The following is a 57,671-nucleotide window of genomic DNA, read 5'->3' as shown; positions in this document are numbered from 1 at the left end:
CTTCGTAAATGCCTTCCAGATCGTCCGAGACGGTCGTCAGGTAGCACGACGAGAGCTGCGAGCGACGCGTGCCCGAGTTGAACAGCGTCGGCGTGGAGCTCATGAAGTCGAAGCTCGACAGGATCTGATAGAACTCGATCGCACGCGCTTCGCGCTCGACTTCGTTCAGCGCCAGACCCATGGCCACGCGCATGTAGAACGCCTGCGGCATTTCGATGCGATGGCTATCGATATGCAGGAAGTAGCGGTCGTACAGCGTTTGCAGGCCGAGGTAGTTGAATTGCAGGTCGCGGTTGGCGTCGAGCGCGGCAGCCAGCTTGGCCAGATCGAACGAGAGCAGTTGCTCGTCGAGCAGTTCGGCTTCAACGCCTTGCTTGATGAAACGCGGGAAGTACTCGATGTAACGCGCAGCCATCTCGCCCTGCGGCACTTCTTCGCCGAGGATTTCGCGGCGGATCGTGTGCATCAGGATACGCGCCGTGACCTGGCTGTACGCCGGTTCCTTCTCGATGAGGGTACGCGAGGCGAGAATCGCCGAATCGTAGACCTGCGACAGCGGCACGCCGTCGTACAGGTTCTTGATGGTCTCGGCCAGAATCGGCTCGGCGGTGACTTCACTGCCGAGATTGTCGCAGGCCGCGTTGACCACGCCGCGCAGTGCCGCCATGTCGAGCGGGCGCGACACACCGTTGTCGGTGACATGCAGCACCGGGGTGTCGGGTGTTGCCGCCTCTTGCGTGGCTTCGCCAGCGTGAGCGCGCTCTTGCGAACGCTTCTCGCGGTACAGCACATAGGCGCGGGCGACGTTGTGCTCGCCTTCGCGCATCAGCGCGAGTTCGACCTGATCCTGAATGTCTTCGATGTGGAACGTACCGCCGTTCGGGCGGCTGCGCACCAATGCGCGCACGACGTTTTCCGTCAACTGTTCCACGAGCTCGCGGACGCGTGCCGAAGCCGCACCCTGACCGCCGTTCACTGCCAGGAACGCCTTGGTCACGGCGATGGCGATCTTCGACGGCTCGAAACCCACCACCGTGCCGTTGCGTCGGATCACTTTGAAGTCGGCGTTGGTCGCCGGCTCGAATGCGCCCGTCGTCTGGGGCGCCGACGCACCCGTGCCACTGCCAGCGTTCGCGGCGGGCGTCGGGTTCGGGCGGGTGAGGTTTTCGTTAGTCTGCATGTAAAAACTCCCGTTCCAATGAGATGGTGCTGTTAGCGCACTTCCACCAGCAATACTGAGTACTGAAGTCGGCAAAAATGCGCCCTGGGGGCGCCGATGGAGCGAAGTGCTGAACACCGCACGACCGACGGACGGCCAAGGGTTCGAGGTGTCCGCTGCACGGCTTTGCTGCTGTGCCGCCCCACAAAACGCCGCAGGACAAGCACGGTATTGATGGATCTTGCTTCCCGGTCACTGACCACTATATGTAGTGGTTGGGGGCCGGATTGGCACTAAGTATAGTGGAGATGACGCACTCCGCAAAATCAAAAATTTCATTCCCGGGAAGGCCCGTCGGGTCTTCGTGTCAAGCAAAACCTGCCCCCCGGTGAGGGTTAATCTGCCTTCTGAAACGGCAGCGCCTCCGGTTCCAGCGCGGCCATCCGACGCAGCCGCTGCCACTCGAAATGCGGCCCCGGGTCCGTCTTCCGGCCAGGTGCTATATCGGCATGTCCGGCCACGGCTTGAATCGGATAATGCTCGCGCAAAACGCGCGTGAGCGCCGCCAATGTTGCGTACTGCGCCGGCGTGAAAGGCACGTCGTCCGTCCCCTCCAGTTCTACGCCGATCGAGAAATCGTTGCAGCGCGTGCGTCCCTCGAACGACGATGCGCCCGCATGCCACGCCCGCGCATCGCACGAGACGTACTGTTGCAACGCACCATCGCGACGCACCAGAAAATGCGACGACACATGCACGCCGCGAATCTCGTCGAAGAACGGATGCGCGTCGTGATCGAGCCGGTTCTGGAAGAACGCCGGAATCTCGTCGCCACCGAATTGCCCCGGCGGCAGCGAGATGTTGTGGACCACGAGCAAGCCGATGGGCATGCCTTGTGGACGCACGTCGAAGTTCGGCGACGGCAGGCGCTCCGCCTCCCGCACCCATCCTTCGGTGTCGAGCGTGAGCGTTGGCAGTTTGTCCGGTGCGTTCATGCGTCACCTCGCGAACACGCGGCGGCGATGTCGACACCGAAGCACCATCCGCATCGATGCATCAATGGTGACGGTCGAACAGATAGCGGCGGAGCAGACTGGGCAAACGGCCGGAGCGAAACGTTAGGGGACGCAGATGACTGGAGCATGACGGGCACAACGAACTCCCGTAGAGCGAGGGGTGGCATTGTAGCCCACTTGGCGTGACGTCGCCGGTGACCGGTCCGGTCGGGAAGTCCGCCGCGAGGCAGGCGAAGTCCCAGTGTCATGTGGGACTTCGTCCGAAACAAGTCGAAAAATAAAAAGGAAATTCCCAAAGAAGAAGCCCCTCGCCTGACCTGGCCGAGAGGCTTCCGTGGGCGTGTCCACGCCCGGGGATGGCACCGCGCTCGTGTCATACAACACGGACACCATCCCGCGCCGCTCACAGGTGCGACGCTAATGGCCGTTGCCGGCCGGTAAAACGCGTTGGCACTCTCAATAACGTCACTGTCCTTGGTCTCCCTCCGTACGATTTCAGGGGAACGCCGGAATCGCGGCCTCGATGCCCTCCATATGGGCTTCGGGGTGATGCTCCTTGAGCATCTCGCGAATCTCCTCGACGCGGCTCTCGCGCACATCCACCATCAGCAGGATCATGCCGCGCTCCAGCGGGTCACGAAACGCCTTGAGTCGCGAGTTCGGCACCGAGACACCGATCATGCTCGACACCCATGCGCCGAACAGCGCGCCGAGCGGTGCCGTCACGATCATCAATTCCCATTGGGGACGTGTGCCCACGATGGGGAAAAACGCCGCGACTGCACCGACTGCCAGACCACAGAAGCCGCCGATCACGAGCCCGGCTTCGGCGCCGTGCACGATATCGGAAGTCTGTAGCAGGTTAGCCTCGTGCAGTCCCTCCAGGTCCATTTCGTCACGTGCCATGAAGTGGATGTGACGCTCCTCGATCCGGGCGAGCAACAGATCGCTCATCGTGCGCTGGGCACTGGCCAGATCGGGAAGAAGGAAATACATCCGTCTGCGCATTAGCATGTTGCGCCCTCCTGTCGTCGCCCCGTTCGCCCGTGATACCTGTATGACGAATGGGGTCGGTTACTGTGTTTTAGTGCATGCGACAGGCATGCGCAAGCCGACGCACGCCGTGAGCGGCGATGCGCAGCGTTTGCAGGAAAACCGGGAAGCGGACGAGATGAGCAGAGATGCGCAGGGAGGCGCGATCGCTGCGCGGGCTGGCCGCGCAGCGGGACTCAGATGCGGTGTTCGCGCGCGAGGTAGGCGTCGCGATGCGCCGTGCTGCAAAAATGTTTGCCGCCGACACCCGACAACGATTCGCTTTCGGGAAGATAGGTATCGCACTCGCTGCAACGCACCATGCGCTCGGCAGGCGGCAGCGACTGTTGGGCCGTCGTACGGCTGCCATTGCCCTGCGGCGTGCGCATGCGCTCATTGCGCTGAGGGCCTTCGGAATTGCGCTTACGCTCGTTGTGGCGCATCCACCACGTCCCGGCAATAAGGAGCAACAGTAACAACAGGATATTGCGCATCGCGCTTCAAGTCTCCGTCATGCGATGCAGCACCACCTCAAGCACGAAGCGAGAACCGACATACGCCAGCAACAGCGCCACGAACGACGCCAGAACCCAACGCAGCGCGACCTTGCCGCGCCACCCGTAAAAATGCCGCCCCAGCAGCACCGCGCCGAACATCAGCCACGACACCACCGCGAACACGGTCTTGTGATCGATGCGCACCGCGCGCCCGAAGAGCGCCTCGGAGAACATCACGCCGGAGATCAGCGTCAGCGTGAGCAGCACGAACCCCGCGCCGATCAGACGGAACAGCAGTTTCTCCATCGTGAGCAGCGGCGGCAGCGTCTCGAGCCAGCGCGAGAGCCAGCCCGTCGCCTCGTTGCTGCGCGACGGATGCAGTTGGCGCTCGGCATAGATCATCAGCAATGCGTGCAGCGCCGCCAGCGCGAACAGCCCGTAGGCCATGTTGGCGATGATGAAGTGCGCCTTGAACACCGGATTGGCGGCAAAGCCCAGAATGCGCACGTCCGGAAAAATCATCGGCAACAGACACGCGACCGCCGCCACGGGTGTGACCATCAGTCGCAGGCTCTCGAGCGGAAAAAAGAAACTCTCGATCCAGTAAATGCCGACCGAGAGCCACAACATGGCCGAGAGCATGTACGCGAAACCGAAGTGCATGCTGTCGGCGCGGAAGATCGTCTGATGCAGCAACACCCCGTGCAGCAAGAGCGCGGCGAACAGCGAAAGCTGCATCGGCCAGCGCGAGGGCGTGCCCGTGACAGGCGCAGGCGCGACTTGTCCGCCCGCGAGTGCGAGCGCGGCGTCGCGCCGGTATCCTTGCCACGAACAAACCGCCAACCCGGCGTAGAGGATGGCGGTCAGCGCATACAGTAAAATAGTCATGTTTGAAGTTTACACCAGCCCATGAGGGGCGCGCTGCCGTGCTTGCCACCGCCGTCTACGGCCCGGGGGGCGGGCAACCGAGGCCGCTGAAGGTCTTACAGGATACGTTTCATGCTCGACAATCTCACTACTCGCCTTGCCAAAGTCGTCAAGACCCTGCGCGGCGAAGCCCGGCTGACCGAGGCCAACACGCAGGAAATGCTCCGCGAAGTGCGCCTCGCCCTGCTCGAGGCCGACGTCGCCCTGCCGGTGGTGCGCGATTTCACCGCCAAGGTGAAGGAAAAGGCCCTCGGTGAGGAAGTCATTTCCAGCCTGTCGCCGGGCCAGGCGCTCGTCGGTGTCGTCCAGCGCGAACTGACCGCGCTCATGGGCGGCGATTACGAAGGCCGCGCCGCCGAACTCAATCTCGCCACCACCCCGCCCGCCATCATCCTGATGGCCGGTTTGCAGGGGGCGGGTAAGACAACGACCGTCGGTAAGCTCGCCAAGCTGCTGCGCGCCCAGAAGAAGAAAGTCCTCACGGTTTCCACCGACGTCTACCGCCCCGCCGCTATCGCCCAGCTGGAGACGGTCACGAAGCAGGTCGACGCCGACTTCTTCCCGTCGCAACCCGACCAGAAGCCGGTCGATATCGCCCGCGCCGCCGTGGACTGGGCGCGTCGCCATCACCATGAAGTGCTGCTCGTCGATACGGCCGGCCGCCTGGGTATTGACGAAGCGATGATGCAGGAAATTAGTGCCCTGCACGCTGAGCTGAAACCGATCGAAACGCTGTTCGTCGTCGACGCCATGCTCGGTCAGGACGCCGTGAACACCGCCCGCGCCTTCAACGAGGCGCTGCCGCTCACCGGCGTGGTGCTCACCAAGCTCGACGGCGACTCGCGCGGCGGTGCGGCGCTGTCGGTGCGTCATGTCACGGGCAAGCCGATCAAGTTCGTCGGTGTCGGCGAAAAGCTCGACGGCCTCGAAGTCTTCTACCCGGATCGCATGGCGAACCGGATTCTCGGCATGGGCGACATTCTCGCGCTCGTCGAGGAGGCGCAGCGCGGCGTTGACGTTCAGGCCGCGCAAAAGCTCGCCGACAAGGTCAAGAAAGGCGGCGACTTCGATCTGAACGACTTCAAGGCGCAGATCGGCCAGATGAAGAAGATGGGCGGCCTGTCGTCGCTCATGGACAAGCTGCCGGCGCAGTTCCAGGCGGCGGCCAGCCAGACCAATATGGATCAGGCGGAGAAGCAGGTGCGCCGCATGGAAGGCATCATCAATTCGATGACGCCCGCCGAGCGCGCCAAGCCGGAACTGATCAAGGCGAGCCGCAAGCGTCGTATCGCCGCCGGTGCGGGCGTTCAGGTGCAGGAAGTCAACCGCATGCTGAATCAGTACGATCAGATGCGCACGATGATGAAGAAACTCAAAGGCGGTGGCATGATGAAGATGATGCGCAGCATGAAGGGCATGATGCCCGGCATGCGCTGATTGAGACTCATCCGGTCGCGGTCCGGTCTGAACTACGGGCTTTCCGTATATACTCCGGGCCGCACATAGCGAAACCCCCGCAACACCGTTCCACAGGGTCGCCCCATATGAACCGCGAAGAAGCGCTCGAAGTATTCCGTAATTCCGAAGAAATCGTCTCCGCAGACGAGGTCAACCGGTCCGTCGACACCATGGCCAAAGCCATCAAGGCAGCCGTCGGCGACGACTTCCCGATGGTGCTGTCGGTCATGGGCGGCGCGGCCGTCTTCACCGGCATGCTGTTGCCGCGTCTCGACTTCCCGCTCGAATTCGACTACATCCACCTCTCGCGCTACAACAACACCACCACCGGTGGTGCGATGCAGTGGCGCGTCGCGCCGCGCGACTCGGTGCGCGACCGCGTGGTGCTCGTGCTCGACGACATTCTCGACGAAGGTGCGACGATGGCGGCGATTCGCGATCGCATTCTCGAGATGGGTGCTTCGAAGTTCTACAGCGCCGTGCTGTGCGAGAAGATCCTGACGAAGGATAAGCCGTCGCATCCGGATTTCTGCGGCTTCACCGTGCCGGATCGCTACGTCTTCGGCTGCGGCATGGACGCCAAGGGATACTGGCGCAACCTGCCCGCGATTCGCGCGCTGACGACGCCGCGCTGATAAGCATGCAACGCCGTCGCCGGGTTCGTCCCGCGACAAATAAGAAAGGGGCCTGTTCACACAAGGCCCCTTTTCTTTTGCTTCGTCCGGCTACGTTCGTTGCTTGGATCGGTGTCAAAACTGGTGGACGAAGACCTTCACGCCCTTGAGGATCATCTCGACCGAGATCGCCACCAGAATCAGCCCCATCAACCGTTCGAACGCCGCCACGACCCGCGAGCCCAGCCATCGCTCGATACGATCGGCAAGCAACAGCACCACGGCGCACACGGCCATCGTCACGCTGAGCGCGGTAATCCATTCGAGCATGCGCCCCGGTTGCTGCGAGACCAGCAGCATGACGGTCGCGAGCGCCGACGGCCCGGCCAGCGCCGGAATCGCCAGCGGGACGATCAGTGGCTCACCGGCATCCGGCAGCGATCCGTGGTCGGGACGCGGAAAGATCATCCGCAGCGCGATGAGGAACAGCACGATGCCACCGGCGAGCTGCAACGACAGGTCGGTGAGGCTCATCATGCGCAGGAACCGCTCCCCCACCAGCATGAACAGCAGCAGGATCGCAAAGGCGATCAGCACCTCACGCACGATCACGCGCGGCCGTCGGCTCGCTGGCACGTTCTTCAGTGCATTCACGAAAATGGGGATGTTGCCGAACGGATCGGTAATCAACAGCAACAGCACGGTGGCCGACGCGAACGTGTATTCCATACAGACGACGCTTTCAGATATGACAACGGCAGCCGCCGGGGCGACTGCCGTCAGGTAATGCGCTTGTGCCGATACGCCGATACGCAGATACGCCGACGCGCGGCGCGAGAGCGCTGAGCGCAGTGTGGCGCGCCACCGGTCATCACCGGCAACGCGTCACACCTCACGCGATCAGACCGCCTTGGCGGCGCGCACGCGGCCGGTGACGACTTCCGCCACCGAGGCGGCGTCGAGCAACTGGGCTTCCGTGTCGCGACGGCCCTGATACTCGATCTTGCCTTCCTTCAGACCACGGTCGCCGATCACCACGCGATGCGGCACGCCGATCAGTTCCCAGTCCGCGAACATCACACCCGGACGCTCGCCACGGTCGTCGAGAATCACGTCGACGCCAGCGGCCACCAGATCTTCATACAGCTTGTCGGCGGCCGCGCGCACGGCGTCGCTGCGGTCGTAACCCATCGGGCACAGCACCACTTCGAACGGCGCAATCGATTCCGGCCAGATGATGCCGCGGTCGTCGAAGTTCTGCTCGATGGCCGCACCGAGAATACGCGTGACGCCAATGCCGTAGCAGCCCATCTCCATCGGTGCGGGCTTGCCGTTCTCGTCAAGGAACGTGGCGTTCATCGCCTCCGAGTACTTCGTCCCCAACTGGAACACGTGACCGACTTCGATGCCACGGCACAGCGCGATTTCGCCCTTGCCGTCCGGCGAGGCGTCGCCCGGCACGATGTTGCGCAGATCGGCGACGATTTCCGGTTCCGGCAGATCACGGCCCCAGTTCACGCCGGTGATGTGGAAGTCCTTCTCGTTCGCACCGACCACGAAGTCGCTCATGTGCGCGACGCTGCGATCCACCACGAGCTTGACGGGCTTCTTCGTGCCGATCGGGCCCAAGTAGCCCGGCGGCGTACCGAACCATTCAACGATCTCGGCTTCGCTTGCGAAGCGCAGTTCGCCCAGCCCCGGCACCTTGCTCGCCTTGATCTCGTTGAGCTCATGGTCGCCACGCAGCAACAGCAGCCAGACCTGCGTGCCAGTGTCTTCGCTGTCGGTGGCCAGCACGATCGACTTGACGGTGCGCGCCAGCGGGATCGAGAGCAACTCAGCGACGGCTTCGCACTTGGCCTTGCCCGGCGTTGCGGTCTTGGTCATGGCCTCAGCGGCAGCCGGACGCTCACCTTGCGGCGGCAGCGCTTCGGCCATCTCGACGTTGGCCGCGTAGTCCGACGTCGGGCAGTAGGCGATGGCGTCTTCACCGGTCTCGGCGATCACGTGAAATTCGTGCGAGCCGGAGCCGCCGATGGAGCCGTTGTCGGCCACCACAGCGCGGAACTCCAGACCCAGGCGCGTGAAGATGCGCACGTAAGCGTCGAACATCTTCTGATACGACACTTGCAGGCCGGCGCGGTCCTTATCGAAGGAGTAGGCGTCCTTCATGATGAACTCGCGACCACGCATCACGCCGAAACGCGGACGAATTTCGTCGCGGAACTTCGTCTGCACCTGATAGAAGTTCACCGGCAGTTGACGATAGCTCTTGATCTCGCGGCGAGCGATGTCCGTCACCACTTCCTCGTGGGTCGGGCCAACGACGAAGTCGCGGTCGTGACGATCTTTCAAACGAAGCAGTTCCGGGCCGTACTTCACCCAGCGGCCCGACTCCTGCCAGAGTTCGGCCGGTTGCACGGCTGGCATGAGCAGTTCCAGCGCGCCGGCGCGGTTCATTTCTTCACGGACGATGGCTTCGACCTTGCGGATCGAGCGCAGGCCGATCGGCAGGTAATCGTAGATGCCGCCGGCAACGCGGCGAATCATGCCGGCACGCATCATCAGCTTGTGGCTGACGATTTCGGCGTCGGCGGGAGCTTCCTTGAGGGTGCCGATGAAGAAACGAGAGGCTTTCATGCAGATTTCCGGGAAAAAATAGGGTCAACGGCGCACGCGACGGTTCGGTCTGATGCAGGGAAGCGGGGCCGGGGGGATACGGATTGACTGCGGATTGACGTCATGCGCCATCTTCGCATCCCTTGAGACACCCGCCGGCCGTACGCGCCGCCCCGGTTACCCGAGCCGCCGCCGGCCGCCGCGCCGGTGATTATCTGTTTATAATCGAAGCAATTTTAAAGGATTCAAGGGTGGTTGTATGCTGGACCGTGAAGGCTTTCGCCCGAACGTCGGCATCATCCTCTTAAACGCACGCAATGAAGTGTTCTGGGGCAAGCGGCTGGGCGAGCACTCCTGGCAGTTCCCGCAAGGCGGCATCAAGTACGGCGAAACGCCAGAACAGGCCATGTTCCGAGAATTGCACGAGGAAACCGGGCTAAAGCCAGAACACGTCAAAATCATCGGTCGCACGCGCGACTGGCTGCGTTACGAGGTGCCGGACAAGTTCATCAAACGCGAAGTGCGCGGACATTACCGGGGCCAGAAGCAGATCTGGTTCCTGCTGCGCATGGTCGGACGCGACTGCGATATCTGCTTGCGCGCAACCGATCATCCCGAGTTCGACGCCTGGCGTTGGAACGAATACTGGGTGCCGCTCGACGCCGTGATCGAATTCAAGCGCGAGGTGTATCAGCTCGCCCTGAACGAACTCTCGCGCTATCTGCGACGCACGGCCGCACGCGCCCAGCAGGACCGGCGACGGTTTCCGCGCGCCGGTGCCCGGGTCGGCGAGATGCCGCCGGGGGCTACGGATGCGTCGCACGAGCAGGAAGACAGCTACGGCGGCGGCAATTTCGGCGATTGCGGCGACTGTGACGGCAGCAACACCGCCGATCCGGCCGCCAACGCTGGCAATGCCGACAGCGCCGACAGTGCCGACCTTCAGCACCGCCGGGGGCACTGAACCGGACGGCTGACGGCCTGTCTCAACACCGGACGCGGGCACCGTTGCCCGCGCCGGCTTTTTTTTGATCTCTCGACCACATTCCCATGCGTCCTTCGATTGCCCGCCGCGCCCCGCGCCTGGCCACGTTTGTCTCTCTGGCCGCGCTGGCGCTGATCGCCGCCTGCAGCAGCGTGTCCCAGCCCGTTCAGGACTTTGACGAATACATGGCGCAGCAGGAAGCCGCCAAGGGCAAGTGGAAGGAGTCGGACTTCAAGATGCCGACCACCGCGCCGCAGGACGCCGATCTGATCAGCTTCTCCACACTTCCGAACGCCACGCTCGACTACGCCATCGACGCGAAGTCCGTCGAAGTCACCCGGGAAGACGGTGTGGTGCGCTACATCGCCGTGATCCGCAGCAAGAGCGGTGCCCGCAACGTGTCGTACGAAGGCATCCACTGCTCGTCGTTCGAATCGCGGCTGTACGCGACCGGCCGTCCGGACGGCACGTGGGCACCTGCGCGCAACAGCGAATGGCGTCCGATCAAGCCGTACGGCTCGACCGCGTATCAGGGCATTCTGTACCGCGACTTCCTCTGTCAGGACAAGACGCCGTACGGCTCCGCCAAGGACATCGTCCAGAACCTGCGCTATCCGACGACGCCCGCCGCCTATCGCTAAGTCTGTGCCGTACGACGCCGCCACATCGACGGCGTCCGAGACAAAAAACGCCGGTCACGTATCACGTGCCGGCGTTTTTTGTCCCTGACGGTCTGCGTGGATGCGGATCAGCGCAGGATCAGGTTGTCGCGATGAATCAGTTCGGGCTCGTTCGCAAAGCCGAGCACCTGTTCGATGTCGCTGCTCGGGTGACGACGAATGAGGCGCGTCTCCGAGGCACTGTAGTTGGACAGGCCGCGCGCGACCTCATGGCCCGCCTCGTCGATGCACGAGATGACTTCGCCACGAGCAAACGTCCCTTCGACGTCGATCACGCCGATCGGCAGCAGGCTCTTGCCCTCTTCCATCAGCTTCTTGCACGCGCCTGCGTCGATCACCACGCGACCGCGCACCTGAAGGTGATCGGCCATCCATTGCTTGCGGGCCGTCAGCACCGCCGTGCGCGCTACCAGTTGCGTGCCGATGGCTTCACCGCCGGCCAGACGCACCAGTACGTCCGCTTCGCGGCCCGATGCGATCACCGTGTGCGCCCCGCTCGTCGCTGCGCGCTTGGCCGCCAGAATCTTCGTCAGCATGCCGCCGCGACCGATGTTCGTGCCTGCACCACCCGCCATCGCTTCGAGGCGTTCGTCCCCCGCTTCGGCTTCGTGCACAAACTCGGCATCCGGATTTTTGCGAGGATCGGCCGTGTAGAGGCCCGACTGGTCGGTCAGGATGACGAGCGCATCGCCGTCGATCAGGTTCGTGACCAGCGCGCCGAGCGTGTCGTTGTCGCCGAACTTGATTTCGTCGGTCACGACCGTGTCGTTTTCGTTGATGATCGGCACCACACCCAGACGCAGCAGCGTGAGCAGCGTCGTACGCGCGTTCAGATAGCGTTCGCGGTCGGCCAGATCGGCGTGGGTGAGAAGAATCTGCGCCGTACGCACACCATGCTCGGCGAAACGCGTCTCGTAGACTTGCGCGAGTCCCATCTGACCGACGGCGGCAGCCGCCTGCAATTCGTCGATGGCCTTCGGGCGCTTGGCCCAGCCCAGACGCTGCATCCCCTCCGCAATCGCGCCCGAACTCACGAGCACGACCTGCTTTGGCGGACGTCCGTCACCCCCATGCCGCAATGCGGCGATCTGCTGCGCCCAACGCGCAATGGCGACATCATCCAGCCCGCGACCGTCGTTGGTCACGAGACTGGAGCCCACTTTCACCACGAGCCGCTTGGCATCGGCGATGACCGAACGCATGGACCTGGATTCTCCTGCGGATGTATTGGGAAGACGAGACCGCCATACCCCGGGACGATGCCGCGCATGCGGATCGTCTCTCATTGGGCCACAGCAGCCGGATCGCTGGCGTTGGCGCAAGGTCCGGGACCTGATGACGTTCGGGACCTTACAGCGTCAGCGCCAGCGTATGAGTGATGTGGAGTTTACGCCTTTGGCGTGTCGTCCGTTGGGGTTTGTGGTGCAGCGTCGGCGGCCGGCGTGCCGCTACCGGCACGGAAACGCGGATCGGCGGCGGCGTCTTCGATCGCTTCTTCGACCGCGCCACGCTGCTGGTACAGATATTCCTGCACCGCCAGACACAGCTTCTCGCAGCCTTCGCCCGTCAGCGCGGAGATCTCGAAGGTCGGGCCGTTCCAGCCGTAGCGTGCCTTGAAGTCGGCAACGCGTTCTTCGCGTTCCGCTTCGGGGAGCATGTCGACCTTGTTGAGCACCAGCCAACGCGGCTTCTGGAACAGCTCTTCGTCGTACTTCTGCAATTCGAGAACGATGGCTTTCGCGTCCGCCACCGGATCGACGCCTTCGTCGAACGGCGCAATGTCCACGATGTGCAGCAACAGACCGGTGCGCTGCAAGTGACGCAGAAACTGGTGGCCGAGGCCCGCGCCTTCCGCCGCACCTTCGATCAGCCCCGGAATATCGGCGATCACGAAGCTTCGGCCCGGTGCCGTACGCACGACACCCAGATTGGGGTGCAACGTCGTGAACGGATAGTCCGCGACCTTCGGACGCGCGTTCGACACCGACGAGATAAACGTCGACTTGCCCGCATTGGGCATACCGAGCAGACCGACGTCCGCGAGCACTTTCAGCTCAAGCTGGAGCATGCGGCGCTCACCGGGCTTGCCGGGCGTCGTCTGACGCGGTGCGCGGTTCGTGCTCGATTTGAAATGGATGTTACCCAGACCGCCCGCACCGCCCTGCGCGAGGACCACTTCCTGACCGTGCTCGGTCAGGTCGGCGATGGTCTCGCCCGTGTCCATGTCAGTGATGATGGTGCCCACCGGCATACGCAGCGTGATGTCGTCGCCGCCCTTGCCGTAGCAGTCCGAACCGCGACCGCGCTCACCGTCCTTCGCCAGATGCTTCTTCGAATAACGGTAGTCGATCAGGGTGTTGATGTTGCGATCCGCCACGGCGAGCACGCTGCCGCCACGACCGCCGTCGCCGCCGTCAGGTCCGCCGAACGGCACGAATTTCTCACGGCGCATCGATGCCGAGCCGTTGCCGCCGTCTCCGGCGATCACCTCGATTCGCGCTGCGTCAATGAATTTCATGTGGGTCCGTCCCGCTTAACGACCGTCCGCAGACGATCCAGAATACTGTTCGATGATCCACGCCGAACGCTGCATCACAGTGCGCGCCGGCGGGAGAAACAAAAAAGGCTCCGCATGGAAGCGGAGCCTTTTGGTGGCAAAAGGCTTAGCTTACGCTGCCGCTACCACGCTAACCACTTGCTTCTTCGCTGCGCCCTTGACGGCGAATTGCACGTGGCCGTCGGCCAGTGCAAACAGCGTGTGGTCCTTACCGATACCGACGTTTTCGCCGGCATGCATACGCGTACCGCGTTGGCGAACGATGATGCCGCCAGCCAGGATTGCCTGACCGCCGTACACCTTCACGCCGAGGCGCTTCGACTCGGAATCGCGGCCGTTACGGGACGATCCGCCTGCTTTTTTGTGTGCCATGACTTAACTCCTTACCTAGCTCGATCGATTAGCCGTTGATGCTGTCGATGCGCAGCTCGGTGTAGTTTTGGCGATGGCCTTGACGCTTTTGGTAGTGCTTGCGACGGCGCATCTTGAAAATCTTCACCTTGGGGTGACGACCCTGGGCGACAACGGTAGCCTTGACGGAAGCCCCAGTGACCAACGGCGCACCGAACTTAATCGATTCGCCCTCGCCAACGGCGAGAACCTGGTCAATGGTGATTTCAGCGCCAATGTCAGCCGGTATCTGTTCTACTTTGAGCTTTTCGCCAGCAGCAACCTTATATTGCTTACCGCCGGTTTTTATGACCGCGTACATTGTTGAACCTCACTCATAAACAAGAGAATTTCCGTGCAGACCGAGGGTCCCGAAAGGACACCAGCTACCGGTCGAACACCTCCGCCGCAGCCCGCTTCCCGAAGTATTTTCGGACGCGGCGCAACGAATGCGCGCACGAAAACGGGGAATTATACAGACTTTCTCCTTTTGCGTCAAAGACTTCCGTAACACCAGTCATTCCGCGGCCCTGGTGCCCGAAAGTTGCCGCGCCCACTATATAATTTGGGGCGAATTTTTCCTCACCCGAGCCTTGTCTTGACTGCTTCGACTTCTGCCCAGAACGTACTGGCCGCCATCACCGACGACATGAAAGCCGTCGATACGCTTATCCGCCATCGGCTGGCCTCCGAGGTGGTCCTGATCAATCAGATCTCGGAATACATCATCAATTCGGGTGGCAAGCGGCTACGCCCGGCATTGCTGCTGCTGGTCTCCGGCGCGCTGGGCGTGACATCGCCCGCCCGCTACGAGCTGGCGGCCGTCATCGAATTCATCCACACCTCGACGCTGCTGCACGACGACGTCGTCGACGAATCCGACCTGCGCCGTGGCAAGCAGACAGCCAACGCGCTGTTCGGCAACGCGGCGTCGGTGCTGGTCGGCGACTTCCTGTATTCGCGCTCGTTCGAGATGATGGTGAGCGTGGACAACATGCGCGTGATGCAGATCCTCGCGCGTGCGACCAACGTCATCGCCGAAGGGGAAGTGCTTCAGTTGCTGAACATGCACGACCCCGATGTGGACGAGGCGCGCTACCTTCAGGTCATCAAGTACAAGACTGCGACGCTGTTCGAAGCGGCGACGCAATTGGCGGCCGTGCTCGCCAACGCCGATGCGCAGACCGAAGCGGCCGTGTGCGAATACGGCGGCCGTCTGGGCACTGCCTTCCAATTGATGGACGACTGGCTCGACTACGCCGGCGACACCGATGCGATGGGCAAGAATGCCGGCGACGATCTGCGCGAAGGCAAACCGACACTGCCGCTGATTCACGTTCTGCAACACGGCACGGAAGAAGAGCGCGCGCTCGTACGTGAAGCCATCGAGAATGGCGGCACGGACAAGTTCGAACCGATCCTCGCCGCGATCAAGCGCACGGGCGCGCTCGACTACACGCTCGCACGCGCTCAGGAAGAGGCAGATGCTGCCGCACGAATTATTTCTACACTTCCCTCTTCCCATTATAAAAATAGCCTGCTAGAATTATGTTCTTACTCGATAGCGCGACGCACTTAGCGAAGTAGCAGTATCGAAGCGGGGTGTAGCTTAGCCTGGTAGAGCGCTACGTTCGGGACGTAGAGGCCGGAGGTTCGAATCCTCTCACCCCGACCAGGATTTACTTTGCTCTCAAGCAAAGCAAAAAAACCGACGGACTTGTCCGTCGGTTTTTTTATTTCTACGGCCGAATTGGTCCACCACGCGCGCCGCATCGAAACGTCGGCAGTCCATCACATCCGTCCGATGAGATGTCCCCGTCGGGCTACGCAGCAAACGTTCCAATCCCCTCTGATATAGTGGCGACTCATTGCCACCGCCCGCGCTTAGCCGCCCCCAAACGCTTGGACGCCTTGCCCTTATGGGCGCAGATCTGCGCCGTCGCTTTCCTGATCATCTGCTCGGGATTCTTTTCCATTTCCGAGACAAGCATGATGGCGCTCAACCGCCATCGACTGAAGCACCTGGTACGCATGAACGTACACGGCGCGCGCGCGACACAGGGATTGCTTTCTCGCACGGAAGATCTGCTCTCGACCATTCTCGTCGGCAATAACGTCATCAATACGGTCGTGCCGGTGCTCACCACGTCCATCGCGGTGCGCTACTTCGGCAACGACGCCATCACGCTGTCGATCGCGACGGCGATGATTGCGCTGCTCATCATCATCTTCGCGGAGATCGGGCCGAAGATCGTCGGCGCGACGTACCCCGACCGCATCGCCCTTTCCGTCAGCACGCCGCTCAAACCGATCGTGGCCGTGGCAACGCCGCTGGTGTGGGTGCTCAACACGTTCGTGCGCGGCATGCTGCGCGTGCTGCGCATCGATACGCGCACGGCGGCGAGCGAGACACGTCTGACCACCGAAGAACTGCGTACCATCGTGCTCGAAGCCGGCAACTACATGCCGACCAAACCGCGTAGCGTGCTGCTCAATCTGCTCGATCTCGAGAACATCGCCGTCGACGATGTGATGGTGCCCCGCGCGCGCATCGAAGCGCTCGATATCTCGGCGCCGCTCGACACGATCCTCTCGCAACTCGAAACCTGTTATCACAACAAGCTGCCCGTCTATGACGGCGATATCGATCGCATTGTCGGCATTCTGCCGGTGCGTCGTACGCTCTCAGCGTTGCGTCACCCGGACGACCTCACGGTCGATACGCTGCGCGCGTTGCTCGTCGAACCGTATTTCATTCCGAGCGATACCCCCGCGCTGCGACAGTTGCAGTACTTCCAGGAAAACCATCGTCGCGTGGGACTCGTGGTCAACGAGTACGGCGAAGTCGAAGGGCTGGTGACGACCGAGGACATCATCGAAGAACTCATCGGCGAGTTCACGACGAGCGTGCCTGGCGCGGGCGGCAGCCGTTCGGGCTGGACAGTGGACGACGATTGTCTCGTCGGCGGCGGCGTGGGTCTGCGCGACCTGAACCGACGACTGGGACTGCATTTGCCGACCGATGGCCCGAAGACACTCAACGGCCTGATTCTCGAAGTGCTGCGCGAAATCCCCGAGGCGTCCGTCAGTCTCGAGATCGACGGCGTGCGTATGGAGATCGTGCAAATCGACAACCAGGCGATCAAGACGGTGCGCCTGTTCAAACCGGTGGCGCGGGCTGCGCATCACGACTAAAGCTACGCGACTGACGGGAAGCGATCACAACGCATTCGTTCACTGCCCGTCACCTACCGTCATTTTTCAGGTTATTCCGATTGAGCCGCCACAGGGATTTGACGAGACTGAAGCTTCACCCAGCTCTCGCCGAACCCCGTCATGCCGCGTCAAGCCATCGTCTCCGACGACGCCCTGCCGTCCACCGGAATCCCGCCGTCCACCACACCGCTGCAACGCCTTGAACGCATACTGAGCGAAGCGATTCGCGCAGGTGCGTCCGATATCCATTTCGAACCGATGGCGCAGCGCTTTCGAGTTCGTCTGCGCATCGACGGTCGCTTGCAGGATCATGGCGACGTTCCGCTGACGGCGCGCGACATGCTGATCTCGCGTCTGAAGGTGCTCGCCAATCTCGACATTGCACAAAAGCGGTTGCCTCAGGACGGACGCATGGTGTGGCGCGAAGCGGGCGAACCGGTCGAGTGTCGCGTGAGTGCGCTCCCGACGCTGCACGGCGAGAAACTCGTGGTGCGCCTGCTCGATGGCGCGAAGGTCCCGCTCTCGCTCGAAGGTCTCGGCTATTCGCCGAAGCAATACCTCGCGCTCACGCAAGCGATTGCCCGGCCGCGCGGCCTGATCTTGCTGACGGGACCGACAGGCAGCGGCAAGACCGTCTCGCTCTACAGCTGCCTGCGACGTTTGAACGACGCGTCGCGCAACATCGTCACCATCGAAGATCCGGTGGAAATTCGCTTGGCCGGCATCACGCAGGTCAATCTCAACGAACGCGCCGGGCTCGACTTTGCAACCGCCTTGCGGGCGTTTCTCCGTCAGGATCCGGACGTCCTCGTCGTGGGCGAAATCCGCGATGCCCAGACCGCCGAGATCGCCATACAGGCAGCACAAACCGGTCACCTCGTGTTTGCCACCGTGCACGCCAACGACGCGCCAAGCACGCTCGCGCGGCTCTTCGACCTCGGCGTCGCGCCGTTCAATCTGTCGTCGACGTTGTTGCTGGTCAGCGCACAGCGTCTGCTCAGGCGACGATGCCCGGCCGGATGCGAGCCTTCCGGCACAACCACGAGTGCCACGGACCACGCGGACGCCTGCATGCGCTGTCACGGCACCGGTTTTGCCGGACGCATCGGCGCGTTTCAGGTGATGCCGATCAGCCCCACGCAGGCGATCAACATCGCGCAGGCGCGCAGTCCGCACGAACTAGCGGCGCAGGCACGCAGCGAAGGCGTCATGACGCTGCGAGAAGCCGGGTTGTGGCATGTCGATGCAGGCGCTGTCGATCAGGAGGATGTCGATGCAACGCTGCCCGCTTGAAGCCGCCGAAATGCGAACACACGACACCGCGCGCATACCGTCGATGAGCCGGGTGGAGGATATTCGACACGACGGCGCAAAGCGAACACCACTGGCCCGCCCATCGAGACCACCGGTCACGTCGAGCGAAGGTGCCGCATGACGACGCCGGCACATTTACAACGATGGCGCTGGCAGGGGCGCGACGCCGATGGACAGCGTCTTCACGGAGACGTCGTCGCCCACGGCGAGGCAGCCGCCCGACTGGCGTTGCGCCATCGGCATCCGCAGTTGACCGTCACGCAACTGCGTCCGCAGCGTCGCCACTCATCTGCCGCACGCACACGCCCGGCAGACGCGACCGACCTGGTGCGACGTCTTGCGACATTGCTCGGCGCAGGCGTGCCGCTGAGCGCCGCCCTCGACGTGCTTGCCAGAGGTGCGCACACACGCGGCCTCAAGCGACTGGCCGCCACCGTCGCCGAGGACGTCGCCCTGGGGCATCCGCTCGCGCAGGCGATGGCGCATGCCAGCCAGCGCTTCAGCAGTGTCGATTGTCAGTTGATCGCGGCAGGAGAACTGAGCGGTCAACTCGGCCCGACACTGGCACGGCTGAGCGCACAGTACGATCACGTGCAAAGCGTTCGCGACAAACTGCAGCGCGCACTCGCCTATCCGCTGACCGTATTAGCGGTAGCGGTCGCCGTAGTCATCGCGCTGCTGCAATGGGTGATCCCGGAGTTCGAGCGGCTATTCGCGAGTGCTGCCGGCGGTGGCGTGCCGTTACCGCCGTTGACCCGCTGGCTCATCGACGTCTCGCGCACCTCGCTCGACAACGGCCCCTGGATGCTGGCGAGCGCGGGTGCCGCCGGGCTGGTCGTCGCGGCCGGTTTGCGGCGAAGCCTGCGTCTGCGACGCCACCGCGACCGGCTATTGCTGCGCCTGCCCGGCGTGGGCAAGATTCTTCGGATGATGAGCGCCGCACGATGGGCCAGAACGCTCGGCACGCTGCTCGACGCCGGTGTCGCGCTGCCCGACGCCATGGACGCGGCGGCCAGCGCCTGCGGCAATCTCGTGATGCAGCGAGCGGCGCACGACGTGCATCGCAAAGTCGCCCGGGGCGAGCGTCTGGCGACGTCTCTGGAAGGCGACGAACACTGGCCGTTGGCCGTGGCGCAACTGGTCGTAATCGGAGAGGAATCGGGTACACTCGGGCGCATGCTCAATCAGGCCGCCGGCCTGCTCGACGAGGAAGCGTCGCATGCGCTGGTCAGTACCTGCGCAACGCTCGAACCCATGATGATTACGTTGCTCGGCCTGCTGATCGGCGGCATGGTCCTCGCTATGTACCTGCCGATGTTCCAACTCGGATACGGTGTCGCATGAACGCCATGAATGGCTACGCCGAGCTGCTTCTCGTCGACTGGCTCGCGCAACTTCCCCCCCACTGGCGTCTCGCATTGTTTGCGGTTTGCGGCGTGATTGCCGGACTGCTCCTCGATGTTGTCGTGCGACGGGTGCCTGCCGCCATCGAACGCGCGTGGCTCGAAGAATTGCAGGCCGCCGAAAGCTCGGACACGCACGCTCTGCCCGCCGCATCACCTCAGGTCTCCCCGCTTGCGCTCGCCTCGACCACCGAGATGTCGAGCGTGGGTGCGGTCGGCCTGCCCGTCGCGCTCTCCGACCCTGCGCCGTCGCGTCGATTGCAACTCGCACTGCTCAGCGGCGTGCTGAGTGTGGCCATCTCCTGGCGTTTCGGGCCAACGTGGCAGAGCGTCGGTGCACTCGGACTTGTCTGGACGCTGATCGCCCTCGCCTACATCGATCACGACACCCAACTGCTGCCCGACATCCTCACGCTCCCGCTCCTTTGGGCAGGGCTACTCTGTAATCTCGGTCACTGGTTCGCCAACCTGCCGTCGGCCGTCATTGGCGCGGCGGCGGGCTACATGAGTCTCTGGGCGATGTATTGGGTGTACTGGTGGATACGACGTCGCGAAGGCATGGGATTCGGCGACTTCAAACTGTTCGCTGCGCTCGGCGCATGGTTCGGCTGGACGGCGTTACCGCAGATTCTGCTCGTCGCCTGCGTGCTCGCCATCGTCATTGCAGGCAGCGCCTGGCTGATGGGACGCTTGCGCGGCGATCAGATGTTTCCTTTCGGCGCGTTTCTTGCCGCCGCAGGCATCGTCACGCTCTTCGGCGGCGACAGCCTCATGCTCTGGATCGGAGGAACTCCATGACTTACGCCATCGGCCTGACCGGCGGCATCGGCAGCGGCAAGACGACCGTCGCCAATCTGTTTGCGACCCATGGCATCGCGATTATCGATACCGATGCCATCGCACACAGCATCACCGCCCCGGGCGGCGCGGCGATGTCCGCGATCCGTCGGGACTTCGGCGACGCCTTCGTTGCGCCGGACGGCTCACTCGATCGCACGCGCATGCGCGAAGCGGTGTTCTCGGACAACTCGGCGAAAGCGCGTTTGGAGGCAATTACCCATCCGCTGATACGCACCGAGTGCGAGCGCGCGGCGGCCGAAGCCGAAGGGCCCTATCTGATTTTCGTCGTGCCGTTGTTGGTGGAGTCCGGCACATGGCGTGAGCGGGTGCAGCGCATTCTCGTCGTCGACTGCACCGAGGAGACACAGATCGCACGCGTCATGTCGCGCAATCGATTCACGCGCGAGCAGGTGCAGGCGATCATGGCCCGTCAGGCGTCACGGGCGCAGCGACTCGCAGTGGCAGACGACATCATCGACAACGACACGCAGCAGGCACCGCTCGCGCCCCAGGTCGACCGACTGCACGCGGCCTATCTTCAGTTCGCCAGGCAGACCGGCGGCGAGTAATTTCCAGTCGCGGCACTTCGAAATTCCGATGTCTGGAGGTATGTCGGGAGGCATTTCGCGCAGCTGTCTTGCATTCGGTGCCCAATTGAGCGCCCACTCGCGTTGCAACCCGACAGATTCCCGCATTAGAATGTCGCCATTACGCTGAAAAGCGCCAACTTTTGGGCCAACGCGCTTGATCCTGTACGAATATCCGCTCAACGAACGCATTCGCACGCTGCTTCGGCTAGAAGAGCTGTTCGGGCGCTTTGCCTTTTTCGTCGGACAGGATCAGCCGCTCGATCATCACGCGGCCCTGATCACGATGTTCGAGATTGCCGACATCGCCGGTCGCACCGATCTGAAGAACGAACTGGTCAAGGAACTCGACCGGCAACGTCAGACGCTGCAGACCTATCGCGGCAATCCCGATATCGCCTCCGACGCGCTCGAACAATTCATCGGCGAAGTCGAGCTGGCCATCGCGAACCTCAACCAGATTCCCGGCAAACCCGGTCAGCACCTGAACGACAACGAGTGGCTTGCCAGCATTCGCAGCCGCTCGGTCATTCCGGGTGGCACCTGCCGTTTCGATCTGCCGTCGTATTACGCCTGGCGGCACAACGATGCCGAGCAGCGCCGTCACGACATCGATAAGTGGATCGGTCCGCTGTTTCCGATTCGCGACGCCATCAGCATCGTGCTGGGACTCGCGCGCGAGTCCGGTCATGCCAGCAAGGCGATGGCGCAGCAGGGCAGCTATCAGCAGATGCTCACCGGCCGCGTCTATCAACTGATGCAGGTGCGTGTCGCCGCCGACCTTCGCGTCATTCCTGAAGCCAGCGCCAACAAGTACATGCTGTGGGTGCGCTTCACGACGCAGGATGGCGATCTGAAGCCGCGTCCGGTCGACAGCGACGTGCCGTTCCTGCTCACCCTGTGCAATCTGTAAGCCGATGACGAGCGCCGTAAACTGCCCGACCTGCGGCAAGAAAGTCGTCTGGAGTCCGCAAGCCAAATTCCGTCCGTTCTGCTCGGAACGTTGCAAGCAGATCGATATGGGCGCGTGGGCGGCGGAGAAGTACACCATCCCGTCCGAATCGCCGGAAGATCCCTCACAGGAATCGCCGCTCGATCCGACACAACGCTGAGCGCTGAAGGATCCAAGCTGAGCACCATAAAAAAAGCCGCTTCGATGCAGATCGAAACGGCTTTTTCGTTTGTGGCGACCCCGCAGGCATCTGCCTCACCGATGCATCCGGCACAGAAGACGTCGCCGCCCGGCGACGTCATGCGGCCATCAGGTCCGCTGCGCCAACTCTTCAGCCAGCCACGTCAGCGGCGGCAACGCAGCGGGTAGCAGAGGCTCCACGCTCACCGGCGGATGCTCCCACGCCAGCGCCTGCCCTTCCTTGCCGTGCGGCTCGCCCTGCCATGCCGTCACCTTGCAGAAGTGCAGACGCACATACGCATGCGGGTAGTCGTGTTCGAGGACACGCCACGGCGCGCAACGCTCCACGGTGACACCCAGCTCTTCGTGCAGCTCGCGCGCCAGCGCCGCCGCGACCGACTCACCCGCTTCGAGCTTGCCGCCAGGGAACTCCCAGTAACCGGCGTACGGTTTGCCCTCAGGACGTTGCCCCAACAGCACCGCACCATCCGGGCGCACCATCACGCCCACAGCCACTTCCGTGACCGGACGCCCATCCGGCGCCGTTCGTTTCGAATCTGTCATATCGCTACGCATTGCTGAATTTCGGGATCGGGCAAACGACGGTCCGGATCATCCCCGGACCGCGCCGTCTGCCAGATCGTTACGATGCCTGTCCCGCGCCACGCTGTTTGCCCGCCCAATCGCGCGCAAACTGGAACGCCACACGGCCCGAGCGCGAACCGCGCTCCAATGCCCAGATCAGCGCTTCCTGACGCGCACTTTCCGTCTGATCCGCCGGCACACCGAAGTGTTGCAGCCAGTGGCCGACGATCGTCAGGTAGTCATCCTGCTTGAACGGGTAGAAGCTCACCCACAGGCCGAAGCGTTCGGACAGCGAGATCTTCTCTTCGATCACTTCGCCCGGATGAATCTCGCCGTCGTCGGTGTGACGATAGCTCTCGTTGTCCTTCATGTACTCAGGCAACAGGTGACGGCGGTTGGACGTCGCGTAAATCAGCACGTTGTCCGACTGCGCGGCCACGGAACCGTCGAGCGCTACCTTGAGTGCCTTGTAGCCCGATTCGCCGTCTTCGAACGACAGGTCGTCACAGAACACGACAAAGCGTTCCGGACGCTGCGAAATCAGATCCACGATGTCGCCAAGATCGGTCAGGTCGTCCTTGTCGACTTCGATCAGACGCAGCCCTTCCGACGCGTACTGATTCAGACAGGCCTTGATCAGCGACGACTTGCCGGTGCCGCGTGCACCGGTCAGCAGCACGTTGTTGGCCGGCTCGCCACGCACGAACTGACGCGTGTTCTGCTCGATCAGCGCCTTCTGGCGTTCGATGTTCTGCAGATCGCCTAGCGTAATCGAGGAAACATGCGCGACGGGCTGCAGAAACCCGCGCCCCTGCTTCTTGCGCCAACGAAACGCCGTAGCGACGCTCCAGTCGATCTCAGGAGTCGCCGGGGGCAACATTGCCTCCAGTCGGGCCAGCACGCCTTCAGCGCGCGTCAGGAACTGTTCCAGTTTGTCCATGCTTCGATATCCCCGCGCCGCTCGTGGGCGCTCATGTCGATGCTTCGAGGTGTTGTCGTTTCCCTTCGCTGTGCGCCGCGGTGCTTTTGCCACCCATCCGGCAGTCCAAACGTTGTTTCCGATGGACTTGCGCGCTTCGCTCATTCACTTCCACCGGCACATGGCCGACGCCGGTCAGGCATCGGTGCCATGCGCCGACGGCCCTCGCCTCCTGTGGGAGGCCTGGACCTTCAGGGCCGTCGCGTCGGGTCTCAGGAGCGGTAATCCGCGTTGATGCTGACGTAGTCGTGCGAGAGATCGCACGTCCACAGCGTAGCGGCCGCGTCGCCGCGACCCAGCACTACGCGTACCGTAATTTCGCTTTGCTTCATCACGCGCTGACCGTCTTCTTCGCGATAGTCGGCGTTGCGGCCACCGGCGCGCGCGACCAGCACGTCGTCGAGGTACAGGTCGATCTTGCTGACGTCGAGGTCGTTCACGCCCGCATAGCCGATGGCGGCCAGAATACGACCCAGATTCGGATCGGACGCAAAGAACGCGGTCTTCACCAGCGGCGAATGGCCGATGGCATACGCGATCTGACGGCACTCGGCCACGTCGCGGCCGCCTTCGACCGTCACGGTGATGAACTTGGTCGCGCCTTCGCCGTCGCGCACGATCAGTTGCGCGAGCTCTTGCGAGATCGACAGCAACGCGTCGCGGAAGGCGGCGAACGCCGGGGTGTCCGTGCTGGCGATTTCCGGCAGCTCGGTCTGGCCCGTGGCGGCCACGATGAACGAATCGTTGGTGGACGTATCGCCGTCGATGGTGATGGCGTTGAACGAGCGGTCGGCCACGTACTTCACCAGCGCGTCGAGCACCGGTTGTGCGACGCGAGCGTTCGTGCCCACGAAACCGAGCATGGTCGCCATGTTCGGCTTGATCATGCCCGCGCCCTTGCTCACGCCCGTCAGCACGATCGTTTGACCGTCGATCACGATCTGGCGCGAGGCCGCCTTCGGCAGCGTGTCGGTCGTCATGATCGATTGTGCAGCTTCGAACCAGTGCGCCGGAGCCAGATTGGCGATGGCCTGCGGCAGACCGGCGACCAGACGGTCGACCGGCAGCGGCTCGAGAATCACGCCCGTCGAGAACGGCAGAATCTGGTTGCTCGAGACTGACAGCAGCTTCGCCAGCGCGTCGCACGTGGCGCGCGTGGCCAGCATGCCCGGCTCGCCGGTGCCCGCATTGGCGTTACCCGTATTGACGACGAGCGCACGAATGCCCGCATGGGCGGCCAGATGCTCCTTGCACACCGTGACCGGCGCAGCGCAGAAGCGGTTGGTCGTGAAAACGCCCGACACCGTGCTACCGGCGGCCAGTCGCATGACCAGCACGTCCTTGCGGTTCGGTTTGCGGATATTGGCTTCGGCCCAGCCCAGTTCGACGCCCGGAACGGCGTGCAGTTGGGAGGCTTCGATCGAGGGGAAATTGACGGCCATGGGGGTTCGCCCGCGAGAGGTAAGGGTTCAAGCACCCGCCCTGGCGATGTCGGCACGACAGCCCGCCGGGGCGGCGGTTGATCAGTGCGGCCGGTTGCGAAGCGTTGCGAATCTGAATCGTCTAAGTCGCTTCGAAAACCGGCGCTACAAACGACGCGGCGCCGATAAAGTGTCGGCGCCGCGTCGATCGTTCACATCTTAAGACAGTTTGCCGTGGCAGTGCTTGAATTTCTTGCCACTGCCGCACGGGCACGGGTCGTTGCGCCCGACCTTCGGCAGCATGTCGGCACCGGCGGCTGCACCGGCTACGCCCACAGCACCTGCCGCCTGGGCGAGCGCAGCGACCACCGGGCGACCGGCGTCTTCGTCCACTTCGCCTTCGCCGCCCACGGTTTCGAGTTCGTCATGCTTGAACTCGATGTTCACCAGGCCGCCAGCGTTGTCGTCGAGCGACTCCGTGGCTTGCTCAAGCTCTTCCTGCGACTGGATGCGCACGTTCATGATGACGCGCGTGACTTCCAGCTTGATGGTCTCGAGCAACTGAGCAAACAGTTCGAACGCTTCGCGCTTGTATTCCTGCTTCGGATTCTTCTGAGCGTAACCGCGCAGATGGATGCCCTGACGCAGGTGATCCAGCGCCGCCAGGTGCTCGCGCCAGTTCGAATCCACGCTTTGCAGCATGACTGAGCGCTCGAAGCCCGAGAACGACTCGCGGCCCACCAGATCGACCTTGGCGTTATACGACGCTTCGGCCGCATCCATGACTTCCTTGAGGATGTCTTCGTCGTCGATCTCTTCCGCGCCTTCGATACGCGATTGCAGCGGCAGATCGAGCTGCCACTCTTCGCGCAGCGTCGTCTCCAGACCCTTCAGGTCCCACTGCTCTTCCACGGTGCCGGCCGGCACGTAGTTGCGCACCAGATCCTCGAACACGCTCTGACGCATGCCTGCGATCGTTTCCGAGACGTCCTGCGCTTCGAGCAGTTCGTTACGTTGCTGGTAGATCACCTTACGCTGATCGTTCGCAACGTCGTCGTACTCCAGCAGTTGCTTACGCACGTCGAAGTTACGGGCTTCGACCTTGCGCTGCGCCGACTCGATCGAACGCGTGACGATGCCTGCTTCGATCGCCTCGCCTTCCGGCATCTTCAGACGATCCATGATCGCGCGCACGCGGTCGCCCGCGAAAATACGCAGCAGCGGATCTTCCAGCGACAGATAGAAGCGCGACGAACCCGGATCGCCCTGACGGCCCGAACGGCCGCGCAGCTGATTGTCGATACGACGCGATTCGTGACGCTCGGTACCGATGATGTGCAGACCGCCTGCGGTCTTCACCTGCTCGTGCAACCCTTGCCACTCGTCCTGCAATTGCTGGATGCGGGCTGCCTTGTCGGTATCCGACAGGCTTTCGTCCGCTTCGATGAAACCGGATTGCTTCTCGACGTTGCCGCCCAGCACGATGTCGGTACCGCGACCGGCCATGTTGGTCGCGATGGTGATCACGCCCGGACGGCCCGCCTGCGCCACGATCTCGGCTTCGCGCTGGTGCTGCTTGGCGTTGAGCACCTGATGCGGCAGCTTTTCGCGCGTGAGCAGTTGCGAGAGATATTCGGACGTTTCAATCGACGTCGTACCCACCAGCACCGGCTGGCCGCGCTCGACGCAATCGCGAATGTCCTTGATGACGGCGTCGTACTTCTCTTTCGCCGTCTTGTAGATCTGATCCTGACGGTCGATCCGCTTCGGCTGACGGTTCGTCGGGATCACCACCGTCTCGAGACGGTAGATTTCGTTGAATTCGAACGCTTCGGTATCCGCCGTACCCGTCATGCCCGAGAGCTTGGCGTACATGCGGAAGTAGTTCTGGAACGTGATCGAGGCGAGCGTCTGGTTCTCGTGCTGGATCTTGACGCGTTCCTTCGCTTCCACGGCCTGATGCAGACCTTCGGACCAGCGACGGCCAGCCATCAGGCGGCCCGTGAACTCGTCGACGATCACGATCTCGTCGTTCTGCACCACGTAGTGCTGATCCTTGTGGAACAGCGTGTGTGCGCGCAACGCGGCATACACGTGGTGCATGAGCGTGATGTTCTGCGGCGCGTACAGGCTGTCGCCCTCGGCGATCATGCCCCACTCGGCGAGCAGTTGCTCAGCCTTCTCGTGGCCGCGCTCGGTCAGGAACACCTGACGACCCTTCTCGTCGAGCGTGTAGTCGCCCGGCACTTCGACGCCCGTGCCGTCGGACTTCTCTTCGCCGATCTGACGTTCGAGCATCGCCGGCAGACGATCCATCTTCACGTACAGTTCGGTGTGATCTTCAGCCTGACCGGAGATGATCAGCGGCGTACGCGCTTCGTCGATCAGGATCGAGTCCACTTCGTCGACGATCGCGTAGTTGAGCGTGCGCTGCACCCGCTGCTCGGTCTCGTAGACCATGTTGTCGCGCAGGTAGTCGAAGCCGAACTCGTTGTTCGTGCCGTACGTGATATCGGCCGCGTAAGCGCCCTGCTTCTGGTCGTGCGGCATCTGCGACAGGTTGATACCCACCGACAGACCCAGGAAGTTGTACAGACGCGCCATCCACTCGGCGTCGCGCTGTGCCAGGTAGTCGTTGACGGTCACAACGTGCACGCCCTTGCCCGAGAGCGCATTCAGATAGGCGGGCAGCGTGGCGACGAGCGTCTTGCCCTCACCCGTGCGCATTTCGGCGATCTTGCCGTAGTGCAGCACCATGCCGCCGATCAGCTGAACGTCGAAGTGACGCATCTTGAGGACGCGCTTGCCTGCCTCGCGGCACACGGCAAAGGCTTCGACGAGCAACGAATCCACGCTCGCCCCCTGGGCGATACGCTGCTTGAATTCCTCAGTCTTGCCGCGCAGTTGCTCATCGCTCAGCTGGGCGATTTGCGGCTCGAGGGCGTTAATCGCCGTGACGGTTTTCTGGTACTGCTTGATGAGCCGCTGGTTGCGGCTGCCAAATACTTTTTTAAGAAGACCGGGAATCATCGGATCACTGGTTAGGGCGGCAAATGTCGTTCGCAATCGCGCAGTCTGTCGTCTGACGGAAAACCTCACCCCGGAGTTGTGCCCCATGAGTAACGATCCGCCCGAGCGTCTGCGCGCTGCGGGTCACCGGTGTTTGGCACGTTGGCTGCACGCCGGTTCGATACCTGTACTGAAAAATGGATTCTAGCATGCTGACGTGGCACCTCTCGACGGCACCCAGCGTCAACAAACCGGGGCTTTCAGAGGGCGGGACGAGGCGACGCCCGATGGCGGGGTAAAATATGCGGCGACTTCTGTCTCATCATATGAAACGACCCAAAGCACCCCGCGTTGCCCGCCCCCTGACCGACCTGCTATCCGCATCCGACGGTGCCGGATCGCTGCTGGTCGCGGCCGAACAACTCGGCCGCCTGGAGCGTGACGTTCACGCGCTGCTGCCGGCCGCGCTCAGCGGCAGTGTGCGGCTCGCACCGCCGCGTGAAGGGGCGCTCGTCTTCCTGGTGAGCAATAACGCGCTGGCGGCGCGTCTGCGACAGCAAACGCCGTCGCTGATCGATGGGCTGGCGACGCGCGGATGGCTCATCCGCTCGATCAAGATCCGCGTGAGCATCGCCACGCCGGAGCCGCAGAAACCGCCCAAAGAGGCCACGCTATCGCGTCAAGGGCTTGTGAGCCTGCGCGATCTGCGCGACGCGCTAGAGCCGTCTCCGCTGCGCGACGCGCTTGCACGGCTCGTTGCACGCCACTCTTACGGTGGGACGCGCAAGCCCTGAACGTTCCACAGAATTGCCAACGCCGATATTGCTCGCGCGTCAAATAAAAAAGCGCCGGATCACCGGCGCTTTCTTTTTGTTACATCACCATCGTGCAGCACGACGGTTTGCGTGACTTACGCGAACTGTGTCTGTGGTTCGAACTGGAACCCGCGCGGGGCGTCTTCTGCACGCTCGAACGTGACGATTTCGTACGCGTCCTGTGCGAGAAGCTCGCGCAGCAGCTGGTTGTTCAGCCCGTGGCCCGACTTGTACGCCGTGTACGACGCCAGCAGCGGGTGGCCGATCACGTACAAATCGCCGATCGCGTCGAGCATCTTGTGCTTCACGAATTCGTCGTCGTAGCGCAGCCCGTCGTTGTTCAGAATGCGGTACTCGTCGAGCACAATCGCGTTGTCCATGCTGCCGCCGCGCGCAAGGCCCAGCTCGCGCAGCATTTCGACTTCATGCGCAAAACCGAACGTACGCGCACGCGCGATTTCCTTCGCGTAGGACGTATCGGCGAAATCGACCTCGAGCGCCTGACCGGTGCGATCCACAGCCGGGTGACGGAAGTCGATGGTGAACTTGAGCTTGAAGCCGTCGTACGGATCGAGTCGGGCGAGCTTATCGCCTTCGCGAATTTCAACCGGCTTCGTCACACGGATGAATTTCTTGGCAGCAGGCTGCTCTTCGATACCGGCCGACTGGATCAGGAAGACGAACGTGGCAGCGCTGCCGTCCATGATCGGGATTTCTTCGGCGGTGACGTCGACATACAGATTGTCGATGCCCAGCCCTGCGCATGCCGACATCAGGTGTTCCACGGTGGACACCCGCGCACCATCCTTCTGCAACACCGACGCAAGTCGCGTGTCGCCAATCGCCATCGCCGACGCCGGAATCTCCACAGGAGGATTCAGATCGGTACGGCAAAAGACAATGCCCGTATCGGGCGGCGCCGGACGCAGCGACAACTCGACCTTGCGACCGGAGTGCAAGCCGATGCCGACTGTCTTGGCGATGGATTTGAGAGTGCGCTGCTTAAGCATGCTATTTATTAAAACTATCAGACGCTAAGGATCATAGATCGAATTATATCAGATCGGCGCCTTCATCGCTGTGCCACAAACACAACGCTTCGTTACCAAACATTCCGGATGTTGCCTCATCGGATTGTCCCTTGCCTATATCGCGACACGAAATGACGTATTGGCGAAAACGGCTTTTTCCATCTTAGACGTCAGGCCATAGACCTGCGCGCCCATGCATTTTCGGGGCACCCCGGCCACTGCGACGGAGGCAAGCCGCAGCGGTCGGGGGGACAGATCCGCGAGACCGGGTCAGGGATCACGAACGCTTACCCGTAACGTCCGTCATCTGTGACGCGTCGATACCTTTTGCGACTCTGGTCGTCGCAACCACAAGGCATCTCTGCACATCACAACCTTGCCGTATCGTCCTTCGGACCCGTACCCAGGCGCGCCTTCCCCACGCCACAGGGCATGGTAGTCGGAGCGACGGCGAATCCTCACGACGACCTGCGTAGGTCTCGCGATTCCCAAGGTGCGGCGGCGCCAGGCACTGGCACCCGGCCCGCACGCAACCTTGTCAGTCGGCTTGCTTGCGCAGGAAGGCCGGGATGTCGTACGTGTCGACACCCTTTTCCTGCAACGCAGCGACGTGCGAAGCTGCGGTTTCACGCGTGCTGCGCCACACGGCCGGCGTATCGAGCGCGCCGTAGTCCGTACCGGCAGCCTGACCGACGTTCGGCACGTGGCCCGTCGCGATCGGCATGTTGTCGGTACCGGTCTTGAGCAGCGTCATCGGTGCAGCGGCCTTCTTCGCAACAGCACGGCCCAGGCCGGTTGCCACGACGGTCACGCGCAGTGCATCGCCCATCTTGTCGTCGTAGACGGTACCGAAAATCACGGTCGCGTCTTCGGCGGCGTAGCTCTTGATGGTGTTCATCACTTCACGCGTTTCCGACAAGCGCAGCGAACGCGATGCCGTGATGTTCACCAGCACGCCACGCGCACCCGACAGATCCACGCCTTCGAGCAGCGGGCTTGCCACGGCTTGCTCAGCGGCCAGACGCGCACGATCGACACCGGCAACCGTCGCCGTACCCATCATCGCCTTGCCTTGCTCGCCCATCACCGTCTTCACGTCTTCAAAGTCGACGTTCACCAGACCGTCGACATTGATGATTTCGGCGATGCCGGCCACGGCGTTGTGCAGCACGTCGTCGGCGCACTGGAAGCACTTGTCCATCTCGGCATCGTCGCCCATGACTTCGAACAGCTTGTCATTGAGCACAACGATCAGCGAGTCGACGTTGTCTTCCAGTTCCTGCGCGCCCGTCTCGGCCACACGCATACGCTTGCCGCCTTCGAACTCGAACGGCTTGGACACCACGCCGACAGTCAGAATGCCCATTTCCTTGGCGATCTGCGCCACCACCGGTGCTGCGCCCGTGCCCGTACCGCCACCCATACCGGCGGTGATGAACACCATGTGCGCGCCACGCAGGGCGTCGGCCACGCGCTCGCGCGCTTCTTCAGCGGCGGAGCGGCCCATTTCCGGCTTCGCGCCTGCACCCAGACCGGTCTTGCCGAGCTGAATGTTCACGCTGGCCTGCGAGCGGCCCAGTGCCTGAGCGTCGGTGTTCATGGCGATGAATTCCACGCCTTGCACACCACGGTTGATCATGTGCTGGACGGCATTGCCGCCAGCGCCACCAACACCCACCACCTTGATGATGGTGCCGTTGGTTTCCGTTTCCAACATTTCGAAGTTCATAGCGCCTCCAGTGAATTAAAAGCAGATCCGGTACTGCGGGTCACGTGCCGCTCGGGTAAGCCGCGCGTGTTTTCAACACCGAATCCACACCCCTCAAAAACTCTGTAAAAAGACAACTTAAAAATTGCTGAAGAACCAGTCGCGCATCCGCGTCCAGACCTGGTTCGCTTGCCCCGACTGCACCGCGACCTTGCGACCGCGCATGCGTTGGGAACGTCCTTCGAGCAGCAGGCCCATCGCCGTGGCGTAGCGCGGGCTGCGCACCACGTCGGCCAGACCGCCTGCGTATTCCGGCACGCCGATGCGCACGGGCTTGAGGAAGATGTCCTCACCCAGCTCGACCATGCCCGGCATCATGGCCGCGCCGCCGGTGAGCACGATGCCCGAGGACAGCAGTTCTTCGTAACCCGACTCGCGCACCACTTGCTGCACCAGCGAGAACAGCTCTTCGACACGCGGCTCGATCACCGCCGCCAACGCCTGACGCGAGAGCGTGCGCGGACCGCGCTCGCCCAGCCCCGGCACTTCGATCATTTCGTCCGGATCGGCCAGCGACTGCTTGGCGATGCCGTGCTGAATCTTGATGTCTTCCGCGTCCGGCGTCGGCGTGCGAACGGCCATCGCGATATCGCTCGTGATCTGATCGCCGGCAATCGGAATCACCGCCGTGTGACGGATCGCCCCTTCGCTGAAGATCGCGATATCGGTCGTGCCGCCACCGATGTCGATCAGCACCACGCCGAGTTCCTTCTCGTCTTCCGTGAGCACCGAGATGCTCGACGCCAGCGGTTGCAGAATCAGGTCGTTCACTTCGAGGCCGCAACGGCGCACGCACTTCACGATGTTCTGTGCAGCCGACACCGCGCCGGTGACGATATGCACCTTCACTTCGAGACGGATGCCGCTCATGCCGATCGGCTCGCGCACATCTTCCTGGCCGTCGATGATGAATTCCTGCGTGAGGATATGCAGCACCTGCTGATCGGTCGGGATGTTGATCGCCTTGGCCGTTTCGATGACGCGTGCCACGTCGGCCTGCGTCACTTCCTTGTCCTTGATCGCCACCATGCCGCTCGAATTGAAGCTGCGGATGTGACTGCCGGCGATACCGGTGAACACGTTGGTGATCTTGCAGTCGGCCATCAGCTCCGCTTCTTCGAGCGCACGCTGAATGGACTGCACTGTGGCCTCGATGTTCACCACCACGCCCTTTTTCAGGCCGCGCGATTCACTCTGGCCGAGGCCGATGACTTCATAGCGGCCTTCAGGGCGCAGTTCGGCCACCACCGCCACGACTTTCGACGTGCCGATATCGAGGGCGACCAACAGATCCTTGTAATCTTTGCTCATAGCGTGTGTAAGTCCTGAAGTCTCACTGGCTTCGCTTTACCGGCGCGGCAGGTTTCGCTGCCGGCTTCTGCGAATCCCGCTTTTGCACGGGTGTCGCGGCAAGCTTCTTGGCCTGTTCTTCGCTCAAGAAACGCATGCCCGCGGCACGCACTGCAAAACCGTTCGGGTACCGCAGATCGGCATACTCGATCTGACTTCCCCAGCGTGCCGCTACCTGCGGATACGCCTGTACGAAGCGTCGGCTGCGCGTGGCGAGGGTCTCGGGGGTTCGCTCCCGTCCCAGCGCCAGTTGCACGCCCCCTGCGAGCCGCACGCCCCAGGCGTAGCGATTCGACAGCGTGACGGCCTCGGGTTTCATATTCAGCGGCGCAAACCACTTCACGAAGTCGTAGTACCGCGCCGTGACATCCTTCTCGCTGCCCGGCGGCCCCGCGAACTCCGGCAACTTGCCGTCGTCCTCGGCTTCCGCCAGATTGGCTGCGAACAACTCGCCATCCACACTCACCAGACGGCCGTCGTTCCACGTGGCCAGCGGCTTGTACTCCTCGATCGTCACCGCGAGCTGGTCCGGCCAGACACGCCGCACGCTCGCATGACGCACCCAGGGCACCGCTTCGAACGCCGCGCGCGTGGCGTCCAGATCGATCGTGAAGAAGTTGCCCTTCAGCCTTGAGACCGCATTCGCCCGCAAGGTCGGCCCGTTGATGTGAGACACGTCCCCATCGATCTGAATCGCCTTGAGCGTGAAAACCGGCCGCTGAATCAGCCAATGACCGCCCGCCGCGAGCGCCGCCAACACGACGAGCGCGACGAGCACACTCGCAATGGCGTTGAGCAGGCGTACGTTGTGCCACATGGCGATTTGCTTTCCGTATCAGGGCGTTCTTCAACGCGTTCAATGTCTTACTCGGGTTTCCACTGCGCGTTCGGATGCAGATCGAGCGTCGCAGTTGCCAGGATTTCAACCACCAGGTCTTCGTACGACAGGCCCGCCGCGCGCGCCGAAATCGGCACCAGCGAGTGACCGGTCATGCCCGGCGACGTATTGATCTCCAACAGGTACGGCTTGTTATCGCGCTTGCGCAGCATCACGTCGGCACGGGCCCAGCCACGGCAGCCGAGCACGAGGTAGGCGCGCAACACGAGGCGCTGCACTTCCTCTTGCAGGGATACCGACAACGGCGGCGGGCATTCGTAGCGCGTGTCGTCCTTGAAGTACTTGTTCTGGTAGTCGTAGTTCGCGTCCGGCGCGACGATGCGAATCACCGGCAGCGAGCGCGCGGCGTTCGCGCCCTTCGTACCCACGCCGAGCACCGGCACGGTCAGCTCGTCGCCATCGATGAACTCTTCGGCGAGCACGTCCGGATCGAGCGCCACAGCCTTCTCGAACGCCGCCTTCAGTTGCGAGGCTTCCGTCACCTTCGTCAGACCGATGGTCGAGCCTTCACGCGACGGTTTGACGATGAGCGGCAGGCCGAGATCGCGCGCGACGGCATCGAAATCGGTGTCGGCGTTCAGCATCGTGAAGCGCGGCGTCGGCAGCCCTTCGTTGATCCAGATGCGCTTGGTCATTTCCTTGTCCATCGCCAGCGCGGAAGCCAACACGCCACTGCCGGTGTACGGAATGCCCAGATGTTCGAGCGCGCCTTGCAACGTCCCGTCTTCGCCATAACGGCCATGCAGCGCGATGAACACGCGGTCGAACTTCTGCGCCGCAAGCGCTGCGAGATCGTGCATGCCCGTATCGAACGCATGCGCATCGACGCCGCGCGAGCGCAGCGCTTCGAGCACACCATTGCCCGAAATCAGCGAGATCTGACGCTCGGCCGAGCGCCCGCCCATCAGGACGCCAACCTTGCCGAAACGTTTCGGATCGAAAGCACTCACGTCAAACTCCTTGCTGAACTTGCAACTTGCCGGGCACCGCGCCGATGGAGCCGGCACCCATGGTGATCACGACGTCGCCCGCACGGGCGACTTGCAGAATGGCGTCGGGCAGTTGCGCGACGTCTTCCACGAAAACGGGTTCTACCTTTCCTGCGACACGCAACGCGCGCGCCAGCGCACGACCGTCGGCAGCCACGATGGGTGCTTCACCGGCCGAATAGACTTCGCCAAGCACCACGGCATCCGCATCCGAGAGCACTTTCACGAAGTCCTCGAAGCAGTCGCGCGTGCGCGTGTAACGATGCGGCTGGAACGCCAGCACAATGCGACGGCCGGGGAACGCACCGCGCGCCGCCGCCAGCGTTGCCGCCATCTCGACCGGGTGATGCCCGTAATCGTCGATGAGCGTGAACGAGCCGGTGCCACTGGACTTCGGCAGCGCGATTTCGCCATACCGCTGAAAACGTCGGCCCACGCCGTTAAATTCCGCCAGCGCCTGTTGAATCGCAGCGTCCGGCACTTCGAGTTCCGTCGCAATCGCAATCGCAGCCAGCGCGTTACGCACGTTGTGCTCGCCCGGCAGATTGAGCGTGATATCGAGCGGCGCCGCGCCCGCGCCGAACTTGCGCAGCACGGTGAAGCGCATCTGCCCGCCGTCCGCACGCACGTCGATGGCGCGCACCTGCGCGTCGTCCGACAGGCCATAACGCACGATCGGCTTCGAGACGAACGGCAGGATCTCACGCACGTTCGGATCGTCGACGCACAGCACGGCGATGCCGTAGAACGGCAGACGCTGCGTGAAGGCAACGAAGGATTGCTTCAGACGGGCGAAGTCGTGCCCGTACGTATCCATGTGATCGGCATCGATGTTGGTGATGACTTCGATGACCGGATTCAGATTCAGGAACGAGGCGTCCGATTCGTCGGCCTCGACCACGATGAAGTCGCCCGTACCGAGTTTCGCGTTTGCGCCGGCGCTGTTCAGACGGCCGCCGATCACGAACGTCGGATCGAGCCCGCCCTGCGCCAGCACGCTGGCCACGAGACTCGTCGTGGTCGTCTTGCCGTGCGTACCGGCAATGGCGACGCCCTGCTTCAAACGCATGAGTTCCGCAAGCATCAGTGCACGCGGCACGATCGGAATCTGACGTGCACGGCCCGCCAGCACTTCCGGGTTATCCGCCGTGATGGCGGTGGAGACGACGATGGCGTCGGCCCCTTCGATATGTTCGGCAGCATGACCGCGAGCGATGCGCGCGCCAAGACCGGCGAGACGCTGCGTGACCGCGTTGTCGCCGAGATCGGAGCCGCTCACCTGATACCCCAGGTTAAGCAGCACCTCGGCAATGCCGCTCATGCCCGAGCCGCCAATGCCGACGAAGTGAATATGTTTGACGATGTGTTTCATTTCAATCCTTGGCCAGAGCCGCGCACACGCGCGCCACTTGTTCGGTGGCGTCCGGCTTGGCGAGCGCCCTGGCTTTCTCTCCCATCGCGAGCAGCGATTCGCGCGTCTGACGGCGCAGCCACTCGGCCAGGGTCTCGACCGACAGCTCGCGCTGGTCGATCAGCGTTGCCGCACCCTTATCGGCGAGGAAACGCGCATTCGTTGTCTGGTGGTCGTCGACCGCATGCGGGAACGGCACAAACAATGCCGCCACGCCCGCCGCCGCCACTTCGGCCACCGTCATCGCGCCCGCCCGGCAGATCACCAGATCCGCCCCGGCATAGGCCTCGACCATGTTGTCGATGAACGGCAGCGCTTCGACCGTCACCCCCGCTGCGGCGTAATTCGCCTGCAACGTCTGAATATGTTTGACGCCCGCCTGATGCGTGACCTGCGGACGATCTTCGCGCGGCAGCTTCGCCAGCGCCTTCGGCACGATCTCGTTGAGCACCGTCGCGCCCAGACTCCCCCCGACGACCAGAATGCGCAGCGGTCCGGTACGCGCGTTGTAGCGCTCGGCCGGCGCGGCCATCTCGTCGAAGTCGGCGCGAATCGGATTGCCGACCCACTCGCCGCCCGGAATCGTGTCCGGAAACGCGAGCAACACTTTGTCCGCCACGCGCGCGAGCACCTTGTTCGCCATGCCGGCTACCGAGTTCTGCTCGTGCAGCACCAGCGGACGCCCCAGCAGCGATGCCATCATCCCCGCCGGGAACGTGATGTAACCGCCCATGCCGAGTACGACGTTCGGCTTCGCGCGACGAATCGCACCGATGCTTTGCCAGAACGCGCGCAGCAGATTGAGCGGCAGCAGGAACTTGGTCATCAGCCCCTTGCCGCGCAGTCCGCCGAACTTCACGAACTCCATCGGAATGTCGTACTTCGGCACCAACGTCGCTTCCATACCGGTCGGGTTGCCGAGCCAGACCACGCGCCACCCCTGCACACGCAGGAAGTTGGCGACCGCGAGCCCCGGGAAGACGTGACCGCCCGTGCCGCCGGCCATGACCAGTAGCGTGCGTGTCTTCGTCTGCGGTGCCGGCATCGCGGTAGCGCGCTCGGTCATACCTTGCCTCCCCGCATCAGCACGCGGTTTTCGTAATCCACCCGCAGCAAGATCGCCACGGCAATACAGTTGAGCAAGATGCCCGAGCCGCCGTAGCTGACCAGCGGCAACGTCAGCCCCTTGGTCGGCAGCAGGCCCAGATTCACGCCCATGTTGATGAAGGTCTGCGCCCCCAGCCACACGCCGACGCCCTTGGCGAGCAGCCCAGCGAACGTGCGCTCCAGCGCCAGTGCCTGACGTCCGATTTCGAACGCGCGGCGTACCAGCCAGTAAAAGAGCAGGATGACAACCAGCACACCCACGAAGCCGAATTCCTCACCGATCACCGCGAGGATGAAGTCGGTGTGCGCTTCGGGCAGGTAGTGCAGTTTTTCGATGCTGCCGCCCAGCCCCACGCCGGTCCACTCGCCGCGTCCGAACGCGATGAGCGAGTGCGTCAACTGATAAGCCTTGCCGAGCGCGTAGTCTTCGCGCCACGGATCGAGATACGCAAAGATTCGCTCGCGACGCCACGGCGACAACCAGATCAGCATGGCGAAGGTGCCGACTGCCGTGAGCGCCAGGCCGCCGAACAGACGACCGTTCACGCCACCGAGGAACAGAATACCCATGGCGATGGCCGCAACCACCATGAACGCGCCCATGTCCGGTTCGAGCAGCAGCAGCATGCCGACGAACACGACGGCGATCCCCATCGGCAAGAAGCCCTTGCCGAAGCTCTGCATGAACTCCTGCTTACGCACGGTGTAGTTCGCGGCGTAAAGCGTGACGGCGAGCTTCATGATTTCGGACGGCTGAAGGTTCAGCACGCCAAACGGAATCCAGCGCTTCGAACCGTTCACGCCCTTGCCCACGTGCGGGATCAGCACGATCACCAGCAGCAGCAGCGCCAGCAGAAAGAGCTTCGGCGCGAGCTTGTCCATCGTCTTGACCGGAATCCGGAAGGTGATGATCGCCGCGACCAGCCCGATCGTGAGCGACACGATGTGACGACCGAGGAAGTGGAACGTCGAATAGCCGCTGTACTTCGGCGAGTCGGGCAACGCGACCGACGCCGAATAAACCATGATCAGACCGAGCGACAGCAGCGAGATCACCACCCAGACGAGCGCGTGATCGTATTCGAGCATGCGTGAGCGCGTCGGCTTGATGCCACTGAGCGTGCGGTTGGCCGCCGTGGTCGCAGCCCCCGGCGCGTTGGTCGTGCCCGCACCGGCGAACCCGGCCTGACGCTTCTTGCTGAAGAACGACTTGATACGGTTCATAGCATCACCCCCGCGTCGGCGGCCAGATCAACCACGGTGTCGCGAAACACGTGTGCGCGATGCTCGTAGTTGCGGAACATGTCGAAGCTCGCGCAGGCCGGCGAGAGCAGCACGGCATCGCCGGGCTGTGCCAGACGGGCAGCTTCGCGCGTGGCGTCTTCCAGCGTTGCGGCGTCGATCAGATCGACACCGGTATCCGTGAGCGCTTCGCGCAGCAGCGGTGCATCGCGACCGATCAGCAGCACCGCACGCGCGTGATGCGCGACCGGATTGGCCAGCGGCGAGAAGTCCTGCCCCTTGCCGTCGCCACCGAGAATCAGGAGCAACTTCTTTTCGAGCCCCGTAATCGCCGCGACCGTCGCACCGACGTTGGTGCCCTTGCTGTCGTCGTAGAACTCGACTTCGTTGATCGTGGCGAGAAGCTGAACGCGATGCGGCTCGCCCGGATACTCGCGCAGGCCGTGCAGCAGCTTGGCCAGCGGCAGGTCGATCGCACGGGCCAGTGCGAGCGCCGCCAGCGCGTTCGCCGCGTTGTGCTGTCCGCGGATACGCAGCGCATCGGCCGGCATCAGACGCTTGCCCAGCACCTCGACCGTGGCTTCCGGCGTGCCCGCCTTGCGACGCTTGGGCGCGGGCGGCGCGTCGTCGCGCGTGTAGCCCTCGACCAGCCACCACATGCCTCCCTCCATCTCCAGACCGAAGTCGCCCACGGCGTCGGGCTTGCCCGTACCGAAGGTCACCACGTTGGCTTCAGGCGATGCGAAGGCGATCACGCGAGCGTCGTCGCGATTGAGCACGCGCACGGTGTTCTCACCGAAGATGCGTGCTTTGGCCCTGGCGTAGGCGTCCATATCGCCGTGCCAGTCCAGATGGTCTTGCGTGATGTTGAGAATGGTCGCCGCATCGGGTGCAAGCGAGTACGTCGCTTCCAACTGGAAGCTGGAGAGTTCGAGCACCCAGACATCGGGGAGCGTGGCGTCGGCGATGCACTCACTCAGACGGTCGAGCGCCGTGGGACTGATATTGCCCGCCACCGCCGTACGCTTGCCGGCCCGACGGCACAGCAACCCGGTGAGACTCGTCGTCGTGGTCTTGCCGTTCGTGCCGGTAATCGCGAGCACCTTCGGCGCGTAGCCGCTCGTCGACTGCATGTGACGCAAGGCCTGTGCGAAGAATTCGATCTCGCCCCACACCGGAACGCCGCGCTCGGCCGCCTCGGCCAGCAACGCCGCCACGTCTTCCGCGAGCGGCGACAGGCCCGGGCTGATGCCGATGAGTTCGATGTCGTCGAGCAACGCGTCGATCTGGCCCGCGAACGCGCCACCGACGAATTCGGCTTGCGGCGCGTCGATGCGCAGGGTCGCCACGTTCGGCGGTGTCTCCGACGACGCAAAGCGCGTGTCGGCTGCACGCACTCGGCAGCCGTAACGCGCGCACCAACGCGCCATCGCCAGGCCGGACTCTCCCAGACCCAGGATCAGGACACGCGGTTGCCAGGATTCACCAAACTTCTCGCCGAACACGTCGCTCTTTCCTTTATCGATTCAAACAACCTACGAATGCATCGCTTCAACGACACCGATCTACTGCTATCGGCGCGAGCGGCCTTACCTTTAATTCCACTTGCACGAAAGCGACTTCACAAATTTGCGAAGTCGCTATCTTGTGACTTCCTGCCAGTCACGTCTCGTCTTGTTTCGTCTCGTTACGTCGAGACGCGCCAACTGCAGCGTCAGCGCAACTTCAACGTCGACAATCCGATCAGCACCAGCATCAGCGTGATGATCCAGAAACGGACCACCACCTGCGTTTCTTTCCACCCAGACAATTCGAAGTGGTGATGCAGCGGCGCCATCTTGAAAATCCGCCGCCCTTCGCCGAATCGCTTCTTGGTGTATTTGAACCAGGTGACCTGCAACATCACCGACAGCGTTTCTGCGACGAACACACCGCCCATCACGAACAGCACGACTTCCTGTCGCACGATCACGGCGACGGTGCCGAGCGCACCGCCGAGGGCCAGTGCACCCACGTCGCCCATGAACACTTGCGCCGGGTGGGTGTTGAACCATAGGAACGCCAACCCGGCCCCCGACATTGCCGAACAGAACACGAGCAATTCGCCCGCGCCCGGTATGTGGGGGAACAGCAAATACTTCGAGTAGACGACGTTGCCCATCACATAAGCGAACACGCCGAGCGCCGCACCGACCAGCACGACCGGCATGATGACCAGCCCGTCGAGACCGTCCGTGAGGTTAACGGCGTTGGACGAGCCGACGATGACAAAGTAGGTCAGCGCAATGAAACCAAACACGCCCAGCGGATAGCTCATCGTCTTGAAGAACGGCACGATGAAGTCCGCTTTCGGCGGCAAATCGAGCGGGAAGCCGTTACGCACCCAACTAATGAACAGCTCGAAGACCTTCAGGTTGCTCGTCTCCGAAACGGAGAACGCCAGATAAATCGCAGCGAACAGACCGATGATCGATTGCCAGAAATACTTTTCGCGCGACGACATGCCGCGCGGGTCTTTGAAGACGACTTTCCGGTAATCGTCGATCCAGCCGATGATCCCGAAGCCCAGCGTGACCAGCAGCACGATCCAGATGAAACGGTTGCTCAGATCCGCCCAGAGCAGCGTGGCGACGGTAATGCCGATGAGAATCAGCACACCGCCCATCGTGGGCGTACCCGACTTCACAAGGTGCGTCTGCGGGCCGTCGGTACGCACGGCCTGACCCACCTTCATCTCGGCGAGCTTGCGAATGACCATCGGCCCGAACGAGAGCCCGATCACCAGCGCCGTGAGGCTTGCCATCACGGCCCGAAACGTCAGGTAGTTGAACACGCGCAAATAGCTCGCATCCGCTTGCAGCCATTGCGCCAACGTCAGCAACATTCCATCAATCCTTTATCACTTGGCCGGGGCGTTGCCGCCCCCGCTTTCACTCGTCGCGCGCAACTGTTCAAGCACGCGCTCCATCCGCATAAAGCGGCTTCCCTTCACCAGCACCGTTGCCGGCGCACTCAACGTGGCGTTCAACGTCGCTACGAGCGGCGCCACGTCGTTCACATCCGAAAAATGTTCACCGCCGTCGCCGAACGCGACAACGCTGGCCTGCGTCTGTTCACCCATCGCGAGCAGGCGATCGATACCGCGCTGTGCGGCGTATTCGCCCACTTCGCGGTGGAATGCGGGACCGTTGTCACCGACTTCGCCCATGTCGCCAAGCACCAGAACACGCGGTGCGGGCGTTTGAGCGAGTACGTCGATTGCGGCCAATACGGAATCGGGGTTCGCATTATAGGTGTCGTCGATCAGCGTGACACCCGCGAGCGGTCCCTTCGACAGCGTGGACACCTGAAGTCGGCCTTTGACGGCAGAAAATGCTTCGAGTGCCCGCACGATCGAACCGATGTCCACGTGCGCGCCAATGGCGCAGGCAATCGCGGCCAGCGCGTTGCGTGCGTTGTGTTCGCCGAGCAGCGGCAGCGTGAGCGAAAACTCGCCCGCCGGCGATGCCACACGCAACACGCGCGTCGCGACGTCGTACCGCCCGGACACTGCCGCACGCACATCCAGCGCGAAGTCCAGCACGCGACGCTTGCCCGCCACCTCGCGCCACATCGGTGCGAATTCGCTCTCCGCCGGGAAGACGGCCACGCCGTCGCCGGGCAGCGCCGCCAGCACCGCCGAATGCTCTTCGGCCACGGCGGCCACGTTCACCATGAATTCCTGATGCTCGCGTTGCGCGTTGTTGATGACGGCCACCGTCGGCTGCGCGATCTTCGCCAGATACGCGGTCTCGCCCGGATGGTTCATGCCGAGTTCGAGCACCGCGAGCTTGTCGCCGTCTTTCAGACGGAACAGCGTCAGCGGCAGGCCGATGTCGTTGTTGAAGTTGCCGGCGGTCGCCAGACGCGCGTCCGCTCCCGCCGCCTCGGCGAAGATCGCCGAGATCATTTCCTTGACGGTCGTCTTGCCGTTGCTCCCCGTGACCGCGACGACCGGAATCGCAAAGCGGCGACGCCATGCGGCCGCCAGCTCGCCCAGCGCGATACGGGTGTCAGGCACGATCAGCGCCGGCGTCTCGAAGCCGTCCGGTACGCGGGTCGCGACCACGGCGGCTGCGCCTGCGCGCGCCACGTCGGCCAGAAAATCGTGCGCATCGAAACGCTCGCCCTTGAGCGCCACGAACAGATCGCCCGGCTGCACCGAACGGCTATCCGTCACGATGCGCGCAAACGCCGTCGACGACGCACCGGTCACGCGCGAATCCGTCACGGCGGCCTGCGCGTCGCTCAGTTGCCACATGATGTTTTGCATCGTCGGCGTCATTCGCCACCTCCGCGCACCGTGGTCGCACGCGCGGCGAGTGCCAGACGCGCGTGTTCCTGATCGGAGAACGGTCGCTTCTTACCCATGATTTCCTGTGTACTTTCGTGTCCCTTGCCCGCGATCAGCACGACATCTGCGGCCTGTGCACCGCGCACAGCCTGAAGAATCGCGCTCGCGCGGTCTTCGATGCGACGCGCAGCATCCGGCTGCGCGAGACCGGCAGCGATCTGCGCCATGATCTCGGTCGGCACTTCGGTGCGCGGGTTGTCGCTCGTGAGCACGATGGCATCTGCCAGACGCTCGGCCACCGCGCCCATCTGCGGACGCTTGCCCGCATCGCGATCGCCGCCGCAGCCGAACACGCAGACAAGCTTGCCGCCGCGCGCCTGCGTCACCGGCCGCAGCGCAGCCAGCGTTTTGTCGAGTGCGTCGGGCGTGTGGGCGTAATCGATCACCACCAGCGGCTGGCCCGGCTGCCCGATCTGCTCCATGCGACCGGACACCGGCGCGAGCGTCGCGAGTCCGGCGACGGCGGCATCTTGCGCGACACCGGCGGCCAGTGCTGCGCCCAGCACGGCAAGGGCGTTACTGATGTTGAACTCACCGATCAGCGGCACCGTCACCTGCTGGCTCTGATCGTCGATATGCAGCGTGAAGCGCGTGCCCGCCGTCGTTGCGCGGAGGTCTTCCGCACGCAGCACGCGGTTGCCATGCGCCGACGTCGCGGCACCGTGAATGCCGTATTCGAAGACCGGCGTCTTTCCCGCAAGACGCGTCAACAGGCGCTGTCCCATCGCATCGTCGCGATTGATGACAGCCGCCTTCAGTCCCGGCCAGTCGAACAGGCGCGTTTTGGCCGCCTCGTACTCGGCCATCGTGCCGTGATAGTCGAGGTGGTCCTGCGTCAGGTTGGTGAACACTGCCACGTCGAACGCCACGCCGTTCACGCGCCCCTGATACAAACCGTGCGACGACACCTCCATCGCGACCGCCGCAGCGCCTTGCGCGCGCAGATCGTCGAGGCTGTGTTGCAACTGGACGGCGTCGGGCGTGGTAAAGCCCGTGACCGTGAGATGGCCGGGGAAGCCGCTGCCCAGCGTACCGATCACGGCGCTGCGCACGTTCGTCTTCGACAGCAATTGCGCCAGCCATTGGCTGCACGACGTCTTGCCGTTGGTGCCCGTCACACCAAACATCGTCATCCCGACGCTCGGCTCGCCGTACCACAGCGCCGCCAGCGGGCCCGCGAGCCAGTCGAGGCACGGCACACCGAACTGCGGCACATTGGCGAGCGACGTGAGCGATGCGGGCCAGGTGAAATCGTCGCTCTGCCAAAGCACGGCGGCGGCACCGCGCTCGACGGCGTCGGCAATGAAGCCACGGCTGTCGGCACCTTTCACCGCGTAGGCAACGAACACGTCACCGGGCATCACACGACGGCTATCCGCGTGCAATGTGGCACCCGCCGGCACCGTGCGGCGCAGCCAGTCCCATGCCTGCGCAAGCGCAGCGCGATCGGTGGCGTCCGCGACCATGGCGAACGTGGCGGGATTTTGCGGCGTCGGGGTCACGGTGCCCATGGCTCGCTCTCCTCCACCTTGTCGCTCACGACGAGCTTCGTCACCGGAGAATCCGGTACCACGTTCAATGCGCGCAACGTCCCGCCCACAATCGAGGCGAACGCCGGGCCAGCGGCCACGCCACCGTAGTGCGAACCGCGGCCGGGCTCGTCGAGCGTGACGGCCACGATGATGCGCGGCTCGGACATCGGCGCCATGCCGACGAACGATGCGCGGTACTTGCTCTTGTCGTAACCCTTGCCGGATTGCTTGTAGGCCGTGCCGGTCTTGCCACCCACGCGATAGCCGATTACCTGAGCGCGCGTGGCCGTGCCGCCGGGCGACGTCACCATCTCCAGCATCTTGCGCACTTCGCGCGCAGTCGCCGGAGAAATCACCGGCGTTCCCTTCACGGTACTGCCGTCCGTCTTGTAGATGGAGATCGGCAGCAACTCGCCGTCATGGGCAAAAACGGTATAGGCACGAGCCAACTGAATCAGCGAGGCCGACAGCCCGTAGCCGTAGCCCATCGTCGCCTGCTCGATCGGACGCCAGCTCTTGGCCGGACGCAGACGTCCCGCCACAGCTCCCGGGAAACCGAGCTTCGGGGCCTGACCGAGGCCGACGCTGGTAAACATGTCCCACATGTCCTGCGGCTTCATCATCAGCGCGATCTTCGCCGTGCCGATGTTGCTCGACTTCTGAATGACACCGGCCACCGTGAGCAGACCGTAGTCGTGGGTATCGGTGATGTTCGCGCCGAAGAAGTTCGCGCGGCCTGTCGTCATGACCGTCGACGTCGGCTTCACGTAGCCGTTTTCCATCGCGGCGGCGATGGTGATCGGCTTCATGATCGAGCCCGGCTCGAAGGTGTCGGTGATGACGCGGTTGCGCAGCTGCGCGCCCGTCAGGTTCGTGCGGTTGTTGGGGTTGTACGTCGGCAGGTTGGCCAACGCGAGCACCTCGCCCGTGCGCACATCGAGCACCACGGCGCTGGCGGCTTTCGCGCCGGTGCGCTCCATGGCGTCCTTGAGTTCGCTGTAAGCGAGGAACTGGATCTTGCTGTCGATCGAGAGCGTGATGTCGTGACCGTCACGCGGCTGCGCGAGGATGTCGATGTCCTCGACCACACGTCCCAGACGGTCCTTGATCACCCGACGACTGCCCGGCGTTGCGGCCAGATCCTTCTGCATCGACAGTTCGACGCCTTCCTGACCGATATCCTCGACGTTCGTAAAGCCGACGACGTGCGCCGCGATCTCGCCTTCCGGATAGAAGCGCTTGTACTCCTTGCGCTGATACACGCCGGGGATGTCGAGGTCCGCGACTTGCTTGGCCACGTCCGGCAGGACCTGACGCTTCACGTAGACGAAGCTCTTTTCCTGATTGAATTTGCGATGCAAATCCGACTCGCTCATCTCCAGCAGCTTCGAGAGCTGACGGACCTGCTGCGCCGAGACGTCGTCGGGCACATCTTCCGGAATCGCCCAGATGGCCTTCACGGGCAGACTGGTGGCAAGCACCTGTCCGTTACGGTCGAACACTTTGCCGCGCGTGGCGGACATCTCCAGTGTGCGTTCGTAACGGCTCTCGCCCTGACGTTGATAGAAGGCGTTGCCCGGCCCCTGAATCCAGAAGGCACGCGCGACCAGCGACGCGAACGCGCCGAAGATCACGAAGACGAGCATCTTCGAGCGCCACATCGGCAGACGCACGGACAGGACCGGGCTGGCAGAGAACTGCACATCCTTGGTCTTGGCCTTGGCGTCTTTGCGGCGAATCATCGTTTGCCTCCGCTCACAGGGGCAGACGCGGCGCTCGCGGTCGGCACCGGCACATCCACCATCGCGCCCGTGCTGCCGGCCGGCGCGGACAGATATTGCGTACGGCCGGGCGAGACAGCCTGCATCTTCAGGTCGCTACGAGCGACGCTCTCAATGCGGGCGCTCTTGCTCTGTGCGCTCTGCTCATACTGGAGACGGTCCCAGTCCTGCAGCAATTGATGCTCGAGCGCCTGCTCGCGGTTCAGTTCGACGAACGTACCGCGCGCACGATATTGCGCATTGATCAGGGAAAGGGCGCACCCGATCAGCACGGCGAGCAGAAGGACATTGAGCCGGCTCATGGCGACACCCGCTCCATGACCCGCATGATCGCCGAGCGCGAACGGGCGTTCGCCTCCACCTCGGCGGCGGACGGCTTGATCTTGCGGCTGGCTTTGAAGGGCGGCTCGGGAATTTCGTGCGCGCGCAGCGGCACGCGGCGATCCACCGCCGGCGCGCTGGAGCGAGCCTGCATGAAGCGCTTCACGATCCGGTCTTCCAGTGAATGAAAGCTGATCGCCACGAGTCTGCCTCCCGTTTCGAGGACATCGGCCGCCACATCCAGTGCTATCTGCAAGTCCGCAAGCTCTTGATTGACGTGAATCCGTAGAGCCTGAAAGGTACGTGTTGCCGGGTCCTTGCCCTTCTCACGGGTCTTGACGGCGCCCGCCACGATCGCGGCAAGCTCGCGTGTACTGACGAGAGGCCCGAGGCGGTCGGCGTCTGCCCGGCGAGCAACAAGCGCCTTTGCAATCTGAAAAGCAAACCGTTCTTCCCCATAGTCCTTGATGACCTCCGTCATTTCTTCCAGCGTTGCCCGGGCCAGCCAATCGGCAGCCGACTCGCCGCGCGTGGGATCCATGCGCATGTCGAGCGGACCGTCGGCCCGAAAACTGAACCCGCGCGCCGGGTCGTCGATTTGCGGCGACGACACGCCCAGGTCCAGCAAAACGCCCGACACCTTGTCGATACCGCGCCGGGCCATCGCATCGCGCAACGTCGCGAAGCTCTCGTGCTCAATCGAAAATCGCGGATCGGCAATCTTTGCCGCCTCCGCGATCGCTTGGGGATCCTTGTCGAATGCGATCAGTCTCCCCTGGGCACCCAGCCGCTCGAGCAGCCTGCGACTGTGCCCGCCGCGGCCGAACGTGCCGTCGACATAGACGCCATCGTCGCGCCAAAGCAAGGCATCCACGGCCTCCTCTAGCAGGACCGTGCGGTGCTGCATTACCGTTTCCACCGCGTGCGCCATGCTCGTCGGACCACCTGATCTGTCAAAAAGTGAAGTTCTTCAGTGCTTCCGGCATACCCTGCGCCATCGCCGCCTGTTCCTTGGCGGCATACGTCGCGGCATCCCAGAGTTCGAAATGACTGCCCATGCCCAGCAGCATGACTTCCTTGTCCATGCCCGCGGCGGCGCGCAATTCGGGCGCCACCAGGACACGGCCCGCCGAATCCATCTCGACATCGGCTGCGTTGCCCAGGAAGATGCGTCGCCACCAGTGCGCGTCCATCGGCAGTGCGGCGATCTTGCCGCGGAAGATCTCCCATTCGGGACGCGGGAACAGCAGCAGACATCCATCGGGGTGCTTGGTGATCGTCACCTTGCCTTCAGCGTCGCCCTGAAGCACGTCACGGTGCCGGGCCGGAATCGACATCCGTCCCTTTGCATCCAGTGAAAGTGCCGAGGCTCCCTGAAACACGTGCGCTCCCGTGAGGTTTCGTCTGCCTGCCCGTCATGCCGAAAGAGAAAGATTTTGTGCTCTACGCCACACAAAAATACACTTTCTCACACTATTTCCCACTTTAGAGGAGGTTGTATGGGCGGTCAAGCGTTTCGCCCTTTTTTCAGAGGGAATTTGGTAGACAGAACAATGACTTAGCTCACTTTCCTAAAGCAGGAAAACGGAATTTTGTCAGGAAAATTAAAGACATAAGTGCGATAGTGAAAGTGGAACCTCATATTTTGAGCATCACTTCGCGCAAGGCCCGTCAGCACTATCGATACGGCGTAGTGCGCGCTCACGCCGTGCCGACACCGTGGAAAACCGGCCGGCACGCGCTTACACGAGAGGGAATCGATGCAGTAGGCAGGGGGTCTTTCGAGGAGATCTTGCGAACGCTCTATATATAGTAGGCCGTCGTCGTCATGACCTTAGCCGCAGCGCGCATGACGCGCTGAACCGGCGCAGGCAACTCAATGCCGCCGGCGTCACGCGCGGCCTGTCCGTGTTCGATCTCGTCCAGACGCATCTGATCGACGATGGCCCGCGAGCGGAGGTCATGCGCCGGCAAGTCGTCGAGATGGCTGTCCAGATGATGCTCGACCTGACGCTCCGTCTCCGACATGAAGCCGAGACTCACGTTATCGCCGCACTTCCCCGCGACGAAGCCGATGGCGAACGCACCCGCGTACCACAACGGATTCAGCAGGCTGGGACGCGAGCCTAGCTCAGAGAGACGGTGTGCCGTCCACGCGAGGTGGTCCTCCTCTTCCTTGCCCGCGTGCTCGAACGCCGCGCGCAACTCCGGACGCTTCGTCGCCAGCTTCTGTGCCTGATACAGCGCTTGCGCACAAACCTCGCCGACGTGATTCACACGCATAAGGCCAGCGACGTGACGCCGCTCCTGGGAGGTCAGCGCATCGTCGCCCGCGGGGGCGTCGCTATTTTCGGATTGGACCGCAGTGGGAGTCGGACGGGACGCTTGAGTGACACCTGCGATGGCACGCAGACCACGGTCAAGCTCGGAGATCAGACTGTCGGAGAACATCGTACTTTCAACTCACTCAAATCTTTCACAATGCGGAACGCAGGACGATTCTTTCACGTCCGCGGCCAATGATACGCCCCTTTATCCGGCGCGCCTTGCGCGGGCACAAACGCGTGAAAACCCCGCCAGACGCCGGTTTCCGCGATGTTGCGTAAACGAAACAAAACCCGCCGCGAACCCGCGTAAAACCGGCCTTTTCCTTTGCCGCCTAAAGTGAATTTGTTACATTACGTCCAACTTCTCGCGAAGTTGATTAGCAAGGACGTTATCACTAGTGACCTTGTTAAACAAATCTCACAATCCTTTGGAGATCACTCAATGAAAAAGTCGCTTCTCGCTCTGGGTGTGCTCGGCGCATTCGCTGGCGCTGCTCACGCTCAAAGCAGCGTGACCCTGTACGGTATCATCGACGCTGGCCTGCAGTACGTCAGCAAGACTGGTGGCAGCCTGGCTGGCACGGGTCAAACGAACCACAACTTCCAGTTCGCCAACGGTAACCTGCAAGGTTCGCGTTGGGGCCTGAAGGGTGCTGAGGACCTCGGTGGCGGCCTGAAGGCGATCTTCGTCTTGGAAAACGGCTTCAACCTGGGTTCGGGCACGCTGGGCCAGAACGGCCGTATGTTCGGTCGTCAAGCCTACGTTGGTCTGAGCAGCGCAACGGCTGGCACGTTCACCATCGGTCGTCAGTACGACTCCGTGGTTGACTTCGTTGGCCCGTACGCTTCGGGTAGCCAATGGTCGACGTTCGCGGGCGCTCACCCGTTCGATAACGACAACCTGAACAACTCGTTCCGCGTCAACAACTCGGTCAAGTACACGACGGTCAACTACAACGGCTTCAGCGCCGGCGGTATGTATGGCTTCTCGAACTCGGCTAACAACGGTTCGACGGGTTCGGGCTTCGCCAACAACCGTGCTTACTCGTTCGGTCTGGGCTACGCTAACGGCCCGGTGTCGTTCGGCGCAGGTTACTTGATGCTCAGCGCTCCGGCTGCTAACTCGACCGGCGTGATCAACAACGGTGGCGATGCTACGACCCCGATGACGCTCGGCGGCCTGGTTGCCAGCGACAAGGCATGGATCGCATCGGCAGGCGGTTCGTACGCCTTCGGTCCGGCCACGCTGGGTCTGGTCTACGCTCACAGCGTGTACCAATACGTTGGTGGCGGCAGCTGGAAGTTCGACAACGCCGAACTGAACGCCAAGTACATGCTGACCCCGGCACTGCAACTGGGTGCATCGTACACGTACACGTGGTCGACGCTTAACCTGACGGGCAGCAGCGTGTCGCCGAAGTACCACCAAGTCAACCTGGGCGTCGACTACTTCCTGTCGAAGCGCACGGACACGTACCTGGTTGGTCTGTGGCAACACGCCAACAACGACGCTCCTGGCGGCGCATCGTTGAACGGCCTGGGCTTCTCGAACAGCACGAACCAGTTCGCTGTTACGGCCGGTATCCGTCACAAGTTCTAAGCTGACAGTTTCTGTCACTTAGGCTTTGGCGAAAGGGCACCTTCGGGTGCCCTTTTTTTATGCGTCAGCGGCACAGAGCATCCGCCCTTCGATGCAGTCGTCCACGCCCCGTAACCGCCCTATCTTGACCCGGCGATTATTTCAAACCTAAAATTTCCATACTGTAAATTTTCTGCCATCGACCATGAGCCTCGCCGACTCCGATTCTCTCGATCTCGAAACGCGAGCCCACGATCGCGAGCATGACGCGCTGAGACTGTGGCTGCGCCTACTCACTTGCGCCAACATGATCGAGACGGATATCCGCTCGCGCTTGCGTCAGGAATTCGACTGCACGCTTCCACGCTTCGATTTGCTTGCGCAGCTCGATCGCCATCCGGAAGGACTGAAGATGGGTGAGCTTAGTAAGCGGATGATGGTGACCGGCGGAAACGTGACTGGCATCACCGATCAGCTGGAGAAGGAAGGTTGGGTCACGCGTGAGACCGTCGTGAACGACCGTCGCGCGTTTCTGATCAAACTGACGGCGCGCGGAAAGAAAGCGTTTTCCAATATGGCCCGCGCTCACGAGCAATGGATCGAGCAACGCCTGGGCGCGTTGCCGGAAGATCAGCGGCAGCAACTTTATCTGCTGCTGGGAGACTTAAAGTCCGTCATCTCGTAACCGTTGGTGGCACGTGGCGAACGCGCTTCGTGCACTCAAGACAAGCGCTGAGCTGCTCAAGAAGTAACGATTCAGCCACTCGTCGACCTGGATGCCGGTGGCTCGTGTCGCCATCCGCTCCCCCGCCGCCCACCGAGTAGCCCGTCCACATCGATCCCCGAGATATCAGATCACCGCACAGCCTGCATCGGCGCATCCAGTAGTGCCCGGGCGGTGGCCGCAGCCGGTGTGCTGTCCAGCGCCGCGAGCATCGCGTTTCGTTCTCCCTCCGGCCGTTTCGACATGGATTTTACGGCGGCATAGAACGATGGAAGATCGTTACGCTCTTGCGCCAGCAACGCCATAAACGCCGGCACCCACTGGTTATAGGTCGCGAACGATCCGATTTTGGCATTGTTCAGGTCCGTGGCAAACCATAGATCGAAGCCCTTGTATCCGCCCCAGGACGTCTTCAGCGCGTCGTAATCCGCGCGCATTCGATCGAACAGGGCATCCTTCTTCGCCACTTTCTCCGCGTCCGTTTCCGAGCTGCCGTACACCGCTTCGAGACGCTTGCGATACCCATCGACCAACTTGCGGAACTGGCGGCGATGCGCGTCGTATCGCTCATACTCTATCGCAGCATCGGGATGCGCCACCAGCCAGCGCCGGACACCCACTGTCTCGACCGTCACGGCAAATGACTCATTGAAGGCCGTATCCCCCCGAACGAACAGAATCTGATGCGCAAGCTCATGGAAGATCATGCGCGCGACTTCCGCCCGTGGGAGATAGATAAAGGTGTTGAGCAGCGGGTCGTCGAAATAGCCTAGCGTCGAATAGGCAGGGATTCCCGCGACGAAGGTTTCCCATCCATCCCGATGTAATTCGGCGGCATATGCCTCGGCAGACTCTCGCGAGTAATAGCCACGGTACTCGACGCAACCGACGACCAATAGACACGACTCATGCAGCTTCAGTGAAAGCGTCGGCGCAGCGAAAACGTTGTACACAACGAATGGCCGCTTGAGATCGGCATAGCTGCGGTAGCTGCCGTTATCGGGTTCGCCGAGTGCGGAGACAGCGTAGCTGCGAATTTGCTCGGCTTCGATCAGACGCGTGCGCAAACGCGGATCGATAGACGGATCCGCCAGCAAATCACGCACTGGCTGTGCTTCGTGCAAGACCGTGAAATGGCCGTTGATTGACTGCGCGTAGTAGCCGACCTGTGCGCAGCCGGGAAGCCCGATCGCGACGGTGATCGTTACGGCGAGTCCCGCGCCCCTGGATGTCCAGCGCAGGAGCTTCGCAAGCAGGTTCGGCATTGCAAGACTCCTGGGTGGGTATTGATTCTGAAGGGACTCTGAACGGACGCTGAACAGACTCGGAGCAGACTCGAAACAGAACTGGAGTGCCGTCGCCGTCAGACCGGTACGACGTCGACCAGGCAATCGTAAAACGTCGGCGCCCGGCCAAGATCGGTGAGTTGCTGGCTGGTGACTTCGTTGGCGTTCTTTCCGTCCGGCGCGAGCTTCTTCCACCAGATCGAAAGCCCGACGACGACACCCTCCCGCGCTTTCTCCGTGACCCTGGCCTTGGCATTCAACGTGCCCCGGTCGTTGAAAATACGCACGCTCGCACCATCCGAAATGCCACGTGGCGCAGCGTCCTCCGGATGGATATCCAACGTAGGCTCGCCGACCGAAGCCCGGAGACTGTCGACGTTCACGAAGCTGGAATTCAGAAAGTTGCGCGCCGGCGGCGAAATCATGGCCAGCGGATAACGTTCAGCCAGTTCCGGATTGCTGGCGACCGATTCGTACGGTGGCACCCAATCCGGCAGCGGATCGAATCCTTCTTCGCGCATACGCTCGGAGTAAAACTCGCATTTGCCGGACGGCGTATAAAACTGACCGTTCGCAAAGGGCGCTTCCGGTAGGTCGTAGCGAATCCAACCATCACGTTTGAGCGTCTCCCAGTCACTGCCAGCCATACGTGCATCGCTCCAGCGGATCGATTGCGCCGCCAATTGGTCGTCAGTGTCAGAAAAACACGGCTCCTGCCATCCCATCCGTTTGGCCAGCAGGCGGAAAATTTCCGAATTCGGCTTCGACTCGCCGAGTGGCGCAATGGCCGGGTTATTCGCGAGCAGATACGTGTGACCGTAGGCCTTGTGAATGTCCAGATGCTCCAACTGGGTCGTGGCAGGCAACACGAAGTCGGCGTAGTCTGCCGTGTCCGTCTGGAAATGTTCGAGTACGACAGTGAACAGATCTTCACGCCCGAAGCCAGCCGCCACCTTGCTCGACTCAGGCGCAACGGCCACCGGGTTGCTGTTGTAAACCACCAGCGCCTCGATCTTCGGGCCGAAAGCGTCATCGCCCGGATGACACAAGGCGTCACCGATGGCGCTCATATTGACGATGCGCGCCGGCCTATCCTGACGCGCTCGCAGATCGGGCCGCGCCTGCGCCACTGCATCCACAGGCGCATAGCCTGACGTCGACATCAGCAGGCCGCCAGCCGGATCACGCCATGCGCCGATCAGCGCCGGGAGGCAGGCGACTGCGCGCGTTGCCTGACCGCCGCCCTTCGCCCGTTGCATACCGTAGTTAAGACGAATGGCGGCAGGCTTCGCGCTGGCGTACTCGCGAGCCAACATCGTCACCGTCTCCTCGGGAATACCGCAAATCTCAGCGACGCGCGCCGGCGTGTATCGACGCACGCGATCCTTGAGCTCGCTGTAACCGATCGTGTGACGTGCGATGTACTCGTGATCGACCAGATCCTCCGAGATCAGCACGTGCATCATGCCCAGCGCCAACGCCGCATCGGTGCCCGGCAGCAATGCAATGTGCTGGTGGCACTTCTCGGCAGTGAGGGATCGGTAGGGATCGATGGCAATCAGCTTGGCGCCACGTCGCTTGGCTTCCTGCGCTATGGCCCAGAAGTGCACGCTCGACGTGATGGGATTGCTCCCCCAGATCAGGATGAGTTTGCTGTCGACGAAATGCTCGACGTGCATGCCGACGCCGGCACCGTACGTATATCGGAGCCCTGCGGCCCCCGCGCTGGCGCAGATGGTTCGATCAAGATCGGACGCACCGATCTTGTTGAAGAATCGTGCGGCCATCGACTCGCCCTGCACGAAGCCCATCGTACCGGCGTAGCTGTAGGGCAGGATCGCTTCGGGCTCTCGCGCTGCAATAGCGCCAAGGCGGGTGGCGATCTCGTCGAGCGCTTCGTCCCAGCTCACCCGGACGAACGCTCCGCTGCCCTTCGGACCGACGCGTTTCAGCGGGTGCAGCAAACGATCCGGGTGATACGTCCGTTCGGTGTAACGAGAGACTTTCGTGCACAGGACGCCCTTGGTCGTCGGATGGTCCGCATCTCCCTGGACCTTGATCGCGACGCCGTTCTCCACCGTCACATGCAGTGCGCACGTATCGGGGCAGTCATGCGGGCATGCGGCCCGAACGACGTGGGTATTGGTCGTCATCAAACTACTCCTCTCTCTACCAGATTTCTGCGCTCGGGGACGTTGGAGCGCTGGCGATATTGTATTACGTTCGCCCGTGGGCTGCCCCGCCACACGGGCATTTCCGACTTTTTTGGGGTGCCTCCGACGGCGTGTTCGGACATTTCCGAGCAGGGTGCCAGACCTGCCCATTAGGGGTAAGATGAGCCATTGCGCTCCGCAGGAAACCCCCGTCATGAAGCTCATTCCAGAAATCGACGCCGCTCGCGGCGAAATCCAGACCATCCGACGTGACATCCACGCGCACCCCGAGCTGTGCTTCGAAGAGAAGCGCACCTCCGACGTCGTCGCCGACACGTTGACCCAATGGGGCATCCCGATCCATCGGGGCCTGGGCACGACCGGTCTCGTCGGCATCATCAAAAATGGCAGCAGCGACCGCGCGATCGGTCTGCGCGCCGACATGGATGCTCTCCCGATTCACGAAGCGAACACCTTCGAGCATGCGTCGAAGCATGAGGGCAAGATGCACGCCTGCGGGCATGACGGGCACACCGCCATGCTGCTTGCCGCAGCGCAATATTTGCAGAAGCACCGGAATTTCGACGGCACCGTCTATCTGATTTTCCAGCCCGCAGAAGAAGGCGGTGGCGGCGCGCGGGAGATGATCAAGGACGGGCTGTTCGAACGTTTCCCGATGCAAGCGGTGTTCGGTATGCACAACTGGCCGGGCGTACCGACGGGCACCTTCGCCGTCACGCCCGGGCCGATGATGGCATCGAGCAACGAATTCAAGATTTCGATTCGCGGCAAGGGTACGCACGCCGGCATTCCGAACGCGGGGATCGATCCGGTGATCGCTGCCGTTCAGGTCGCTCAGGCGCTGCAGAGCATCATTACCCGCAATAAGCGCCCGATTGACGCGGCGGTGCTCTCCATCACGCAAATCCACGCTGGCGATACGACGAACGTTGTTCCGGATCTGGCATGGCTTGGCGGTACGATTCGCACGTTCTCCATCGAGGTCCTTGACCTGATCGAGACGCGGCTTCGCGAGATTTCCGAATTTGTGGCCAAAGGGCTGGGTTGCACCGCCGAAATCGAGTTTCATCGGAACTACCCGCCGACCATCAATGAGCCGGGCATGGCTGCGCTGTGCGCCGATGTGATGCGACAGGTGGTGGGTGACGAGAACGTCAACGACAAAGTCGAGCCTACAATGGGCGCGGAGGATTTCTCGTTCATGCTGCTCGAGAAGCCGGGCGCTTACGTTTTCATTGGGAATGGCGACGGAACGCACCGCGACACCGGTCACGGCCTCGGTCCTTGCAACCTCCACAACGCCAGCTATGACTTCAACGACGATCTGCTGCCGCTCGGTGGCACTTACTGGGTCAAGCTGGTCGAGACGTATTTCGAACGCAATAAGTAAGTAACCGACGCTGACAATCCAGCGTTCAACAAAAAAGCCAGCAATGTGATTTGCTGGCTTTTTCGCTTTTAATGGTGCTAACAGCCGTTATTTTGCCGCCGTCGTCGTCGGAATGCCGTCCGTGTCCAAGTGGATGTCGCCATACCACGCGGTGAACTTGGACCGAGTATTGTCGCCATCACTCATGATGGCGATGCCGATCAAACGGCCTGGCGGTTCACCAAACGCCTTTTCGTAATCCTTCGCAATATCCCGAGAATACGTCAGCCAGTTGCCAAGGTTACGCGTGCCTCGCTCGACGACGACAGAACGGATACGAGCGGTGTACGGATTAGGCACCACGTCATTCACGGCGAGTTTGTCATCACCCCACGTGTACATCAGCGTCGCGAACGGCAACTCCCGGCCGCTGACCATTCGGGCCAGCTCACGATGCATGTGATCTTGCATGGAGAGTTTGCCTGGGTCACCGTCAAAGGCGAGTGCAATGCGCAGCGGCGCGTCGTCGTATCGCTTCGTCCGAATGTCCGCGTTGACCGGTATAGCGTCCGCACGCCAACGCCATGTCAGCTTTGCGCCGGGATATACGGGGATATCAAGCTTCTGTGCAATGCCGGACGCCGATTCGTCTACGGTTGCGCGGATTACCGCGATTCCTTCACTGTCCGTGGCCTGCTCGTAGTGCGTCAGACGTTTGTTGCGGGTGACAAGATACGTCTCCCAGTGCGGCGGGAGGCCTTCGGAGTCGACAGCTGCGGAGAGCGGTGCGATTTCCTCGTGATGCGACGATATCGTCGACGCTGAGACGTGCGCCATCGAATCGTTCTGCGATGCACATCCACCAAGACTGCTAATCGTGACAGCGGCGCCAATGCACATCAACCCGAACTGCCACCATGCGTAATGCTTATTGCGATTCTGATCGACCACCCGTTTTACTCCCCGAACTTCCAACCCCGTGGCCGAATGCTAAGCGAGAAACGTATGACGATCCACCCGGAATTTCACTCCGTGCCGGCGTTACAACAACGCGGCGGTGCAATACCGTTGGATTCAGCGGAGTCGATGAAAAGCGCAGCTAGCAGGCAGACAGCGACGTCACTTTGCCAGGTCCCGGAATTTCACTTCATGCG

Annotated in this window: 51 protein-coding genes and 1 tRNA gene (1 of these 52 running past the window's edge); 17 read left to right on the top strand and 35 right to left on the bottom strand. The window is 62.5% G+C overall.

Annotated elements, in window-relative coordinates; all coding sequences use genetic code 11:
- From PAQ31011_RS11065 to PAQ31011_RS11045, 5 genes are all read right to left on the bottom strand, one after another.
- Positions 1 to 1,180, bottom strand: partial view of a ribonucleoside-diphosphate reductase subunit alpha gene (locus PAQ31011_RS11065; RefSeq protein WP_150575901.1) — the start only. It extends 1,772 nt beyond the left edge of the window; 1,180 of the gene's 2,952 nt are visible here — the first part of the coding sequence; its start codon is at positions 1,178 to 1,180; the stop codon falls past the left edge of the window.
- Between the two features lie 374 nt (positions 1,181 to 1,554).
- Positions 1,555 to 2,154 (bottom strand): 1,6-anhydro-N-acetylmuramyl-L-alanine amidase AmpD, encoded by a 600-nt coding sequence (gene ampD, locus PAQ31011_RS11060; protein ID WP_150575900.1) that lies wholly within the window; start codon positions 2,152 to 2,154, stop codon positions 1,555 to 1,557.
- Between the two features lie 516 nt (positions 2,155 to 2,670).
- Complete coding sequence (locus tag PAQ31011_RS11055; protein WP_150576417.1) at positions 2,671 to 3,183, bottom strand: DUF1269 domain-containing protein; 513 nt, start codon at positions 3,181 to 3,183, stop codon at positions 2,671 to 2,673.
- A 221-nt stretch (positions 3,184 to 3,404) separates the two neighbouring features.
- The gene (locus PAQ31011_RS11050; protein WP_150575899.1) at positions 3,405 to 3,701 is read right to left on the bottom strand and encodes a PP0621 family protein; all 297 of its coding nucleotides are present in this window, start codon (positions 3,699 to 3,701) and stop codon (positions 3,405 to 3,407) included.
- Between the two features lie 6 nt (positions 3,702 to 3,707).
- Complete coding sequence (locus PAQ31011_RS11045) at positions 3,708 to 4,592, bottom strand: cytochrome C assembly family protein (protein WP_150575898.1); 885 nt, start codon at positions 4,590 to 4,592, stop codon at positions 3,708 to 3,710.
- A gap of 111 nt (positions 4,593 to 4,703) precedes the next feature.
- Between PAQ31011_RS11045 and ffh the strand changes: the two genes are divergently transcribed.
- Both ffh and PAQ31011_RS11035 read left to right on the top strand, forming a co-directional pair.
- Positions 4,704 to 6,068: a signal recognition particle protein gene (gene ffh, locus PAQ31011_RS11040; protein ID WP_150575897.1), complete on the top strand. Its 1,365-nt coding sequence runs from the start codon at positions 4,704 to 4,706 to the stop codon at positions 6,066 to 6,068.
- A 107-nt stretch (positions 6,069 to 6,175) separates the two neighbouring features.
- Positions 6,176 to 6,724 carry a hypoxanthine-guanine phosphoribosyltransferase gene (locus PAQ31011_RS11035; RefSeq protein WP_039393295.1) on the top strand — a complete coding sequence of 183 codons (549 nt, stop codon included), beginning with the start codon at positions 6,176 to 6,178 and terminating at the stop codon, positions 6,722 to 6,724.
- Positions 6,725 to 6,838: 114 nt separating this feature from the next.
- Here the strand turns inward: PAQ31011_RS11035 and PAQ31011_RS11030 are convergent, their stop codons facing one another.
- Together PAQ31011_RS11030 and PAQ31011_RS11025 are read right to left on the bottom strand one after the other, a co-directional pair.
- Positions 6,839 to 7,432 (bottom strand): MarC family protein, encoded by a 594-nt coding sequence (locus tag PAQ31011_RS11030; protein WP_039393298.1) that lies wholly within the window; start codon positions 7,430 to 7,432, stop codon positions 6,839 to 6,841.
- A 171-nt stretch (positions 7,433 to 7,603) separates the two neighbouring features.
- Entirely contained in the window at positions 7,604 to 9,343 is a 1,740-nt protein-coding gene (locus PAQ31011_RS11025; protein ID WP_150575896.1) for a proline--tRNA ligase, read from the bottom strand.
- A 238-nt stretch (positions 9,344 to 9,581) separates the two neighbouring features.
- Here PAQ31011_RS11025 and PAQ31011_RS11020 point away from each other — a divergent pair, with 238 nt between their 5' ends.
- Together PAQ31011_RS11020 and PAQ31011_RS11015 are read left to right on the top strand one after the other, a co-directional pair.
- On the top strand, positions 9,582 to 10,286 hold the full coding sequence (locus PAQ31011_RS11020) for an RNA pyrophosphohydrolase (RefSeq protein WP_425495101.1): 705 nt from the start codon (positions 9,582 to 9,584) through the stop codon (positions 10,284 to 10,286).
- A gap of 86 nt (positions 10,287 to 10,372) precedes the next feature.
- Positions 10,373 to 10,948 (top strand): CNP1-like family protein, encoded by a 576-nt coding sequence (locus PAQ31011_RS11015; protein WP_150575895.1) that lies wholly within the window; start codon positions 10,373 to 10,375, stop codon positions 10,946 to 10,948.
- A gap of 107 nt (positions 10,949 to 11,055) precedes the next feature.
- Here PAQ31011_RS11015 and proB read toward each other — a convergent pair whose 3' ends face one another.
- From proB to rplU, 4 genes are all read right to left on the bottom strand, one after another.
- Positions 11,056 to 12,189 (bottom strand): glutamate 5-kinase, encoded by a 1,134-nt coding sequence (gene proB, locus PAQ31011_RS11010; RefSeq protein WP_150575894.1) that lies wholly within the window; start codon positions 12,187 to 12,189, stop codon positions 11,056 to 11,058.
- A gap of 185 nt (positions 12,190 to 12,374) precedes the next feature.
- The gene (gene cgtA, locus PAQ31011_RS11005) at positions 12,375 to 13,505 is read right to left on the bottom strand and encodes an Obg family GTPase CgtA (RefSeq protein WP_150575893.1); all 1,131 of its coding nucleotides are present in this window, start codon (positions 13,503 to 13,505) and stop codon (positions 12,375 to 12,377) included.
- A gap of 150 nt (positions 13,506 to 13,655) precedes the next feature.
- Entirely contained in the window at positions 13,656 to 13,916 is a 261-nt protein-coding gene (gene rpmA / locus PAQ31011_RS11000) for a 50S ribosomal protein L27 (RefSeq protein WP_039393311.1), read from the bottom strand.
- Between the two features lie 28 nt (positions 13,917 to 13,944).
- Positions 13,945 to 14,256: a 50S ribosomal protein L21 gene (gene rplU, locus PAQ31011_RS10995; protein WP_039393314.1), complete on the bottom strand. Its 312-nt coding sequence runs from the start codon at positions 14,254 to 14,256 to the stop codon at positions 13,945 to 13,947.
- A 327-nt stretch (positions 14,257 to 14,583) separates the two neighbouring features.
- Between rplU and PAQ31011_RS10990 the strand changes: the two genes are divergently transcribed.
- The 9 genes from PAQ31011_RS10990 to yacG all read left to right on the top strand — a co-directional run bounded on the left by PAQ31011_RS10990 (position 14,584) and on the right by yacG (position 22,406).
- On the top strand, positions 14,584 to 15,513 hold the full coding sequence (locus PAQ31011_RS10990) for a polyprenyl synthetase family protein (protein ID WP_233327767.1): 930 nt from the start codon (positions 14,584 to 14,586) through the stop codon (positions 15,511 to 15,513).
- 19 nt (positions 15,514 to 15,532) lie between these two features.
- A tRNA-Pro gene (locus tag PAQ31011_RS10985) sits at positions 15,533 to 15,609 on the top strand.
- A 227-nt stretch (positions 15,610 to 15,836) separates the two neighbouring features.
- Entirely contained in the window at positions 15,837 to 17,129 is a 1,293-nt protein-coding gene (locus PAQ31011_RS10980; RefSeq protein ID WP_150575891.1) for an HlyC/CorC family transporter, read from the top strand.
- A gap of 141 nt (positions 17,130 to 17,270) precedes the next feature.
- On the top strand, positions 17,271 to 18,443 hold the full coding sequence (locus PAQ31011_RS10975; protein WP_150575890.1) for a GspE/PulE family protein: 1,173 nt from the start codon (positions 17,271 to 17,273) through the stop codon (positions 18,441 to 18,443).
- A 138-nt stretch (positions 18,444 to 18,581) separates the two neighbouring features.
- Positions 18,582 to 19,808, top strand: a complete 1,227-nt coding sequence (locus PAQ31011_RS10970; protein ID WP_150575889.1) for a type II secretion system F family protein — start codon at positions 18,582 to 18,584, stop codon at positions 19,806 to 19,808.
- The gene (locus tag PAQ31011_RS10965; RefSeq protein WP_150575888.1) at positions 19,805 to 20,665 is read left to right on the top strand and encodes a prepilin peptidase; all 861 of its coding nucleotides are present in this window, start codon (positions 19,805 to 19,807) and stop codon (positions 20,663 to 20,665) included. The genes PAQ31011_RS10970 and PAQ31011_RS10965 overlap by 4 nt, the downstream gene beginning before the upstream one ends.
- Complete coding sequence (gene coaE, locus PAQ31011_RS10960; RefSeq protein ID WP_150575887.1) at positions 20,662 to 21,276, top strand: dephospho-CoA kinase; 615 nt, start codon at positions 20,662 to 20,664, stop codon at positions 21,274 to 21,276. The genes PAQ31011_RS10965 and coaE overlap by 4 nt, the downstream gene beginning before the upstream one ends.
- 175 nt (positions 21,277 to 21,451) lie before the next feature.
- Complete coding sequence (gene zapD / locus PAQ31011_RS10955; RefSeq protein WP_039393327.1) at positions 21,452 to 22,207, top strand: cell division protein ZapD; 756 nt, start codon at positions 21,452 to 21,454, stop codon at positions 22,205 to 22,207.
- A 4-nt stretch (positions 22,208 to 22,211) separates the two neighbouring features.
- Positions 22,212 to 22,406 (top strand): DNA gyrase inhibitor YacG, encoded by a 195-nt coding sequence (yacG, locus tag PAQ31011_RS10950; protein WP_150575886.1) that lies wholly within the window; start codon positions 22,212 to 22,214, stop codon positions 22,404 to 22,406.
- Between the two features lie 149 nt (positions 22,407 to 22,555).
- Here the strand turns inward: yacG and PAQ31011_RS10945 are convergent, their stop codons facing one another.
- The 4 genes from PAQ31011_RS10945 to secA all read right to left on the bottom strand — a co-directional run bounded on the left by PAQ31011_RS10945 (position 22,556) and on the right by secA (position 28,441).
- Positions 22,556 to 22,990, bottom strand: coding sequence for an NUDIX domain-containing protein (locus tag PAQ31011_RS10945; RefSeq protein ID WP_150575885.1), 435 nt, complete (start codon positions 22,988 to 22,990; stop codon positions 22,556 to 22,558).
- A 79-nt stretch (positions 22,991 to 23,069) separates the two neighbouring features.
- Entirely contained in the window at positions 23,070 to 23,951 is an 882-nt protein-coding gene (locus tag PAQ31011_RS10940) for an ATP-binding protein (protein WP_150575884.1), read from the bottom strand.
- A gap of 251 nt (positions 23,952 to 24,202) precedes the next feature.
- Positions 24,203 to 25,432 (bottom strand): bifunctional glutamate N-acetyltransferase/amino-acid acetyltransferase ArgJ, encoded by a 1,230-nt coding sequence (gene argJ, locus PAQ31011_RS10935; RefSeq protein WP_150575883.1) that lies wholly within the window; start codon positions 25,430 to 25,432, stop codon positions 24,203 to 24,205.
- Between the two features lie 198 nt (positions 25,433 to 25,630).
- The gene (secA, locus tag PAQ31011_RS10930; RefSeq protein WP_150575882.1) at positions 25,631 to 28,441 is read right to left on the bottom strand and encodes a preprotein translocase subunit SecA; all 2,811 of its coding nucleotides are present in this window, start codon (positions 28,439 to 28,441) and stop codon (positions 25,631 to 25,633) included.
- Positions 28,442 to 28,746: 305 nt separating this feature from the next.
- Between secA and PAQ31011_RS10925 the strand changes: the two genes are divergently transcribed.
- A complete protein-coding gene (locus PAQ31011_RS10925; RefSeq protein WP_174990085.1) occupies positions 28,747 to 29,214 on the top strand; it encodes a DciA family protein in 468 nt (155 codons plus the stop codon).
- 116 nt (positions 29,215 to 29,330) lie between these two features.
- On the opposite strand, the gene lpxC is transcribed toward PAQ31011_RS10925, so the two are convergent.
- From lpxC to coq7, 17 genes are all read right to left on the bottom strand, one after another.
- Positions 29,331 to 30,245, bottom strand: a complete 915-nt coding sequence (gene lpxC, locus PAQ31011_RS10920) for a UDP-3-O-acyl-N-acetylglucosamine deacetylase (protein ID WP_150575880.1) — start codon at positions 30,243 to 30,245, stop codon at positions 29,331 to 29,333.
- 559 nt (positions 30,246 to 30,804) lie between these two features.
- Positions 30,805 to 31,995: a cell division protein FtsZ gene (gene ftsZ / locus PAQ31011_RS10915; RefSeq protein WP_023594064.1), complete on the bottom strand. Its 1,191-nt coding sequence runs from the start codon at positions 31,993 to 31,995 to the stop codon at positions 30,805 to 30,807.
- 117 nt (positions 31,996 to 32,112) lie between these two features.
- Positions 32,113 to 33,345, bottom strand: coding sequence for a cell division protein FtsA (ftsA, locus tag PAQ31011_RS10910; RefSeq protein WP_010806905.1), 1,233 nt, complete (start codon positions 33,343 to 33,345; stop codon positions 32,113 to 32,115).
- A gap of 22 nt (positions 33,346 to 33,367) precedes the next feature.
- Positions 33,368 to 34,201 carry a cell division protein FtsQ/DivIB gene (locus PAQ31011_RS10905; RefSeq protein WP_150575879.1) on the bottom strand — a complete coding sequence of 278 codons (834 nt, stop codon included), beginning with the start codon at positions 34,199 to 34,201 and terminating at the stop codon, positions 33,368 to 33,370.
- A 47-nt stretch (positions 34,202 to 34,248) separates the two neighbouring features.
- Positions 34,249 to 35,232 (bottom strand): D-alanine--D-alanine ligase, encoded by a 984-nt coding sequence (locus PAQ31011_RS10900; protein WP_150575878.1) that lies wholly within the window; start codon positions 35,230 to 35,232, stop codon positions 34,249 to 34,251.
- Position 35,233: 1 nt separating this feature from the next.
- Positions 35,234 to 36,643: a UDP-N-acetylmuramate--L-alanine ligase gene (murC, locus tag PAQ31011_RS10895; RefSeq protein ID WP_150575877.1), complete on the bottom strand. Its 1,410-nt coding sequence runs from the start codon at positions 36,641 to 36,643 to the stop codon at positions 35,234 to 35,236.
- A 1-nt stretch (position 36,644) separates the two neighbouring features.
- The gene (gene murG / locus PAQ31011_RS10890; protein ID WP_150575876.1) at positions 36,645 to 37,748 is read right to left on the bottom strand and encodes an undecaprenyldiphospho-muramoylpentapeptide beta-N-acetylglucosaminyltransferase; all 1,104 of its coding nucleotides are present in this window, start codon (positions 37,746 to 37,748) and stop codon (positions 36,645 to 36,647) included.
- A complete protein-coding gene (gene ftsW / locus PAQ31011_RS10885; protein WP_150575875.1) occupies positions 37,745 to 39,013 on the bottom strand; it encodes a putative lipid II flippase FtsW in 1,269 nt (422 codons plus the stop codon). Before ftsW ends, murG begins: the two co-directional genes overlap by 4 nt.
- Positions 39,010 to 40,536, bottom strand: a complete 1,527-nt coding sequence (gene murD / locus PAQ31011_RS10880; RefSeq protein ID WP_150575874.1) for a UDP-N-acetylmuramoyl-L-alanine--D-glutamate ligase — start codon at positions 40,534 to 40,536, stop codon at positions 39,010 to 39,012. The genes ftsW and murD overlap by 4 nt, the downstream gene beginning before the upstream one ends.
- Positions 40,537 to 40,745: 209 nt before the next feature.
- Positions 40,746 to 41,915, bottom strand: a complete 1,170-nt coding sequence (gene mraY, locus PAQ31011_RS10875) for a phospho-N-acetylmuramoyl-pentapeptide-transferase (RefSeq protein WP_039393356.1) — start codon at positions 41,913 to 41,915, stop codon at positions 40,746 to 40,748.
- A gap of 15 nt (positions 41,916 to 41,930) precedes the next feature.
- Positions 41,931 to 43,355, bottom strand: a complete 1,425-nt coding sequence (locus PAQ31011_RS10870; RefSeq protein WP_246179508.1) for a UDP-N-acetylmuramoyl-tripeptide--D-alanyl-D-alanine ligase — start codon at positions 43,353 to 43,355, stop codon at positions 41,931 to 41,933.
- Complete coding sequence (locus PAQ31011_RS10865; RefSeq protein WP_150576415.1) at positions 43,352 to 44,890, bottom strand: UDP-N-acetylmuramoyl-L-alanyl-D-glutamate--2,6-diaminopimelate ligase; 1,539 nt, start codon at positions 44,888 to 44,890, stop codon at positions 43,352 to 43,354. Before PAQ31011_RS10865 ends, PAQ31011_RS10870 begins: the two co-directional genes overlap by 4 nt.
- Before the next feature lie 32 nt (positions 44,891 to 44,922).
- Positions 44,923 to 46,698 carry a peptidoglycan D,D-transpeptidase FtsI family protein gene (locus tag PAQ31011_RS10860; protein WP_150575873.1) on the bottom strand — a complete coding sequence of 592 codons (1,776 nt, stop codon included), beginning with the start codon at positions 46,696 to 46,698 and terminating at the stop codon, positions 44,923 to 44,925.
- The gene (gene ftsL / locus PAQ31011_RS10855; protein ID WP_150575872.1) at positions 46,695 to 47,039 is read right to left on the bottom strand and encodes a cell division protein FtsL; all 345 of its coding nucleotides are present in this window, start codon (positions 47,037 to 47,039) and stop codon (positions 46,695 to 46,697) included. Before ftsL ends, PAQ31011_RS10860 begins: the two co-directional genes overlap by 4 nt.
- Positions 47,036 to 47,965 (bottom strand): 16S rRNA (cytosine(1402)-N(4))-methyltransferase RsmH, encoded by a 930-nt coding sequence (gene rsmH, locus PAQ31011_RS10850; protein WP_425495100.1) that lies wholly within the window; start codon positions 47,963 to 47,965, stop codon positions 47,036 to 47,038. Before rsmH ends, ftsL begins: the two co-directional genes overlap by 4 nt.
- Positions 47,966 to 48,011: 46 nt before the next feature.
- Positions 48,012 to 48,440: a division/cell wall cluster transcriptional repressor MraZ gene (gene mraZ / locus PAQ31011_RS10845; protein WP_010806918.1), complete on the bottom strand. Its 429-nt coding sequence runs from the start codon at positions 48,438 to 48,440 to the stop codon at positions 48,012 to 48,014.
- 421 nt (positions 48,441 to 48,861) lie between these two features.
- Positions 48,862 to 49,509 carry a 2-polyprenyl-3-methyl-6-methoxy-1,4-benzoquinone monooxygenase gene (gene coq7 / locus PAQ31011_RS10840; RefSeq protein ID WP_150575870.1) on the bottom strand — a complete coding sequence of 216 codons (648 nt, stop codon included), beginning with the start codon at positions 49,507 to 49,509 and terminating at the stop codon, positions 48,862 to 48,864.
- A gap of 318 nt (positions 49,510 to 49,827) precedes the next feature.
- On the opposite strand from coq7, the gene PAQ31011_RS10835 reads away from it, so the two are divergent.
- On the top strand, positions 49,828 to 50,985 hold the full coding sequence (locus PAQ31011_RS10835; protein ID WP_150575869.1) for a porin: 1,158 nt from the start codon (positions 49,828 to 49,830) through the stop codon (positions 50,983 to 50,985).
- Positions 50,986 to 51,169: 184 nt separating this feature from the next.
- Entirely contained in the window at positions 51,170 to 51,649 is a 480-nt protein-coding gene (locus tag PAQ31011_RS10830) for a MarR family winged helix-turn-helix transcriptional regulator (protein WP_150575868.1), read from the top strand.
- A gap of 170 nt (positions 51,650 to 51,819) precedes the next feature.
- Here the strand turns inward: PAQ31011_RS10830 and PAQ31011_RS10825 are convergent, their stop codons facing one another.
- Both PAQ31011_RS10825 and PAQ31011_RS10820 read right to left on the bottom strand, forming a co-directional pair.
- Positions 51,820 to 52,953, bottom strand: coding sequence for an aminopeptidase (locus tag PAQ31011_RS10825; RefSeq protein WP_150575867.1), 1,134 nt, complete (start codon positions 52,951 to 52,953; stop codon positions 51,820 to 51,822).
- A 98-nt stretch (positions 52,954 to 53,051) separates the two neighbouring features.
- The gene (locus PAQ31011_RS10820; RefSeq protein WP_150575866.1) at positions 53,052 to 55,127 is read right to left on the bottom strand and encodes a molybdopterin-containing oxidoreductase family protein; all 2,076 of its coding nucleotides are present in this window, start codon (positions 55,125 to 55,127) and stop codon (positions 53,052 to 53,054) included.
- A gap of 214 nt (positions 55,128 to 55,341) precedes the next feature.
- On the opposite strand from PAQ31011_RS10820, the gene PAQ31011_RS10815 reads away from it, so the two are divergent.
- Positions 55,342 to 56,538 carry a M20 aminoacylase family protein gene (locus PAQ31011_RS10815; protein WP_150575865.1) on the top strand — a complete coding sequence of 399 codons (1,197 nt, stop codon included), beginning with the start codon at positions 55,342 to 55,344 and terminating at the stop codon, positions 56,536 to 56,538.
- An 87-nt stretch (positions 56,539 to 56,625) separates the two neighbouring features.
- On the opposite strand, the gene PAQ31011_RS10810 is transcribed toward PAQ31011_RS10815, so the two are convergent.
- Positions 56,626 to 57,468, bottom strand: a complete 843-nt coding sequence (locus PAQ31011_RS10810; RefSeq protein ID WP_150575864.1) for a DUF3047 domain-containing protein — start codon at positions 57,466 to 57,468, stop codon at positions 56,626 to 56,628.
- Positions 57,469 to 57,671: the final 203 nt, after the last annotated feature.

Origin of the sequence: Pandoraea aquatica (genome assembly GCF_902459565.1) — a bacterium.
GTDB classification, from domain to species: domain Bacteria; phylum Pseudomonadota; class Gammaproteobacteria; order Burkholderiales; family Burkholderiaceae; genus Pandoraea; species Pandoraea aquatica.
This window is presented reverse-complemented; position numbering and strand designations above follow the sequence as displayed.

Coding starts and splice junctions, on each gene's coding strand:
- rpmA (WP_039393311.1), bottom strand. CDS start 13,916: ATGGCACACAAAAAAGCAGGCGGATCGTCCCGTAACGGCCGCGATTCC.
- PAQ31011_RS11030 (WP_039393298.1), bottom strand. CDS start 7,432: ATGGAATACACGTTCGCGTCGGCCACCGTGCTGTTGCTGTTGATTACC.
- mraY (WP_039393356.1), bottom strand. CDS start 41,915: ATGTTGCTGACGTTGGCGCAATGGCTGCAAGCGGATGCGAGCTATTTG.
- proB (WP_150575894.1), bottom strand. CDS start 12,189: ATGCGTTCGGTCATCGCCGATGCCAAGCGGCTCGTGGTGAAAGTGGGC.
- ftsA (WP_010806905.1), bottom strand. CDS start 33,345: ATGAGCAAAGATTACAAGGATCTGTTGGTCGCCCTCGATATCGGCACG.
- PAQ31011_RS10975 (WP_150575890.1), top strand. CDS start 17,271: ATGCCGCGTCAAGCCATCGTCTCCGACGACGCCCTGCCGTCCACCGGA.
- ffh (WP_150575897.1), top strand. CDS start 4,704: ATGCTCGACAATCTCACTACTCGCCTTGCCAAAGTCGTCAAGACCCTG.
- PAQ31011_RS10940 (WP_150575884.1), bottom strand. CDS start 23,951: ATGGACAAACTGGAACAGTTCCTGACGCGCGCTGAAGGCGTGCTGGCC.
- PAQ31011_RS10990 (WP_233327767.1), top strand. CDS start 14,584: ATGAAAGCCGTCGATACGCTTATCCGCCATCGGCTGGCCTCCGAGGTG.
- ftsW (WP_150575875.1), bottom strand. CDS start 39,013: ATGAACCGTATCAAGTCGTTCTTCAGCAAGAAGCGTCAGGCCGGGTTC.
- PAQ31011_RS11025 (WP_150575896.1), bottom strand. CDS start 9,343: ATGAAAGCCTCTCGTTTCTTCATCGGCACCCTCAAGGAAGCTCCCGCC.
- PAQ31011_RS10835 (WP_150575869.1), top strand. CDS start 49,828: ATGAAAAAGTCGCTTCTCGCTCTGGGTGTGCTCGGCGCATTCGCTGGC.
- PAQ31011_RS11045 (WP_150575898.1), bottom strand. CDS start 4,592: ATGACTATTTTACTGTATGCGCTGACCGCCATCCTCTACGCCGGGTTG.
- murC (WP_150575877.1), bottom strand. CDS start 36,643: ATGAAACACATCGTCAAACATATTCACTTCGTCGGCATTGGCGGCTCG.
- ftsL (WP_150575872.1), bottom strand. CDS start 47,039: ATGAGCCGGCTCAATGTCCTTCTGCTCGCCGTGCTGATCGGGTGCGCC.
- PAQ31011_RS11020 (WP_425495101.1), top strand. CDS start 9,582: ATGCTGGACCGTGAAGGCTTTCGCCCGAACGTCGGCATCATCCTCTTA.
- PAQ31011_RS11015 (WP_150575895.1), top strand. CDS start 10,373: ATGCGTCCTTCGATTGCCCGCCGCGCCCCGCGCCTGGCCACGTTTGTC.
- PAQ31011_RS11050 (WP_150575899.1), bottom strand. CDS start 3,701: ATGCGCAATATCCTGTTGTTACTGTTGCTCCTTATTGCCGGGACGTGG.
- argJ (WP_150575883.1), bottom strand. CDS start 25,432: ATGGCCGTCAATTTCCCCTCGATCGAAGCCTCCCAACTGCACGCCGTT.
- PAQ31011_RS10970 (WP_150575889.1), top strand. CDS start 18,582: ATGACGACGCCGGCACATTTACAACGATGGCGCTGGCAGGGGCGCGAC.
- PAQ31011_RS10860 (WP_150575873.1), bottom strand. CDS start 46,698: ATGATTCGCCGCAAAGACGCCAAGGCCAAGACCAAGGATGTGCAGTTC.
- cgtA (WP_150575893.1), bottom strand. CDS start 13,505: ATGAAATTCATTGACGCAGCGCGAATCGAGGTGATCGCCGGAGACGGC.
- PAQ31011_RS10905 (WP_150575879.1), bottom strand. CDS start 34,201: ATGTGGCACAACGTACGCCTGCTCAACGCCATTGCGAGTGTGCTCGTC.
- coq7 (WP_150575870.1), bottom strand. CDS start 49,509: ATGTTCTCCGACAGTCTGATCTCCGAGCTTGACCGTGGTCTGCGTGCC.
- yacG (WP_150575886.1), top strand. CDS start 22,212: ATGACGAGCGCCGTAAACTGCCCGACCTGCGGCAAGAAAGTCGTCTGG.
- PAQ31011_RS10865 (WP_150576415.1), bottom strand. CDS start 44,890: ATGGTCGCGGACGCCACCGATCGCGCTGCGCTTGCGCAGGCATGGGAC.
- PAQ31011_RS10830 (WP_150575868.1), top strand. CDS start 51,170: ATGAGCCTCGCCGACTCCGATTCTCTCGATCTCGAAACGCGAGCCCAC.
- PAQ31011_RS10965 (WP_150575888.1), top strand. CDS start 19,805: ATGAACGCCATGAATGGCTACGCCGAGCTGCTTCTCGTCGACTGGCTC.
- PAQ31011_RS10815 (WP_150575865.1), top strand. CDS start 55,342: ATGAAGCTCATTCCAGAAATCGACGCCGCTCGCGGCGAAATCCAGACC.
- lpxC (WP_150575880.1), bottom strand. CDS start 30,245: ATGCTTAAGCAGCGCACTCTCAAATCCATCGCCAAGACAGTCGGCATC.
- PAQ31011_RS11055 (WP_150576417.1), bottom strand. CDS start 3,183: ATGCGCAGACGGATGTATTTCCTTCTTCCCGATCTGGCCAGTGCCCAG.
- PAQ31011_RS11035 (WP_039393295.1), top strand. CDS start 6,176: ATGAACCGCGAAGAAGCGCTCGAAGTATTCCGTAATTCCGAAGAAATC.
- ftsZ (WP_023594064.1), bottom strand. CDS start 31,995: ATGAACTTCGAAATGTTGGAAACGGAAACCAACGGCACCATCATCAAG.
- ampD (WP_150575900.1), bottom strand. CDS start 2,154: ATGAACGCACCGGACAAACTGCCAACGCTCACGCTCGACACCGAAGGA.
- PAQ31011_RS10925 (WP_174990085.1), top strand. CDS start 28,747: ATGAAACGACCCAAAGCACCCCGCGTTGCCCGCCCCCTGACCGACCTG.
- rsmH (WP_425495100.1), bottom strand. CDS start 47,965: ATGCAGCACCGCACGGTCCTGCTAGAGGAGGCCGTGGATGCCTTGCTT.
- PAQ31011_RS10870 (WP_246179508.1), bottom strand. CDS start 43,355: ATGACGCCGACGATGCAAAACATCATGTGGCAACTGAGCGACGCGCAG.
- secA (WP_150575882.1), bottom strand. CDS start 28,441: ATGATTCCCGGTCTTCTTAAAAAAGTATTTGGCAGCCGCAACCAGCGG.
- rplU (WP_039393314.1), bottom strand. CDS start 14,256: ATGTACGCGGTCATAAAAACCGGCGGTAAGCAATATAAGGTTGCTGCT.
- murG (WP_150575876.1), bottom strand. CDS start 37,748: ATGACCGAGCGCGCTACCGCGATGCCGGCACCGCAGACGAAGACACGC.
- PAQ31011_RS10945 (WP_150575885.1), bottom strand. CDS start 22,990: ATGACAGATTCGAAACGAACGGCGCCGGATGGGCGTCCGGTCACGGAA.
- PAQ31011_RS10820 (WP_150575866.1), bottom strand. CDS start 55,127: ATGACGACCAATACCCACGTCGTTCGGGCCGCATGCCCGCATGACTGC.
- PAQ31011_RS10825 (WP_150575867.1), bottom strand. CDS start 52,953: ATGCCGAACCTGCTTGCGAAGCTCCTGCGCTGGACATCCAGGGGCGCG.
- coaE (WP_150575887.1), top strand. CDS start 20,662: ATGACTTACGCCATCGGCCTGACCGGCGGCATCGGCAGCGGCAAGACG.